Source organism: Alteromonas sp. 4NS20-0143 (assembly GCF_057542855.1).
Genome location: NZ_BAAJLR010000011.1, coordinates 1 through 57,671, shown reverse-complemented (window position 1 = coordinate 57,671; position 57,671 = coordinate 1). Strand labels below are relative to the sequence as shown.

40 protein-coding genes (1 of these 40 running past the window's edge) are annotated in these 57,671 nt (G+C 41.7%); 14 read left to right on the top strand and 26 right to left on the bottom strand.

Annotation, left to right across the window (positions count from 1 at the left end; translation table 11 throughout):
* Together AC27HD_RS17330 and AC27HD_RS17325 are read right to left on the bottom strand one after the other, a co-directional pair.
* On the bottom strand, nucleotides 1-213 hold the beginning of the coding sequence (locus tag AC27HD_RS17330; protein WP_032096193.1) for an alpha-L-rhamnosidase-related protein. It extends 2,145 nt beyond the left edge of the window; 213 of the gene's 2,358 nt are visible here — the first part of the coding sequence; its start codon is at nucleotides 211-213; its stop codon lies beyond the left edge, outside the window.
* Between the two features lie 52 nt (nucleotides 214-265).
* A complete protein-coding gene (locus AC27HD_RS17325) occupies nucleotides 266-3,109 on the bottom strand; it encodes an alpha-L-rhamnosidase (protein WP_032096192.1) in 2,844 nt (947 codons plus the stop codon).
* A gap of 224 nt (nucleotides 3,110-3,333) precedes the next feature.
* Here AC27HD_RS17325 and AC27HD_RS17320 point away from each other — a divergent pair, with 224 nt between their 5' ends.
* From AC27HD_RS17320 to AC27HD_RS17305, 4 genes are all read left to right on the top strand, one after another.
* Nucleotides 3,334-3,894, top strand: a complete 561-nt coding sequence (locus AC27HD_RS17320; RefSeq protein ID WP_235207762.1) for a sigma-70 family RNA polymerase sigma factor — start codon at nucleotides 3,334-3,336, stop codon at nucleotides 3,892-3,894.
* Nucleotides 3,891-5,549, top strand: a complete 1,659-nt coding sequence (locus AC27HD_RS17315) for a LamG-like jellyroll fold domain-containing protein (protein ID WP_032096191.1) — start codon at nucleotides 3,891-3,893, stop codon at nucleotides 5,547-5,549. Before AC27HD_RS17320 ends, AC27HD_RS17315 begins: the two co-directional genes overlap by 4 nt.
* 266 nt (nucleotides 5,550-5,815) lie before the next feature.
* The gene (locus tag AC27HD_RS17310) at nucleotides 5,816-6,376 is read left to right on the top strand and encodes a gluconate 2-dehydrogenase subunit 3 family protein (RefSeq protein ID WP_032096190.1); all 561 of its coding nucleotides are present in this window, start codon (nucleotides 5,816-5,818) and stop codon (nucleotides 6,374-6,376) included.
* Nucleotides 6,373-8,091: a GMC oxidoreductase gene (locus AC27HD_RS17305; protein WP_032096189.1), complete on the top strand. Its 1,719-nt coding sequence runs from the start codon at nucleotides 6,373-6,375 to the stop codon at nucleotides 8,089-8,091. Before AC27HD_RS17310 ends, AC27HD_RS17305 begins: the two co-directional genes overlap by 4 nt.
* 250 nt (nucleotides 8,092-8,341) lie before the next feature.
* On the opposite strand, the gene AC27HD_RS17300 is transcribed toward AC27HD_RS17305, so the two are convergent.
* Complete coding sequence (locus AC27HD_RS17300) at nucleotides 8,342-10,144, bottom strand: metallophosphoesterase family protein (protein WP_081926519.1); 1,803 nt, start codon at nucleotides 10,142-10,144, stop codon at nucleotides 8,342-8,344.
* Between the two features lie 199 nt (nucleotides 10,145-10,343).
* Here AC27HD_RS17300 and AC27HD_RS17295 point away from each other — a divergent pair, with 199 nt between their 5' ends.
* Nucleotides 10,344-11,411, top strand: a complete 1,068-nt coding sequence (locus tag AC27HD_RS17295; RefSeq protein WP_032096188.1) for a Ca2+-dependent phosphoinositide-specific phospholipase C — start codon at nucleotides 10,344-10,346, stop codon at nucleotides 11,409-11,411.
* Between the two features lie 11 nt (nucleotides 11,412-11,422).
* A complete protein-coding gene (locus tag AC27HD_RS17290; RefSeq protein ID WP_487107374.1) occupies nucleotides 11,423-14,167 on the top strand; it encodes a TonB-dependent receptor in 2,745 nt (914 codons plus the stop codon).
* Between the two features lie 43 nt (nucleotides 14,168-14,210).
* On the opposite strand, the gene AC27HD_RS17285 is transcribed toward AC27HD_RS17290, so the two are convergent.
* From AC27HD_RS17285 to AC27HD_RS17195, 19 genes are all read right to left on the bottom strand, one after another.
* Nucleotides 14,211-17,141, bottom strand: a complete 2,931-nt coding sequence (locus AC27HD_RS17285) for a TonB-dependent receptor (RefSeq protein WP_081926518.1) — start codon at nucleotides 17,139-17,141, stop codon at nucleotides 14,211-14,213.
* Nucleotides 17,142-17,150: 9 nt separating this feature from the next.
* Nucleotides 17,151-18,158 (bottom strand): FecR family protein, encoded by a 1,008-nt coding sequence (locus tag AC27HD_RS17280; RefSeq protein WP_032096185.1) that lies wholly within the window; start codon nucleotides 18,156-18,158, stop codon nucleotides 17,151-17,153.
* A 52-nt stretch (nucleotides 18,159-18,210) separates the two neighbouring features.
* Nucleotides 18,211-18,738, bottom strand: a complete 528-nt coding sequence (locus AC27HD_RS17275; protein WP_052010182.1) for an RNA polymerase sigma factor — start codon at nucleotides 18,736-18,738, stop codon at nucleotides 18,211-18,213.
* Nucleotides 18,739-18,887: 149 nt separating this feature from the next.
* Entirely contained in the window at nucleotides 18,888-19,685 is a 798-nt protein-coding gene (locus AC27HD_RS17270; protein ID WP_487107371.1) for a hypothetical protein, read from the bottom strand.
* Nucleotides 19,686-19,792: 107 nt separating this feature from the next.
* Nucleotides 19,793-20,938 (bottom strand): alpha-hydroxy acid oxidase, encoded by a 1,146-nt coding sequence (locus tag AC27HD_RS17265; protein WP_032096183.1) that lies wholly within the window; start codon nucleotides 20,936-20,938, stop codon nucleotides 19,793-19,795.
* 120 nt (nucleotides 20,939-21,058) lie between these two features.
* Complete coding sequence (gene rhaI / locus AC27HD_RS17260) at nucleotides 21,059-22,354, bottom strand: L-rhamnose catabolism isomerase (protein ID WP_032096182.1); 1,296 nt, start codon at nucleotides 22,352-22,354, stop codon at nucleotides 21,059-21,061.
* Between the two features lie 9 nt (nucleotides 22,355-22,363).
* Nucleotides 22,364-24,556 carry a bifunctional rhamnulose-1-phosphate aldolase/short-chain dehydrogenase gene (locus AC27HD_RS17255; protein WP_032096181.1) on the bottom strand — a complete coding sequence of 731 codons (2,193 nt, stop codon included), beginning with the start codon at nucleotides 24,554-24,556 and terminating at the stop codon, nucleotides 22,364-22,366.
* 147 nt (nucleotides 24,557-24,703) lie between these two features.
* The gene (locus AC27HD_RS17250) at nucleotides 24,704-26,116 is read right to left on the bottom strand and encodes an FGGY-family carbohydrate kinase (protein ID WP_487107368.1); all 1,413 of its coding nucleotides are present in this window, start codon (nucleotides 26,114-26,116) and stop codon (nucleotides 24,704-24,706) included.
* A gap of 310 nt (nucleotides 26,117-26,426) precedes the next feature.
* Nucleotides 26,427-27,224, bottom strand: coding sequence for a DeoR/GlpR family DNA-binding transcription regulator (locus AC27HD_RS17245; protein WP_032096179.1), 798 nt, complete (start codon nucleotides 27,222-27,224; stop codon nucleotides 26,427-26,429).
* A 131-nt stretch (nucleotides 27,225-27,355) separates the two neighbouring features.
* Nucleotides 27,356-28,186: a 5-dehydro-4-deoxy-D-glucuronate isomerase gene (gene kduI / locus AC27HD_RS17240; RefSeq protein ID WP_032096178.1), complete on the bottom strand. Its 831-nt coding sequence runs from the start codon at nucleotides 28,184-28,186 to the stop codon at nucleotides 27,356-27,358.
* A gap of 45 nt (nucleotides 28,187-28,231) precedes the next feature.
* Nucleotides 28,232-29,005: an SDR family NAD(P)-dependent oxidoreductase gene (locus AC27HD_RS17235; protein ID WP_032096177.1), complete on the bottom strand. Its 774-nt coding sequence runs from the start codon at nucleotides 29,003-29,005 to the stop codon at nucleotides 28,232-28,234.
* A gap of 27 nt (nucleotides 29,006-29,032) precedes the next feature.
* A complete protein-coding gene (locus AC27HD_RS17230) occupies nucleotides 29,033-30,325 on the bottom strand; it encodes a TRAP transporter large permease (protein ID WP_032096176.1) in 1,293 nt (430 codons plus the stop codon).
* A complete protein-coding gene (locus tag AC27HD_RS17225; protein ID WP_052010181.1) occupies nucleotides 30,322-30,825 on the bottom strand; it encodes a TRAP transporter small permease in 504 nt (167 codons plus the stop codon). The genes AC27HD_RS17230 and AC27HD_RS17225 overlap by 4 nt, the downstream gene beginning before the upstream one ends.
* Nucleotides 30,822-31,817, bottom strand: a complete 996-nt coding sequence (locus AC27HD_RS17220; RefSeq protein WP_032096175.1) for a TRAP transporter substrate-binding protein — start codon at nucleotides 31,815-31,817, stop codon at nucleotides 30,822-30,824. Before AC27HD_RS17220 ends, AC27HD_RS17225 begins: the two co-directional genes overlap by 4 nt.
* Nucleotides 31,814-32,725 (bottom strand): sugar kinase, encoded by a 912-nt coding sequence (locus AC27HD_RS17215; protein ID WP_032096174.1) that lies wholly within the window; start codon nucleotides 32,723-32,725, stop codon nucleotides 31,814-31,816. The genes AC27HD_RS17220 and AC27HD_RS17215 overlap by 4 nt, the downstream gene beginning before the upstream one ends.
* Nucleotides 32,726-32,993: 268 nt before the next feature.
* On the bottom strand, nucleotides 32,994-34,427 hold the full coding sequence (locus tag AC27HD_RS17210; protein ID WP_032096173.1) for a sulfatase family protein: 1,434 nt from the start codon (nucleotides 34,425-34,427) through the stop codon (nucleotides 32,994-32,996).
* A gap of 74 nt (nucleotides 34,428-34,501) precedes the next feature.
* A complete protein-coding gene (locus tag AC27HD_RS17205; protein ID WP_032096172.1) occupies nucleotides 34,502-36,211 on the bottom strand; it encodes a purine-cytosine permease family protein in 1,710 nt (569 codons plus the stop codon).
* Between the two features lie 407 nt (nucleotides 36,212-36,618).
* Nucleotides 36,619-37,749 carry a ParB N-terminal domain-containing protein gene (locus AC27HD_RS17200; RefSeq protein ID WP_032096171.1) on the bottom strand — a complete coding sequence of 377 codons (1,131 nt, stop codon included), beginning with the start codon at nucleotides 37,747-37,749 and terminating at the stop codon, nucleotides 36,619-36,621.
* Complete coding sequence (locus tag AC27HD_RS17195) at nucleotides 37,746-38,672, bottom strand: ParA family protein (RefSeq protein ID WP_032096170.1); 927 nt, start codon at nucleotides 38,670-38,672, stop codon at nucleotides 37,746-37,748. Before AC27HD_RS17195 ends, AC27HD_RS17200 begins: the two co-directional genes overlap by 4 nt.
* Nucleotides 38,673-39,361: 689 nt before the next feature.
* Here AC27HD_RS17195 and AC27HD_RS17190 point away from each other — a divergent pair.
* The 3 genes from AC27HD_RS17190 to AC27HD_RS17180 all read left to right on the top strand — a co-directional run bounded on the left by AC27HD_RS17190 (nucleotide 39,362) and on the right by AC27HD_RS17180 (nucleotide 44,305).
* A complete protein-coding gene (locus AC27HD_RS17190) occupies nucleotides 39,362-40,831 on the top strand; it encodes a helix-turn-helix transcriptional regulator (protein ID WP_032096169.1) in 1,470 nt (489 codons plus the stop codon).
* Between the two features lie 377 nt (nucleotides 40,832-41,208).
* Nucleotides 41,209-42,078 (top strand): hypothetical protein, encoded by an 870-nt coding sequence (locus tag AC27HD_RS17185; protein ID WP_032096168.1) that lies wholly within the window; start codon nucleotides 41,209-41,211, stop codon nucleotides 42,076-42,078.
* Nucleotides 42,079-42,655: 577 nt separating this feature from the next.
* Nucleotides 42,656-44,305: a glycosyl hydrolase family 28-related protein gene (locus AC27HD_RS17180; protein WP_032096167.1), complete on the top strand. Its 1,650-nt coding sequence runs from the start codon at nucleotides 42,656-42,658 to the stop codon at nucleotides 44,303-44,305.
* Nucleotides 44,306-44,346: 41 nt separating this feature from the next.
* Here the strand turns inward: AC27HD_RS17180 and AC27HD_RS17175 are convergent, their stop codons facing one another.
* The gene (locus AC27HD_RS17175) at nucleotides 44,347-44,862 is read right to left on the bottom strand and encodes a hypothetical protein (RefSeq protein ID WP_032096166.1); all 516 of its coding nucleotides are present in this window, start codon (nucleotides 44,860-44,862) and stop codon (nucleotides 44,347-44,349) included.
* A gap of 14 nt (nucleotides 44,863-44,876) precedes the next feature.
* Nucleotides 44,877-47,876 (bottom strand): BNR-4 repeat-containing protein, encoded by a 3,000-nt coding sequence (locus tag AC27HD_RS17170; RefSeq protein WP_487107362.1) that lies wholly within the window; start codon nucleotides 47,874-47,876, stop codon nucleotides 44,877-44,879.
* 250 nt (nucleotides 47,877-48,126) lie between these two features.
* Here AC27HD_RS17170 and AC27HD_RS17165 point away from each other — a divergent pair, with 250 nt between their 5' ends.
* Complete coding sequence (locus AC27HD_RS17165) at nucleotides 48,127-49,830, top strand: glycoside hydrolase family 88 protein (RefSeq protein WP_032096164.1); 1,704 nt, start codon at nucleotides 48,127-48,129, stop codon at nucleotides 49,828-49,830.
* 85 nt (nucleotides 49,831-49,915) lie between these two features.
* Complete coding sequence (locus AC27HD_RS17160) at nucleotides 49,916-51,304, top strand: sulfatase (protein WP_235207760.1); 1,389 nt, start codon at nucleotides 49,916-49,918, stop codon at nucleotides 51,302-51,304.
* Between the two features lie 50 nt (nucleotides 51,305-51,354).
* On the opposite strand, the gene AC27HD_RS17155 is transcribed toward AC27HD_RS17160, so the two are convergent.
* A complete protein-coding gene (locus AC27HD_RS17155; protein ID WP_032096163.1) occupies nucleotides 51,355-52,236 on the bottom strand; it encodes a hypothetical protein in 882 nt (293 codons plus the stop codon).
* A 168-nt stretch (nucleotides 52,237-52,404) separates the two neighbouring features.
* On the opposite strand from AC27HD_RS17155, the gene AC27HD_RS17150 reads away from it, so the two are divergent.
* From AC27HD_RS17150 to AC27HD_RS17140, 3 genes are all read left to right on the top strand, one after another.
* Nucleotides 52,405-54,207, top strand: a complete 1,803-nt coding sequence (locus AC27HD_RS17150) for a glycoside hydrolase family 43 protein (RefSeq protein ID WP_032096162.1) — start codon at nucleotides 52,405-52,407, stop codon at nucleotides 54,205-54,207.
* A gap of 301 nt (nucleotides 54,208-54,508) precedes the next feature.
* Nucleotides 54,509-54,745 carry a helix-turn-helix domain-containing protein gene (locus tag AC27HD_RS17145; RefSeq protein ID WP_487107358.1) on the top strand — a complete coding sequence of 79 codons (237 nt, stop codon included), beginning with the start codon at nucleotides 54,509-54,511 and terminating at the stop codon, nucleotides 54,743-54,745.
* Nucleotides 54,742-56,007, top strand: a complete 1,266-nt coding sequence (locus AC27HD_RS17140; RefSeq protein ID WP_032096160.1) for a HipA domain-containing protein — start codon at nucleotides 54,742-54,744, stop codon at nucleotides 56,005-56,007. Before AC27HD_RS17145 ends, AC27HD_RS17140 begins: the two co-directional genes overlap by 4 nt.
* Before the next feature lie 345 nt (nucleotides 56,008-56,352).
* On the opposite strand, the gene AC27HD_RS17135 is transcribed toward AC27HD_RS17140, so the two are convergent.
* Nucleotides 56,353-57,315, bottom strand: a complete 963-nt coding sequence (locus AC27HD_RS17135) for an integron integrase (protein WP_487107355.1) — start codon at nucleotides 57,313-57,315, stop codon at nucleotides 56,353-56,355.
* Nucleotides 57,316-57,671: the final 356 nt, after the last annotated feature.

Genomic DNA, 57,671 nt, shown 5'->3' with positions numbered 1-57,671 from the left:
CCAATATTTGGTGTCAGCGCTGATATAGGCAACGCTTGCTTCTGGTTGTTCATCCAAACTGATTTTTTTACGAAATGCCATCCAACTATTTGGTTCGGTAAATCGTTCTTTTGCCCAAATCCACTCTGCAGACCACTCAACCGCAGTAGCAGGAAGCGAAAAAGTAGAAGACAGTATTACAAAGCTAGCAATTATTATTTCTCTTATGCGCATATTTTATTGTCCATGGAAGCTGTAAAAAAATGAATTTATAAACTCTGAAACACTACATAGGCATGCTGATGTCGCCCGATACATGATATGAGCCAGGCTCAAGCCACAGGTCAGTGTCAGGTAAAGATTCACCATTATGGGTCAGTGTTAGTCCAGTAAGGGACGGAAGCTTTAGTTCAGCGCGAGTATTTTTCGGTACCGTAATGCTCATTGATAATTGGTTGGCGGCAATTGACCAAGCCACTTTAATATCGCCATTAATCGTTGGCACTGTACCTTGCAAGTTGTTTAACCTAGTAGTGAACTGCGGGCTAATCTGAAATGTTTTAAATCCAGGCTCTAGTGATCGAATTCCGAGCATACCAGTGTAGAACCACTCAGCCACTGCACCGTAAGCATAATGATTAAGTGAATTCATGTTAGCTTTATTAAAGCCCTCTTCGAGAGAGTATGAGTTCCAACGCTCCCAGGTAGTCGTTGCACCGTTGTTGATGGAGTAAAACCATGACGGGTAGGTTTCCTGCAGCAAAATATCGTACATTAGTTCGCTATGACCATATTTTTGCAGCACCTGGTGTAACATTGGTGTGCCTAAAAAACCAGTACGTAAATGCCGATCACTTTTTTCTAATAAAGCTAATAGCTTTTCAACTGCTGTAGTTTGCTCATCCTCTGAAAACAATCCAAACGCCAGCGGCAACAAATAACTTGTTTGAGTAGTTTTAACATTGAGTTCGACGGTTTTTGGCGACTTGAGCCTTTTACCTTTCTCCCGTTTAATTTGCTTAGTCGTTAAGCTCACAAGATTGAGCGTGTCATCAAAAAAGAATGTTCTGAATTTTTGCTTAATGTTATTAAACAAACGTCGATATTGGTTTGCGTCGGATTCATACCCTAATATCTGTGCAGTTTTGGCCAAAATGTCCACAGAGCGCGCGTAATATGCGGTAGCAATTAAATCAGGATGCGTATCACCCGAAGCTCGTTCGTTTTCTGTAAAAGGCTGTAACCAGTCGCCGTAAGTGCCAATGTTGGAAATATAGTCAAAGCTATTAAACTCAGTGTATTTCACCCATCGCTTCATCATAGAATAATTGTCAGCGAGAACAGTGATATCTCCGGTATGTTGGTACAATTCCCACGGAACGATGGTTGCAGCATCTCCCCAAGCAGCGGCGGTTCCTTCAGTAAGAAACGGGCGAAATGGCACAAATTTGGGGATCATTCCATCAATGCCTTGCTCTTCTCTCATACTTTCTAGCCACGAAGCCCAAAAAGCATACACATCCGCTTTATATAGTGACGTACGGACAAATACTTGGGCATCGCCTGTCCAACCTAAACGCTCATCGCGTTGCGGACAGTCTGTGGGAATATCGAGGAAATTACCGCGTAATCCCCACGATACATTGCTAGACAGCGTATTGAGTTTGCTATGATTACTTGAAAAATTGTCATAGACATCGAAATCAGAGTGAAGCACCTTACCTTTCACCCACTCCAGCGCTGGTGTAGATGTTTTGTCATACCCCGAAACTTCCACATAACGATACCCATGAAACGTAAATGTTGGCTGATAGGTAATTTGGCCGTCGGATTTGGGAACGTACCAATCGGTACTTTTGGCCGAGCGAAGATTTCTTACATAGAACGTTTCTCCTTGCAACGCTTCGGAAAATCGAATTTTTACTGTTTGATCTTTTTTTACGGGTAGCGTCACTTCCGGCACGCCTACCATGTTTTGACCCATATCGAAAATTGCCACACCGTCTTTAACACTTACAAGCGTTATGGCAGGAATTGTTTTTGTTACTCTAACTGGCGCATGGCGCTTTGGCCGAAGTTTTACGTCAGGTTCATACGGCTCAGAATATACCCGCATCCAGCCATCGTTGTTAAACTCAGCGGTATTCCAGCCAGGTATTTCAAAATTGGCGTTATAGCGCTCACCATCATAATTACCCGCAGTGCGAATGGGTCCTTGATCGGTTGAAAACCAACTATCATCAGTTACAACTCGCGATAATGTGCCGTCTGCAAAGGTTACTTCAAGCTGAGCAATAAGACGAAGAGGTGTTACATAGTCCTGCTTGGTAGGATGAAAAATACGACCTTGCCACCCTTCAGCTAGTGCAGCACCGATAGCATTAGAGCCTTGATGCACTAAATTTGAAACATCGTAAGTCAGCGTCTCAATACGTTTATGATAGGGCGTCCACCCTGGAGTCATCACATCTTCACTGACTGCTTGGCCATTGATAAAAGGCTTAAATACCCCTTTGGCGGTGATATAAAGACGAGCTCGTTTAATGGGCTTATTCAGCTTAAAGGTTTTGCGTAAATATTGAGGACGAAAATACTGATTATCTGGTTGCTCAATGGAGTTGGGACTATGGACTATAGTTCGCTCATTAGTGTCTGGATGCCCTATCCACCGAGCGTGCCAATCACTGTTTGTAAGCAAACCAGTCTCAATAGCCTGCGTTTCACTCCATCGTGAACTGTTGCTCTCTACATCCCACGTTTTTACTCTCCAAAATACACGTTGCCTAGAGTCTAGAGTTAACCTCTCAGCACTAACCCACGCATTTTTGGATGACATAACTCTTCCGCTATCCCATAAAATGTGTTCTGGGTCGAATGTATCGTAGGTAGACACTTGAATTTGGTAACTATGTTGAGCCAACTGAGTAGACTCGGCGGGAACTTGCCAGCTAAACCGCGGTGAGCTCTCATAGTGACCAATTGGATTAACGAATCCTTCACCCACCGTAAGTGCTATTGGGGCGGGTAAAACCATTTTTTCGTCGTTATTGGTTTTTTCTGGCTCTGCTTGTTGGCAAGCAGTAAGGAAGATAGTGAACATGCAAAGTAGCATGTATCGGTAATAAGACATTATTGACCCAAATCAGAAGTTATATAATTAGAAAAGGCACCTAATTTGATTATTGATACCCTTAAATTTTAAATTCAATCAAATATAGTCAAACAAAGTCTTAAATGTTAACTTTACGTAAAATGTCATTGCGCTAACTATTTACGCTCCACTTGATGCTAGTGCTGTTGGGGTAGTTTGAACTAACGCTATGAAATGTCTTATCGAAGCGGAAAAGAGAGGATATGGTGTCTCAAAGCATGCCGTCGCCCCATTCTAACCATGGCTCTTTGAAACAAGCTTCAGACGCTTTTGCAACGTTGTTTGAATCAGAAAAACAGCGGCTGTACTCATACATTTATGCATTTGTCTTAGACAAAGCCGCCGCCGATGATATTTTTCAGGAAACAAGCGTTATCCTGTGGAAGGAATTTGAGACCTTTGAGCAAGGAACAAGCTTTAGAAAATGGTCAAATACCATCGTGTTTAATTGCGTAAGAACCTACCGTCGGCAACAGAAGAAATTAGTTTTAGGCTTGAGTGATGAATTATTTGAGCAGCTTATATCTTCAAGTTCCCATCAAGAAAATTCAGACGAAAAGTGGCGTATACTGCAACATTGCGTTTCCCATCTCTCTGATTCTGCATATCAACTTTATTTCGGGTTTTATATAGAAAATTTGAGCGCCCAGGCACTTGCAGACAAGACCGGTCGTTCGATTTTTGGTATTCGCAAATCTATCCACTTGCTTCGCCGCACGCTCTTCGACTGCGTTGATAAAGAGAAAGCGGAGTACGACAATTGAATCGCTCTGAAGAGTTTAGTGAAGTTCGTACCATTGCAGATGAAATCTGTGCTGGCACAGTGACTCAAATGCAGCTCAAAAAACTCGAAATCCTGTTAGCTAATGACGAGCAAGCTCGACAATTTTACCTTGATTACATCGAATTTCATGTCCATTTAAAATCAAGCACTATTCCGGATTTAGAGATAGTAAGACGCAAGACCGTCATTGATGAAGTTGTCGTTCGTCCCACATATGTGTCTAAACAGCTTCACGAACCTCCGCCTTGCGATACAGTTTCACCAAAGAAAAAGAATAAATCAAAACACATGCTTTATTTTGCAGTGTTTTTTACCTTCTTATCTTTATTATTGATATACATAAACACACAGGGAGATCCACTCGCTGATGAACATTTTGTAGCAGAATTAGTCAGTGGAAGGCTATTGGTCGACGGCAATGGCAATGTCTATAACGACTATGTTTATCCCGGTATGTATAAAAGCGAGGGCCCTGTTGAACTTAGGTTACGCTCAGGTGATAGCTTAGTATTTGCTTCACATTCACATTTCAAACTGTTCAATATTACCGATGTTAAGCTAAAGGGCGGAGAGATTAGCGTTACCTCCAATTCAAATAAGAATATCACCATTTCAACTGATGTCTTTGATATTGAGATGGATTCGGGTTACTTGACCGTCAAGATAGTGGACGATACAGCCACAGTCTCAACTGATACCGACGCTAAAATAATACCTAAAGCATGGCGACCAAGACACTTTTGGAACTTTGATGATGCAGGTGACAGAGTGATGGACTTCGCAGGAACAGCTGTCGGTGTTGCGGGTGATGGGGCTAAACGCATTGATGGGCTTATCGGGAAAGGCGCTTTTTACTTTGATAACGGTAAGGATGCAAGAATCAACGTGGGCAGCGGAGGTGGCAGTGTGCCTGCGACAGGCTCTTTCTCCGTAATTGATGGCGTTACTATTGAGGCATTGATTAGGCCACTTTATAACGGAAAAGGCCCTACCAAAGGACGATATGGAGAAATTGATGAAATTTTTCGAAAAGATCAGAGTGATAAAGATCACAGAATGCTACTTAGTTTCCAAAATGACCGCAACAAATCAATAGTAGTGCCAGCTGGCAACTATGCAGAATCTATTAGCTTTGGTTTGTACATTTTAGGTCAAGGTTACCATGAGCTAAAACTCCCTTTAGATGGCAAAAACGGACGGCCTACACTTCGACAGTTAAAAGATGGTAATTTTCACCATGTAGTAGCTACTTATGACGTTAAAAGCGGGCTCAAAGCCATCTATATCGATGGAAAAATAGGCGCACGCTTTCAATATCCACCTGGATCCAAAGTATTGAGTGGCGGCGCAGGATTAGCCAATATTGGGAATTCTCCCAATGCTCAGGGACATGCTGCTGAGGCCTATGCGGGAACCATAGACGAGGTAGCATTTTATGATTTTTCCCTTCCCCCCTTTGTAATAAATCTTCACTACAAAAATGTTGTTATGGGCCTTAACTATTTCGGCAACCAGCCATCAGCAGAAGCGCTGCCTCTAAAAAGCTATATCGAGCTTTCTCCTAATAAAACACTAACGCTAAACAACACCACCGGCTTACCTGAGCGCGCCGGTCATAACGAGCCACAGAAATAAGCTCAGCTAACAGCCACTCAAGTGCTGCACATGCCCACTGACACTTTGCAAAGCCTGTAGCTAGAAACTTATATGATTATCACCAAACTCTTACGACGTTGTTTTAACGGCTTTTTAACTATCCTACGACTTTCATATATCTGTCTGAAACAAGGATGTCAAAATAATGTTAACTCATCTGACTGATAATGATTGATTTTGGCTGGTTTTTCTAGGTACTATCAACGACATCAAATTTCACTAGCCGATATCATGAAGAGGATTACGTGGAAATTAATAGACGAATATTCTTAGGTTCTATGTTGTACGTTGTTTCAGCATCCGTTCTACCATCAGAGCTAAAAAAGTCACTTAACCTGACTGTCTTCAAATCGGACGCGGCTTTTTTCGAAGCGGATCAGTTCACGTTACTTTACGATATTGCGGATATAATGATACCTCGTACCGACACCCCCGGCAGTATGGACACTCACGCCATACAGGTACTTGATGAATTAATGATATCTTGGGCAGCACCCTCAACACAGCAACAATTCAATCAATTCTTATCCGAATTTTTGGTACGCGCAAAATCGACATTTAATACAAGCTACTTTTTACTCGGTAGGGAAAAAAGGCAGAGCTTTCTAGAACTTATCGACGAGCGGGCTTTTGACAAGGATAAAAGCGACTTTGCTATTGCATATAAACGACTCAAAGCGCTCATTTTCCATATTCACTACTCATCTGAAACAGCTAACCCTAACTTCTTTCTTGTCCCTGGTGGTTATCGGGGCAGCCTTACTCAAGATGAGTTGAACGTTATCTACGAGAGAAAATACTTATGAACAACGACTATGACGTTATTGTTGTCGGTTCAGGAATTACAGGCGGCTGGGCGGCTAAAGAATTCTGTGAACGAGGGTTTAAAACTTTGGTTGTAGAGCGCGGAAGAAATGTAGATCACCGAGGGCCTGAGTACAAAGATTTTCAAGCACCTTGGGATTTGCAAAACCGAGGAATGCCAAATGAATCGCTAGCTGAAGATGGTCACTACGCTACGCTTAGAAAAAAAGGGCACTTATATAAAACCGACGCGCTGCATTTTTTTGTTGACGATAAGAAGCACCCGTACAGTTTTCCTGAAGATAAACCTTTCATGTGGACCCGTGGATATCAATTAGGAGGACGTTCACTTACATGGGGACGCCAGGTACTACGATGGAGTCCCATGGACTTTCAGGCCAATGCGAAAGACGGCCATGGTATTGAATGGCCGATCGGGTATGAAGATTTAGCACCGTGGTATAGCTATGTTGAAAAATTTATAGGGGTTTCAGCGAATAAAGATGATTTGAAGACCCTACCTGACGGCGAGTTTCAGACGCCATGGGAAATGAGCTATGCTGAAAAATACATTTCCAATAATATTGCCAAAAAGTATACCGACAGACATCTCATTATAGGAAGAGCCGCTAATCTCACCTCACCCTCTCAAGATCAAATTGCATTGGGTAGGGGCAAGTGCTTGGCTCGCTCATACTGTAGAAGAGGATGCAGTTTTGGTGCTTACTTTAGCTCTCAGTCTGCCACACTGCCTGCAGCTAATAACACGGGAAATTTAACCGTCATTACAGATTCAATTGTAGAGCGCATTAACTACGACGACGAGAGTAAGAAAGTATCTGGCGTTACCGTCATTGATGCCAATACGAAAGAGAGGCGACAGTACAAAAGCCGCGTTGTTTTCATGTGTGCATCGGCATTAGGCACGGTTCAAATAATGTTGAACTCTAAATCAAAAACGTTTCCAAATGGTATTGCAAATAGCAGCGGAATGCTGGGTCACTACATACTTGGCCACGTCACTGGCGTAGTCGCAGATGCTGATGTGCCCGTAAGCGAAGATAAATTTGCATTCGGGCGGCGCCCTATTGCTACTTACATTCCGAATTATCGACATGAAAAACAAGCAGGTGCGAACTTTGACCGGGGGTTTGGTTTTCAAACAACTGCTCAAAATCGCACGTTTTCTCGGCCGAGTGCGAAGGAAAAAGGTATTGGTATTATTGCTAAGCAGAGTGTTGGTCAACTTGGTCCATGGCGTTTTAGAGCCTTTATGTATGGAGAGGTATTACCCTACTATGAAAACGTTGCCACGTTACACCCTGTCAAAAAAGACGATTGGGGCATGCCGTTACTCCATATCGATGCCGAGATAAAAGCCAACGAAAGAAAAATGATAAAACAAGCGGCTAAAGACATTCATGAAATACTAGAAGCCGGCGGCTGCACCAACATTAAGGTAAAAGCGACACCAGAAAACAAACATATTCCAATGGGTAAACAGGTTCACGAAATGGGCGGCGCGTGCATGGGAAACAACCCAGAATCATCGGTCCTCAATGGCTGGGGGCAGGCTCACGATATACCTAACCTATTTGTTACCGACGGAGCCTGTATGGCGTCTAGCGCTACACAAAATCCATCGTTAACGTATATGGCAATAACCACACGAGCGGCAGACTATGCATCTAAACTTCTAAAAAACGGCATTATATAAAGCAATCATGCTTCGTAATAGATTGACGATGTAGAGATTTTTCTACATCTCGATTGTAGTTTTTAATTCTGACGAGCGTTCAAATGTTCTCTCGACAAAGAAGTCAGCACGTCTCGTTATAGACTTTAGCAGTTATCATGGCGTAATGAAGAAGCAACCAATATGCGACTAGCCCGTACTCGACATATGCCAAGTGCACTAAGAGGAGAACTTCTCCTTTACAGAGGAATTTCAAATATTAGCGTTTGAATCATAGTGACAACTCAATGCCAGCTTGATCTTGCTGGGACGCAAGAATGCTACCAGTAATCATGGATAAAGCCTGCTTAAGTTCTCTAATCCACTTATCCTCTGGCAAACCTCCTTCGCAGCGATTTTCATCAAATGCATGAGCCAACTCGTTGTAGAAATCATACTTCACATCTAATTCGGCTAAACCCCCTGCATTTCTCGACCTGTAGAAATCAAAAATCAAAGTCATAGCGTTGAACCCTTCAAACTCTTGCTTTCCTTTATAGTTGAAAAAGCATGGAGTCATCTCGACAAGGCTTCCAATTGTATTAGATGAAAATAGCTCTACTAACTCTGGTGGCCACTCTTTTAGATATCTATTAGTCACAATTTGTTTTAAATGATTATCAGTAAAATCCAAAAAACTACTAGCTTCTAAGTTTTCTTTTCCCCATAACCCTTGTCCACTCCGCTGAAGGTATTCCCACTCGTTTTCATAAACAGGGAACCATTTTGCGAAATTTTTAACGTCACTAACGATGACGGTCTCTATTAGAGTTTCACCATCCTTATCAATTTTTACTATGGTGTATCCAGGTTGATAAGCTGCTAAGGAAGGCACTTGCACATTCGTAAATTCAGCGTCTGGTGACTGACTAATATCGAAGAGGTGCATGTGACCTCCAAGATGTAACTTTAAGCCAGTCGCTTCTAACACTCTGGTTGTATTATTAGAGGGTTGGCGAGTCAGCTGCATGGCAGTTTCGCCTAGAAAACTGGTAATTTTATCCGTTTGTTTGTCTGAGAAATCAGCCATGGGGAAATGACTAAAGCTAACCAACTTTTTATTATTTTCTTTTGCACGCTCGACAACTCGTTGGATCCATTTTACGAGCTGAGGTTTATATTCAATTAGTGCGTCATAACCTGCGTTACTCGACCCATCAAATTGTTTATTGCTCAAACTACCTGTTGGCTTATACACGTTTGCATCTATCGCCAACAGCCAAAGACCATCTACAGGCTCTACTAAATAGCTCATGTCAGGCATATCTACGCAAAATTCGTCGCCATCACACCATGTCCAATATCGCTTAGCTAAGTCTACCGTATTAAATGGTGTTTCGAATAACTTGTCTGCAGGCGAAGGTGAAAAACCATGTTCAGATAGTGACTGAGCAATCTCTTTATACCCCCACTCTTTAAGTAGTTCTGAGCAAAAATCACTTTTTCCAGACACGCAATCTTGATGTGCTGGGCTCATAACACTGATTTCTGCACCTTCTCGGCTCAGAAAGTCGCGTTTGCCGCCAGGACGTGTAAAAGGCCTGACCGGATCGTGATTGCCGTTGATAGCGAAGAACCGTAGTCCATACTTTTGCTGGTACTCGTCTAGTATTTCCTTTAATGCAAGAATATTTACTGGCTGACCGTCGTCAGTGAAATCACCTGGTAACGCTACTAACTTGATATTCCTTGCTACTACATCATCAAGCGCTTCTTTAAACACCATAATATTTTCATTGAACAAACGAGTAGAACTCAATTGAGAGCGCATACTTCTCAGTAATATTGGGGCGTGGCTTGAAGGATCTTTTGGCAAGGCACTTTTAGGAAGCGTTGCCGCTGCGCCTTCAGGTGAATGAAGATGGATATCAGCTATGAAGGCGATTTTTACCTGCTGAGATTCGTTTTTGGCAGCGACATTAATAGAAATAACTGCAAAGAAGTAACATATAACTAGCAACCCGCATGACAGTACATTCAATTTGCTAACGTTAAATACTCGTATCTCTTTAGTTCTTCTTCCATTTTTACTCAAAACGCAGCCCCGTTCAGTAAGTCACTAATACTAATAACAGCACTTAGCACTAAGTGGGGACAGTGGTTCACAAAAAATTTAGTAAAAAAGGTTTTGCTGTATGACACTTTTATGAAGTTTATCCCTTAGCAAAAATTTCCTGTCCCCTTTTTCAAACAACTCCGCTCTACCCTTCAAAATAGTCTTTGAATGTATACCCATGCGTTATCTTTTACTTTCTTTAACTCTGGTTTTTGGCGCCTTTTCTTACGCGAAATCACTGGATCATTATCAAATTATTGGTTCTCACAATAGCTACAAAAAAGCGCTACCACCAGAGGCTAGGCAGTTTTTAAAAGATGTATCACCGGAACTTTTAAAGAAGATTTCTTATATTCATCCTTCGCTTCAAGAACAGTTGAATTTAGGAATTCGTCAAATTGAAATTGATGTGGTTAACGATCCAAATGGGCATCAATACAACACGCCAGAAATAGAAACACTTGCCAATAGTAATTGGTTTTCAAAGAGTGAACGCCAAATTTTGGCAGAACCTGGGTTTAAGGTTCTTCATATTCCACACGTAGATGTGATGACGCATTGTTTAACCTTACAGCTTTGCGCAAAACAACTTTTAAGGTGGTCAGAAGCTAACCCTAATCACTTCCCCATTACTGTTCTTGTGAATGCGAAAGAGTCGCAGCCAACGTTTCTTAGTAAGGCGGCCCCTGTCGCTTTTTCCGTTTCAGACTATCAACACTTAGACAACGAAATTGCGCACTTATTCGGGAGCAAGTTAGTTACGCCAGATCGCGTTAGGGGTCGCCATCATACGTTAAGGGCAGCAATAACAGAGACTGGCTGGCCAAGTGTTGAGGCACTTCGAGGTAAATTCTTGTTTTTATTCGATGCTAATAAAGCTCAAAAAGAGATATATCTTCAACAGAATTCAACGCTTCAAAATAAAAGCATGTTTCTCTCTGTCCCAGAACACTCCGACGCTGCCGCAATATTCATTCGAAATGATCCAGTTAAAAGTCAGCAAGAAATTCAAGCGCTCGTCAAAGATGGTTTTCTAGTGAGAACTCGTGCTGATGCTGATTTATCGGCAACTACACAAAGCTTGCGAGCGCAAAGAGATGCAGCATTTGCCAGTGGGGCTCAGTTCATTTCTAGCGATTTCTATAACCAGTCTCCCCAATCCATACGTCGTGGTTATTCAGTTTCTTTCGAGAATGACTGCTTGAAAAGATTTAACGCTGTTAAACATCAAAATTTAATCAATTAAAAGGTAAACCCATGCATACTAACTTCAAAAAAACACTCTTAGCTACAGCTGTCTTATCTGCCACCTGCATGACGCAATTTTCTGCTCAAGCACAACAGACAGAAGATGAAATGATAGAACAGATTGTAGTGAGTGGTTTTCGAGGCTCACTTATAAAAGCTAAAGACTTAAAAAAGGACGCCCTAGGTTCACAAGATTCAATTCTTGCTGAAGATATCGCTGACTTCCCGAGCCTCAATTTAGCGGAATCTATTCAAAGAATACCAGGCGTAACCATAACCCGTGAAGCTGGTGAAGGTAGACAAATATCTCTACGAGGCCTTAACGCAGATTTTACCCAAGTGCAATTAAACGGCATGGAAGCTCTAGGTACATCCTCATCTGCAATGGACAGTAGAGGAACAACTAACCTATCTCGTTCTTTTGATTTTAACATTTTTGCGTCCGAACTATTTAACCAAATTGACGTTCAGAAGAGCTATTCTGCAGAAATGGATGAAGGCGGCATAGGCGGCACTGTAAAACTCTATACCGCGAAACCATTTAATTACGATGGATTCAAAAGTGTAATCAGTGCGCAAGCGGGCGATAATTCACTAACAGACGACGTAAGCCCGAGGGTCGCAGCCTTAGTTTCAAACACGTGGGGTGATTTTGGCGCTCTTGTCTCACTGGCACTCAGCAAGCGTGATACGGCTGAACAAGGTTATAACACCTATCGTTGGCGGCCTCGCAACGCCCAAGGCTCCGACATATCTACACTATCACAAGCAGATCAAGAAGCCGTAAATAGCGGCAATCTACGTTTCTCACGAGGCAGTAGATACTCACAATTTAATAGTGAACAAACTAGGGTTGGCGCTACAGTGGCACTTCAATACAGACCGTCTGATGCATTCTCGCTTGAACTCGATGCATTATACGGCACACTTGATAACGATAGAGGAGAGTTTCACTTACAAAGCAGAGGTTCAAGTTCTACCGCACTTGGCTGCACAGGTGCAGACTATGACGGGGCACGCAATTTTTGCTCTGGCTTGACTGACATAGAATATAACCAAAACAACGAAGTTATATATTCTTCGTGGGAAAATACCGCTCTGCACTCAGAAAGTCGCGATCAACAAGCAACAACAGACATTTCACAGTTGGTGCTAAACGCACAGTGGCGTGTGACCGATGCATTTACGGTTTCAGGCCTACTCGGCCATATGCAAAGTGAATATGAAAGTAATAGTGCAAAAGTCTACTTAGAATCTTTCGCTGATATGACCATAGATTACAGGGAGGACCGATTTTATGGCACCAATACCTACATCAATGGATTTGATCCAACAGATATCAATGAGTTTCGTTACCATGAGATAGACCTTCAGGAAGACGAGGTAGAAAATAGCTTTGATATCGCTAAGCTCGATGCGGATTACTTGCTGTCTGATAACGCTTCTTTGAAATTTGGTGGTTCCTTTAAAAAGTTCGAACACAGCAACAACAGAGAACAAGTTGGCAATGCATTAAGAAGTGCATGGCAAAGTGGCGAAGTAAGCGATGTGATTAACCCTGAATTTGTTTATGTAAACTCAATTCACAAAAAACAAGATTGGCTAAGTACTGACGTTGGCGCTGTGCTAAACGCGTTCGATGTTGAACGCGACATTATGTATAGCGATGCGCCTAATGAAGTCGTAGAAGAGACCGCGGCGCTATACGCGACTTATGAATATGACCTGCTATTGCCTGACTCTGAGCTGAGAACTAGTTTTGGTTTGCGCTATTTTGATACCGATATTCAATCTAGTGGCATAGTGAATGGTAGTGAATACGTCACTGTAGAAAGGGACTATGATGGACTGTTACCCACACTGAATGTTGCATGGTATTACACAGAGAGCCTTGTTCTGAGAGCGAGCGCAGGGAAAAACGTCACTCGACCTACACTGGGTAGTTTATCTGTATCAGGTACGGTAAATACTGACCCATTATTTGGTTCAAGTGGTTTGAGTATCAATGCCGGTAATCCTAGTCTTCAGCCTTTTGAAACAATCAATATGGAGGCGGGTGTTGAGTATTACTTTGATGAAGTCGGTTATGCCTCTGTCACTTACTTCCAAAAAGAAATTGATAACTTTATTGCTACTAATGTTTCTCCAATAGCCTATGGTGATACAGGATATCCGCTATCCTTAATCGAAGGCATGGTAGACGAAAATGGAAATACGCAAACGCCTGATACACTGTATACATTCTCTCAACCTCAAAATTTAGCAGAAAGCGACTTTTCAGGCTGGGAAATAGCGTTCCAGCGTGATTTCGATTTTCTGCCAGCACCATTCGATAATCTTGGTGCTATTGTGAACTATACGTATTCTGATGGCGAATCTTTACACAATATTTTAGTTGATGGTGAAAGTGTAGAAGTTTACCGCCCCTTTTATGGATTATCTGAGAATATCTACAATGCAACGATGTATTACGAGACAGACAATTGGGGAATGCGCGTTTCGGCAGCCTATCGTGATGATTACTTAACGCAGGTTGAAACGTCGAGCAGCGACCAAGATGAGGCAGGCTTTCATGGCACCACTTACTGGGATTTCTCAGCATTTTATAATGTAAACGATAATCTCAAGGTAACACTAGAAGGTATTAACCTTTCTGATGAACGCGAAGAGCAATACAGCGATTCGGATGACCGTTTGTACAACACGACGGTTAGTGGAAGAACCTTTTACTTAGGTCTTACTTACTCGATGTAAATGAATGTACTCGAAGGGCTACAAAAATAAGCCCTTCGAGTTTTTAATAGCGATAAGAAATGGCAAGAGAGTAATTACGACCGTTCACTGTGGTATTGTATGGACGATAAGAAGAATCGGAGTACTGAATTTCTCGCTCATCAGTGAGATTAGTTGCTTCGATCCTTAGCTCTACATTATCAGTGATTTGATAAGCTATTACTGCATCCATATATAGTGTTGATAAAAATCCTGTCTCATTTTCATCAACTAAGGTTCCTCCATCTACCCTTGCAATATACTCATCGCGATAGGTGGCTGAGAGTCGTAGGCTCAAAGCGTATCCCTCAAGATAGGCGGTAAGATTAGCCAATAGCGGAGAAAGATAAGGCGCAGCCTTTTTATCTAGGCGGTCACCGGTACTAGTGTTGTAGTACTGAACATTTCCAAACGTATAACTGGCATTTGCCACTATCCCAACGTGAAGTACGTTAAAGCGCGACATATATTCGCCCAAGGGCCATTCCAACTGCACACTTCCTTCTACGCCATATAAAAAATAAGTGCCTTGGTTCGTTGGCGTTACGACATCTATGTAAACACTTTCAAAATCACTAGAAAATAATTCAGGATAATCTCTCGCTACGTCACTCAAGGGCAAGCGTTGACTCATGGGAGCTATACTGTTTTTTATCCATTTTCCAAATACATTGGCCGAGTATCTATCGATTTCTCCCGGATATGATTCGAAGCTTAGATCGAGATTGTAAGCACTTATAGGCTTAAGCCTATCATTGGGAAGAATAACAATATTTTCATCATCGATGAGCTGAATATTTCGTGTCAAGGTATCCAATTCTTGGTGGCCCAATGTTCTGCTAATTCCGACTTTAACTACTTGCTCATCTCTTCGGTAGTTAAATTGCATTGAGGGAAGAAGCGCAATATTGCTTAGGTTATAGCGATTACTAAGACTAGACTGAAACACCGAAATAAAAGAATTATCCCGCTCAGCTCGAAGCCCTGCATTGAATGTCCAATCACTATCTTCGACAGAATATTGAGTAAAGAAAGACGTTCGGCTTTCTTTTATCACGTTGTCAATAACGCGGTCTGGAGCATAAGACAGTGATAGTGAATCTACCGAAGAAGGTTTGTTGTAAAAAGAATATACCTGTTCTGGTCTAAGAGCTAACCAATTTAAATGCTGATGACTATCAAAAACATATGCTGTGCTTTGAGGTACTGCCTCTCGTGTAGATAACCAGCGTTCTTTTAGGATGTTTTGGATATCCGTGTATTTGGACGTATTTTCAAACTGCACGATTTCAAAACCCAGCTCCCAGGCACTTCGCAGGCTTGTATTTACCTGTAATTGACCTTTCAGGTAAGTAAAATCAGACGTAGAGATAAACTGCTCAGAGTCGAGCTCGTTCATTTGCCACATATCGGGACGAGTCAATTCAGCGCTATATTTTATGCTAGGGAAGTAATAATCGTCTCTGTAGTCGATAGAAACATCACTTTCTCCTCTCATGTAAGCTCGAATACTGTGAGGCATTTTATAAGTAGCACTTTGCACACCTAGCACACCATCAAATAAAAGATCACTCGACATTCTGTGCTCGAAGTTCAGCACGGCTTGTTTAAACTGCGTTGATACTTCCTGATGACGGCTTTCTGTGCCAACACGAGCATTTTGGTAGTCCGCATAAACGAGTTCATGCTTTGAGTTAACCTCTGCCTCCGTAATAAGGGTTTCGCCCTCGATAGTTGGCGTCGATTGAAAGCCCCGTGGATAGAGGTGGTTCTCTTGTCGTTGGCTATCAAGTCGGCCGTAGATCCAGTCGATTGTGAAATGACTGATGTCAGTTTGATACTCAAGAGTCGCTCCAATACCTAGGCGGTCCATATCTCCTCGCCACACAGAATAGCGATTTCCTCTTGGAACCCTAATTTCCTGATTCTGCCAAGCTTCAACAAGTTCATAATCTAAGGCAGAGACATTTGCTCCCTCGGGAGCAAGTCGTCTCCATCTAAAGGTATTTGCACCTTGCTCTTGATACGACCTTCGTCCGTAGGCTGCTGAAATCAACATGCCCCAATATTTGTTCGTCGAAGACAAAGTAAATGAAGAACGGTTTGAAAGACCTTCTGCATATTGATTTGTGTCGACTTGATGAGAAACGTTCCATTGGAGTCCTGGTGAATCGAAAGGTTTTGCTGTGGTTAGTGCAGCAATACCAGCCACGCCGCCGCTTGGTTGCTCTACAGAGTAGCTTTTAAAAACTTTAATTTTGCTGAAAAGTTCTGACGTAAACAAGTTGAGATCAAAGGAGCGATCTCTATCCCTCTGTGTCCTGCTATCCATAGGGGAGTCATTATTTGACAGTACAGGCATTCCATTTATCGTAACCAAAGTAAGATCGGGGTCTAAGCCTCGCAGCACCACCTGACGTCCCTCACCCGCTTCTCTCGTAATGCTCATTCCAGGAATTCGTTGCATCGATTCTGCTAGATTTCTGTCTGGGTATCTTGAAATGTCTTGAGCGACTATAACGTCTGAGACCTGTTTCTCGTTGCGCTTTTCTTGTCTAGAGAGGTTTAGAGAGCCACGAATTCCGTTAACGTTTATTTCTTCTATAACAGTTTCGTCGATTACGCTTTCAGATTTTCGTATGACTACCCCACTACGTGTAATGCTAAAGGTTAATCCTGTTCCATCTAGTACATGTTTCATCGCCGTTTCGAGCGTAAACCTGCCAGAGATAGCGGGCGACATTACCCCCTTAATTAGAGAAGGGGATGTGACATAACCGACACCAAATTTTTCTACAACTAGCTCTAAGCTTTGACTCAGTGATGTAGAAGAAAGCGTTATACTTTCTAGTCTCTCATGGTCAACGGTAGAGGCATAAGCAAAAGGGCTTGTGTCACTTACAATTAACGACCAAAGCAATATCACCCTACATCTACACGAGACGCTTTTAAGCATAATGAACGACTACTTTACTTGTCTCACTATGTAATCTGAGCTCGTTTGCTCAACCGAGAACTCTTGCATTGTAGATAATAGGTCTAGAGACTCACTAATATTGCGCAAGCTAAATCGCCCTGAGATAACTACATCTGGGTCACCTATGTAGTTGAGGTGTCGTGACGAATAACGGTTCAATTTTGCTATCACCTCGTTTATGGGTGTGTCTTTAATACTTAACCACCCCATCCTCCAACTTGGAAGCTGCTGTGGCGTAAATACCGAGCTTTCTGTAATAGCACCATTTAAAAGCGTAACTTCTTGACCTCTATTTAAAAGAATTTCGCGGTCGGCATTAACTCTTACCGTACCGTCATAGACTTTTAAAATAGTCTGATTTTCTAGCCGATCAATGTCAAAAGCAGTCCCTACGACTGTGATTGTTGCTTCATCTAAATCCACGATAAACGGTCTTTCAGGCGCATGCGTAACGTCAAAATATGCCTGGCCTTTAGTGAGTTTAACCTCTCTTTTTTCCGCACTAAACGCTACGCTTATTTGACTATCACCACCTTGATAAACAATTGAGCCATCATCTAACACGTTAGACTTTTCTTCTGTTACAGACGTTGAAATAACGTTAAAAGTACTGATTTCATATTCAGCAAGAGTAGATAGCCCTTTACCAGAGTTCGCCGTTGAATCAACATTACCCGCAGTAAAATACACCACTATACATGCAATACACGCTGCTGAAGCAATTGACCAGTAAGTAGCAATACGACTTTTCTCTATCTTATTCTCTGCATTCTGATTCTTCACTGGACTATTTTTCGATCGCGGCGCTTTTCTTGCTGACATGGCTATAGCACGTGCAGCGAGTTCAGGCTGTCCCATGGCGGTTGCTATCTTTTGAAAAGCAACCTTGTTTTTCTCTACAGCAAGCCAAAGCGCGAAATCATGCTGCTCCTGTTCATTCAGTTCATCAATACGATCAACCCAATCTGCTGCTTCCTCTAACACTATCAATGTCATCTTTTCACGCCGCTAAATCTGTATAATAAAATTAAGAGATAGAATTTCATCTTTAATTGTCCTCAAGCCACCCAGCCTCTTCAAGTTTCATCGTGATTTCTACCATCGCTCTTGTTAGGTGTTTTTTGACTACCTCAACACTAACATCTAACCTTTCAGCGATGTCATCTCGCGCCAAGCCATCTACTCTTCGAAGCAGAAAAATTTCTCTTCTGATGGGTGACATGTTTAAGAGTATATTGTCTACCAGCGCCAGTTTCTGTTGATTAAAATAAGTATTACTTGGCGAATAGTCATCAGACTGAATACTTACTTCTTCAATATCGACGTAGTGCGGAACATTTTTTTTCTGAAGATCGTATAAAACGGTTTTCGACACCGTAATCATATAGGCGAGTGGAGAGTCTAATTCCGATAGTTGCTTGCTTTTCTTCGTCCTTAACACTGTCTCTTGGAAGATATCGTCAGCTTGGCTTCTATCGACTGTTAAACTTCGGATGAATGCCTTAAGCGACGTAAATAAATCTTTAACGTCGTTATTATCTAACTCATCCCAATGTAAATCTTCCGCTGGTTTCATTGTTAGTTAATTTACTAAAGTTCTGTATTTTTATCATATATCTCATGTGTGACACTATGATTTCAGGAGCTCAATAACACCCTTTAAAATCTAACACTTCGCCTCAAATACTAAATGAAATGAGGTGAAAAAATTCACCTCACTGAAAATTAATAGATATCAAGATAAAACAAATCTTTAAGCAACATGTTTTCATCTTTTAAATAAGAAGGGTTTCTATCACAAGTATTTTCTGTTCCGTCAATTATTCCAGCTAAAATCCTTCCTCCGTCAGATCTGCACACCATTCTTTCATGCGGCCTAAGATCTCTGTTTATTGGGTTTGTAGAACCAGGAAAAACACTGTTTTGTCCAATACTAGAAAGTGCTTGAACTCCAGGAGCCCATGTTTGACCTGGCCCTCTGGGATCTTTCCAATAGTAGCAGTAGTTCCCCGTTCCAAATGCCCAGCTGTCAAAGGATGCCCTACTACGCTGGTCGTGATAATTGCCGTGAGAGTACTTTCCGACATAAACCACCGGATGACTGCCATCCGTCTCAATCTCTGAAACAGGTTTTGTATATCTACCATTGTGCTGCCAGTAAGTGACATGCTTTATCGAGCCATTTACAGTGTGCACCGTTACTGGCTCCCAATCATCCGAATGACCGCTATCAAACGTGGTGCAGCCGTTTTGATTACCGTAGTAAGCCCAATAAGTGATAAGTGAATGACTATTTCCGCCTATTGATTCGGAATAGCTTTCCGCGTAAACAGAAGGAGGCGTCACCTGAAATGAGGATTTGTTATTACAGATACCAGAATTTAGCCCTTGAGCGGGCTCAGTTGGCCAGCACTGTAAGTCGCTTCTTAATTTAAAAAGAGGCCTAAAGTCCTGTACTTCTGAAGTACTAGCTAAAGATGGAAAAGATAAGCTAGCTATAATTAGTGCAGCGATAGTCTTCATAGTTTATCCATTTAGGGTAAGTTAATTTTGCAGTTGATTAAAAACTACAACTATGAAGACTAAATATTTATCAATACGGGGACGAAAATAATGCGTGGGATTTGAATCTACCTAAATCTTATATGGTCACGATTCAAATCACTTATTTTTGAACAACCCATCAAACGCATGTCGCGTTCTATTTCGGCTACCATCAACTGCATTGCCCTTTCGACGCCCGTTTGGCCAGCTGCAGCAAGTGCAAATAGATAATAACGACCTAACCCGACAGCTTTTGCTCCAAGGGCTAATGCTTTTAAGACGTGGGTGCCCCTCTGGGCGCCACTATCAAAAATAACATCTATTTTATCGCCTACTGCGTCTACAATTTCAGCTAGATGATCAAAAGAGCTTCTCGAGCCGTCTAATTGTCTGCCACCATGATTCGATATAACTATACCCGTACATCCAATATCAACAGCACGTTTGGCATCATCTACACTCATGATACCCTTTAAACAGAACTGACCGTCCCAGAACTTAACCATTTCCTCAACGTCTTTCCAGTTCATAGAGGGGTCGAGCATATTGGTAAAGTAATCACCTATCGAACTGGCGCCCCCTCCCATATCGATATGTGCATCTAGCTGAGGAAGAGAGAACTTCTCGTGGGTAAGATAATTAATACCCCACATTGGTCTTGTTGCGAACTGCCATAAGCCCTGAAGATTTAGCCTAAACGGAATTGCAAAGCCAGTTCGCAAATCCCGCTCTCTATTACCACCGGTAATAGAGTCAACGGTTAACATCATCACTTCAATATTAGACTCTTTGGCTCGCTCCATCATGGCCATATTCAAACCACGATCTTTATGGAAATAAAATTGGTACACTTGAGGGGTATCGTACTTTTTAGCTATCTCCTCCATGCTCACTGTACCCAGTGAAGAGACACCAAACATAGTGCCGAATTTCTCTGCTGCACCAGCAGTGGCTCGCTCACCTTGATGATGGAACAATCGCTGCAGTGCAGTTGGAGATAAATAGACTGGAAGGGCAAGCTTCTGCCCCATCACTTCTACACTTAAATCAATGTCCTTTACGCCTGTTAGAACGTTTGGGATAAGATCGCAATTCTGAAAAGCTTCAGAATTGCGACGCATCGTCACTTCGTCATCAGCTCCCCCATCGATATAATTAAATATAGGACCGGGCAACCGCTTCTGCGCTAACTTTCTAAAATCATGATAGTTATGACAATTACTCAACAACATATGCGTTTTCTTATTCCAATAGTTTAACAACAGCTATTTTTATTATTCTTGTTCTTTTTTATTCTTCTTCAATCGCTTTTTTGTAGAGTACAGATAGAAAGCGGCTATCTTATTTCAGGTTTAAACAATGCCAGAGCCCGTAGCGTTTGGATCCCGCGGACGCGCCTTATCCATCGACTCTCTATAGTCAAGCGAACGATAAGTTCCAATAGGGTTAATTGCTGCAGACTTACGGTAGCGAGCCATTGCAAGAATCGGTGTTACATCTATATTGAACGCTTTTTTGAGCTCCATCGAGGCCATCATTGCATCGTTATCTTGCTGGTGTCCGTAGAGGGCATCTCTGTCGACTAATAAAGCTTTCACGTAAGAGCGTTGAACTTCAATAGCGGATATCACTAAACTTTCGATAGGATCTGTTACATTGTGCGACTGGTCTAGCATATACGCAGGGTCAAAACCTTCTTGCTGACGGTGCTTCGCATCAACCAATTCATTGAAAATAAGAAACTGCTGATAGGGATGCAGTGAACCGCTATCTAAATCATCATCGCCATATTTACTATCATTGAAGTGGAAGCCACCCAACTTTTTGAATTGAATTAAACGAGACACTATCATCTCAATATTTGTATTTGGCGCATGATGCCCTAGGTCAACAAGAGACTTACACTTAGGACCTAAGTGCATTGCAGCGAGTAGGTTTGAACCCCAGTCTTGAATAACTGTTGAGTAAAACGCTGGCTCAAACATTTTATGTTCGATGTGCATTTCCCAATCACTTGGTAAGCCAGCATAGATCTTCTCCATGCTTGATAGATACCGTTCAAAAGCGCGTTGAAAATGCTGCTGTCCAGGATGATTAGAACCATCACCAACCCACACTGTTAAGCTTTTAGCTCCCAAAGCTTGCCCATATTCAATACAATCTAGATTATGCTGAATAGCAAGCTCTCGAGATGCCTCTTGCGTATTACTTAAGCTACCGTATTTGTATGATACTTCTTGACCCGGCTGATCTTGGAACGTATTTGAGTTGACTGAAACCCAACTCAGACCATATTCATCAGACGTCTGCTTTAGCTCTTTGAAATCGTCAACTTTGTCCCATGGGAAGTGAGGTGACACACTGTCTGTGCACCCTGACAACTCATTGATCACAGAGCAGTCTTCAAGCTTTTCATAAATATTGCGAGGTTCGCCTTGAAGAGGAAAACGAGCAAATCGAGTTCCACCCGTACCTGTTCCCCACGATGGTACTGCTATTTGAAACTGCTCTGCGGCTTTTGTGAACGTCTCAATATCAATACCGTCACGACCTAGCTTTTCACCTAAGGCGTCATAATCAGATTTTAAATCTTTATAAAGTTCTTCGTTTCGTTCTTTAATTAAAGATGATTCTATTCTACGTAACATAATATACTCCTAGCGTAGGAAGGCTTCGTGCAAACCGCCGTCTACACTAATAATTTGACCTGTGGTTTTGTTAAGCTGACCAGATACAAGTAGGTAGGCTGCTTCAGCTTGATCTTCAGGTGTAATTGGTGACTTTGTTAATGTTCTTTGCGCGTAAAACTCAGCCAAGTTTGTACGAAGCTTTTCAGTCGAGTCTGATTCTTGAAACGGAATGTCGTACTTCGTCAGCGAAGATATAACGCGGTCGCGCGGGAACATACTGCTACCTTGAACTACGGTGGCAGGAGCAAGAGCGTTGACATTAACGAGCGGTGACAACGTTACAGCAAGTTCACGAACTAAGTGGTTAGCAGCAGATTTGCTCGTGTCGTAAGCTAGTGAACCTTTCTTAGACACTGCACCGTTAACGCTTGTGGTGAGTACCATATTTCCTTTCATTTGCTGCTTTTCCCAGATTTTCTGCGCTTCAGAAGCCACAACATAGCCGCCTTTTACGTTCACGTTGAAGCTCAGCTCAAAGACTTCATCGTTTTTCGCTAAATCTGCGCCCTCTGCGATAAATACACCCGCAGTAACAATAACTTTATCAATGCCGCCATAAGCTAAGGTTACATTGGTAAATAATTCCTCTACGGTTTCTCTTTTGGTTATATCAACACCAAGTGCAATAGCCGGGCCACATGACGAAATACCCGTGCCAGCTACCCCAATACCCTTGCCGTAAATAGCTTCTAATTCTTCTGCAGTTGCTTTAGCGTTTTCAAGGCGAAGATCGGCACAGACAACGTGCGCGCCTTCCCGTGCAACACGATGTGCTGTTGCTTTACCAATACCGTCTCCAGCACCTATAACAACGACAACGTCTCTAGCAAGAGGAGCCTCTTTTGGCATTCTTTGCAGTTTGGCTTCTTCTAAAGCCCAGTATTCGATATCAAATGCTTCTTGGGCAGGAAGAGCAGTATATTCAGAAATTGCTTCTGCGCCTCTCATTACCTCAATAGCACAGTTGTAGAACTCAGCGGTAACACGGGATTCACTTTTGTTCTTACCCCAAGCAATCATTCCAACGCCAGGAATTAGCACTACTGTTGGGCTTGGATCGCGCATTGCTGGTGAGTCGTCACGTTTGCATGCTTCGTAATATGCCGTGTAGTCCAGTCTATATTTCTCTAACGCCGCATCAAATTTCGCAACAAGCTCTTCAAGTGCATCTGATTTAGGATCAAAGTCGATATAAAGTGGTTTAATTTTCGTTCTTAGGAAATGGTCTGGGCAGGAAGTACCAAGCTCAGCAAGACGAGGAGCATCAACACTATTGACGAACCTTAGTGTGGCCTCATCATTTTGAAGCGTGCCAATGTATTTAACATTAGAAGATAGCTTTCCTCTTGCGATAGGCATAAAGTCAGTGAGTAGGCTTCTCGCTTTATCTTGGGCAAGAGATTCTACTTTTTGTCCACCGAACGTTTTATCGCCTTTATCATGCTCTTCAATATAACGCGCCGCAGTTTCAATGACCCATAATGAGGTTTCGTAGCAACTTTTGCTTTCTGAAGACCAATTAGTGTGACCGTGCTGACCTAAAAGAATACCCCATATATCCGGATTCGCTTCATATGCATCTTCACATACTTTTGCTGCTTCCCAACCAGGGCGCATCCAAGGAACATAGGCTAATTTCCCATCCCATATTTTGGCAGTGAGTGCTTCTTGGTCTTTACATGATGCTACAGAAATTACGGCATTTGGATGTAGATGATCAACGTGCTTCTCTTCAATCATTGAGTGCAGAGGCGTATCTATTGATGAGGCGCGAGGGTTTAAGCAGAAATTACAATGCTTAAACATGCCTACCATTTTGTCTTCACCAGCGCTTTTATACCCTTTATCCGGATATTGCTGGTAAACGTTATCTAACGCACGGAGTTTGTCAGCATAAAGGGAAGAAAAGTTCTCTTTTTTTGATGTTCTTAAATCACCGCCTGAGCCCTTAACCCATAGCACTTCTACTTGTTCGCCTGTTAAGGGATCTTCTTCGAGTAGTTTAGCAGATGTGTTTCCACCGCCAGTATTGGTGATTCGTTGGTCTTCACCTAGCTTATTTGAGCGGTATACTAAATTCTCTACAGGTGAGAGCTTATCTGCTTCTTCATCTTTCCAAAGGTACTTAACATGCTTGTAATCATCGGGTTTAAAAGCCATTACAGTGTCCTAAAATTATCAGTTAGATATGTTTCATAAATGTAAACATTGATTATTACGGTAACAATACACGCCACTTCCAATCCGTGTCAATCATTTTCAATCATAATTGGTTTCATTTTGACTGCATCATGAGTATTAAACAGCTTACAAGCTGATATGAGTCTGTTTTTGAGCGATTTTGACTAATTCAATCCATTCATCAGCATAGGAGTCTAGCCCAGAAAAATTGGAGGGCTCTACCTTTTCCAAATCTAGTGAATGCTGGTTGTGTTTTTCATAGCCTATGAGCGCTGCTGCACCTAGTACGGTGCCAGTATTGTCAGTCGAGGCGAAAACCGGCTGATGACAGCGCAATTGCGCAACTAAGCGACAGAGCAGTGGGTTTTTAAGGAACGCGCCCTCAATATAAATTGTTCCAACAGCTTCGAGGTCATTTAACCGCTGATTAATCATAAGAGCGCAATATAGGGTTGCTATGGCTTGTGGCGCGGTTGGTCTTTCAGGGCAAAGCAATTGAGGCGTCAAGTTGGGGAAAGGGCCATTGCCCTCACTAAAGTCAGGCGTAACCCGCCAATAATGACTTATAGCGTCTTGAATTTCTGATTCTGTTGGGTTCATTTTTATATTGCCACCGAGCGTAGTACAAATACGCTCGTACTCACGACCTCCCATAAATCTCGCACAAGAAACTGGGTTACCGTTGATATCTACGTTAGCTAGGGTGTCTACTTTGTCATGAAGAGTACTCACGTCTCCTCCAGACTGCATTAATATAGTCCACGTACCCGTAGACATGACAGTAAATTGCTCGCTCGATTGAGAATTGATATTTAGATATCTCAAGAAGCTCGCATTGCTATCATGTATGCCGCAATAAATATTGCATAACGTAGACAGTGAAGTCTGCTTAGATACTTCTTCGCTTATTTGTCCTATGCATTCCCATGCATTCTTCATAGGTGGGAATAGCTCCGCCCATTTCTTTTTAACTGTGAAAGAAGAAAATTGTTGCGCAGCGGGATGCCATAAATCTGTGTGGCATCCTAAAGAGGTCACCTCTGCGCTTAATTCTGCCCCCAACCTCCATGCCCAATACTGCGGATACAAAAGAATAGCATTAGCCTTTGCAAATTCTTTCGGGTACTTTTCCTGTAACCAATAGAGCTGCTTCCCAAGATTCAAACCTGCAGGCAATAGTGGGGACAAGGTTTCACTAAAGTCCGGACGTTCAACCTTGTAACGTTGCGAACATTCATCAATACCCTGATATTCATAGTCTAGTATTGGAAGTGCAAGTGCTTTAGATCTATCTGTCGCATTGCTATCAATCAGTGCCGCTGTGGCACCGTGTGTAGTTACCACAAATCCCTCAACCTCTTTTGTATATGTGCACGACTTCAAGGTTTCTACTATCCAATCCCAGATACTGTCTACGTCCGCCTGAGGGTACTGACCTGCAATTGGAGCATTTTTGCAGCTGAAACTAGCAACTTGTTCACTGCCTGAAACAAACAATAGTTTTATATGAGTTTTACCAATATCTAAAACAGCTTTCACTCTAGCATTAACTCCGAATTTTCTTGTGAATGTAATATCAAAGGAGCGTCAAGTTAGTTGTAGCTATAGCGTGAGCTCAAACGCTTATCAGCAATGCTGCTTATGACTGCTCTCGAAGATACTTCTAGATTATTAAGTCAATGTATAACAAACAATGATTGCAAATGAAAGCTTTTGATTGAAAGTAATCACTGATACGACTACTTAATGTTAAGTAGTAAATGCTGGAAGCAGCATGAGTTTTAGGAGGGTATTTAATATAAAGAGGTTTCTACGTTCTGAGAAACCTCTTTGGAGAAAACGCTAATTATTAGGCAGCTTCTAATGTCTCAACGTCAACAACAATAACTTCGATACCGTAGCTTCTGATTTCGTCTAACTGCGCTTTATCAGCACGATTGTCAGTGATTACAATGTCCACAGACTCTAAATCACAGAAAACAAGGTTACTTTGCAATCCAATTTTTGTGCTATCAGCCAATACAACCAGTTTATCCGCCTGCTTGCGTAGCTTTTTTTCTGCCAAGATAAGCAATGGATCAGATTCCATGACACCGTATTTACTGATACCTGGCGTTCCCATAAACATCATAGTGCCGCGATAGTTCTGTGTAGTATCATTCTCGAAAGAACTTAAAATGATGCTCTGCTTTCTATATACCTCACCACCTGGCAAGGTCACTTGATTCTGGCTATTTTCAACTAAATCCTGGGCCAATACGAATGAATTCGTGAGTACATTCAATCTTTTGTCTCTCAAGAACTCCGCCATCATGTATGTAGAACTGCCACCATTGATAATGATCGATTCACCGTCATTACAAAGTTCACATGCAGTTTTAGCAATGGCGCGTTTAATATCTGCATTCTTTTCTTTATCAATCAGAAATGCATTGCCAGAAAGATAGAAATTTGAGGTAGAACCACTATCGATAACTTGTGCACCGCCCCTAATCTTTTTAATCTTCTTTTGAGACGATAATTTTTTTAAATCACGTCTAATCGTTGCCTCAGATGCGCCTAATTGACTACACAATTCTGGAACACTCGCGAAGGTGGACTCTTCTAAAACTTCTAGAATTAACTGTTGTCGCTGCTTTTCAAGCATTACTTTTCTGTCCTATTTGGCGTTATAGCGTTTAATATAATCACCAAAGCAACCAAAATCAATCAAAAAACTCATCACATGATTGATTTTGATAAAACTGACCTACTTGATGGCTATTTACAGGCTAAAACTTAGCTTAAAGATGAAATCTCAATGTGGTCCATATCATCAAATTCTTGGTTTTCACCACCCATGGCCCAAATAAAGCTATAGTTTGTCGTTCCTACACCACTATGGATAGACCAACTCGGAGACGCAATTGCAACTTCAGGGGCCAGCGGTAGCGTTTTCACTTCTTTTGGCTCACCAAGCATATGAAAAACGCGTTCACTTTGGTCAATATCGAAGTACATGTAAATCTCAGTTCTACGAAAATGCGTGTGTGGAGGTTTGGTGTTCCAAACACTTCCCGTTTTTAATTCAGTAATCCCCATCACTAACTGACAGCTATCAACAATTCCTGGTCTTATAGATTGAAATATTGTTCTCTCGTTTGATGTCTCCTGAGAACCGAGGTCAATTTGTTTTGCCATCGTTTTCGGTACATGGACGGTTTTAGTTACGCGGTGCGCAGGATATGAAATCATGTAATATTTTGCAGGATTACTCGCATCCTCTGACGATAAGATAACCTCTTTACTACCTCTAGTAACATATAGGCTGTCTTTTTTAGCCATGTCAAAATTTTCACCGTCTACTGTAACTGAACCGTCACCACCGATATTAATAATTCCCAGCTCTCGGCGCTCACAAAAATAGTCAGCCGCAAGTTCTTTATGAGTAGGTAGTTCGATGGGTGACTGCGTCGGCATAGCGCCGCCGATAACTGCCCTATCGACATCTGTGTAAGTAAGCGATAAATGACCAGGTGTAAAAAGCCCCTCTGTTAAGAAAGCTTCTCTTAACTCCTCGTTGGTCATACTTGGATAACTGCGTTTATTAGTAGAAAACAAAAAATTCATAATATGCCTATTTGATGTGTTGTTCGAAAGATAGGATGGCTCGTTCTAGCGTGCCATCCAGCCGCCATCAACAAGTAGTACATGCCCGTTCACGTATGAAGATGCTCGTGAAGAAAGGAAAATAGCGGCGCCACCGAGATCATCTGGCTGGCCCCATTTTTCAGTTGGGATCCGACTGGTTATACTTTCAAAACGCGCTTGGTCTTGGCGGATATTGTAAGTATTGTCTGTTTCGAAATATCCAGGAGCTATTGCGTTAACTTGAATATTTTTATTTGCCCACTCATTTGCCAGTGCCTTCGTTAACTGAGCCACACCGCCTTTACTCGCTGCGTAAGCTGGAACTGTGATACCACCAGAGAAACTCAATAGAGAAGCAATGTTAATAATTTTGCCGCTCCCCTGTTTAAGCATTTGCTTGCCCGCTTCACGACAAAAAGTAAACACACCGTTTAAATTCACATTGATAACTTCGTTCCAATCTTCATCTGAAAACTCGTGTGCTGGAGAGCGCTTAATCGTGCCAGCATTATTTACTAAAATATCTATATGACCATGGTCTTTGATAATGTCACTCACCGTATCAATAATTTGCTTTGTTTCGGACTGGTCACAGCCATAACCTGCACATTTGATATCCTTTTCTGCCAACAACTTAAGTGTAGCCTCTACACTTTTAGTTGATGAGCCAATAGCAATTACTGTTGCCCCCGCTTCACCTAGGGCAAGAGCAATACCTTGCCCTAGCCCTCTACTAGCACCTGTAACAACAGCTACTTTACCGTGTAATCCAAATTGTCTACTTAAATAATCAGACACGTAACGTCTCCTAAGTTTTACTTAAAATTAAATGAGACCCAAAACCTTGGGCAAAAATTCGCTAATTCCGGGGAAAATAATGGTAAGGGCCAGTGCAACAAGCATTGCTGCATAGAGAGGCAAAATAGGCTTCATTATGCTGCTTATAGATACCTTACCAATGCTACACCCTACGAATAGCACGCTACCCACAGGAGGAGTACAAAGACCAATTGATAGATTCAGAATCATCATTATCCCAAAATGCAAAGGCGATATATTGAGCATCTCAGCTATGGGTAAGAAAATGGGAGTAAATATCAGTACGGCTGGCGTGACATCCATAAATGTGCCAACTGCCAACAGAATGAGGTTCATTATCAGCAAGATTATGATGGCGTTTTCAGACACCGAAAGTAATGAGTTGCTTATTGCTTGAGGTATTTCTTCGTACGACATTAACCAAGACATTGATGCTGAGGCGCCAATAAGAAACATGACGATTGCGGTAGTATTGATAGTTTTCAGTAAAATGGGATAAAGATCTTTAGTGCTAAGTTCCTTATAAAACCCTAGTGCGAGAACTAGTGAGTAGAGAACTGCGATAGCGCCAGCTTCAGTCGGAGTAAACAGACCTCCTATTATTCCACCGATTATCAATACAATCAGAAATAAACACGGCACAGCACCAAAAAGGCTTGGCCAGAATTTCCCAACCACTATAGTTTTGTCTGTTTTAATTCCCGTTTTTTTGACGTAGTAGCCCGCCCCTAACATGAGCAACGCAGTGACCAAAAGTCCGGGTAAATATCCAGCAATAAACAGCGCAGCAATGGATACACCACCACTGGCCAATGAATATATAATGAGTATATTGCTAGGGGGAATTAACATACCGGTTGTTGCAGCGGTAACTGTTACCGCGGTGCTGAAAGGTCTGCTATATCCCTCTTTTTCCATAGCAGGTACCATAAAACCACCTACCGCAGAGGTTGCAGCGACTGCTGAACCCGAAATTGAACCGAAAAGCGCACAGGAAATAATGTTTACGAACGCAAGTCCACCAGGAAGTTTTCCTACCAATACTTTTGCAAACTCAATAAGTCTTACTGCAATGCCCCCCTGCCCCATCAAATACCCCGATAAAACAAAGAACGGAATGGCCAACAGTGCGAAGCTGTCCACTCCTACCGCCAAGCGTTGCGCAAGCGTTGTTAGCGCCGGAAGCGTATCAATTGTCAGTAACATTGTTGCTAAAGTGGCAACGATGATACTTATCGCTATAGGAATATTTATTAGCAGTAGTATTAAAAATATCCCAAAGAGTACTAGTGAAGTCATAGTGCTTGCTCCCTAAGCTTATTGGTATTGTTCATTTCAAGCAGTCCCAATACACCGTAGACAACAAACAGCATTCCACTTACCGGTACAACGATATAAACGAACCCCATAGGGATGCCTAAGACAGGAGATGCTTGCTCCAGCAAGAACGTTATGTAGGTAAGATTTGCCCCACCCACTACAAGCACACCTAATGCAAACAAGATAATCAACGCGTAGCCTAATTTAGCTGCGAGTAATGCCCCTTTTTGCTTCAATTTTTTTGTAAGGTAGTCAAAGCCTAAATGACTATGGGTATGAAATGCGTAAGCGCTGCCGAGCAAACTTATCCATATGAGTAAAAATCGGGCCATCTCCTCAGTGAACGAACTGGGGTGAGGCAAAATAAAGCGAGTGATAACTTGCCATGTTACGTTCAACACTAATAACGCCAGCATTAGGGCCAAAAAAACGCGGAGATATTTATTTAACACAGCAATCGAAACTAGTAGTGATTTCATTTATTTTCTCCTAGGCCTTTTATCTGTTGAACCAACTTCTCAAGTTCCGAACCGCGAAGTTCTTCATAAATAGGGGCTACACTCTCTTGAAATTGTCGCTTGTCTGCTGCGATAACCTGAACTCCAGCTTCTTTTACAATCGCCAATGACTCTTCTGTAGACTCTGCCCACATTTCCCTTTGATAGTCCGTAGCCGCTTGCATAGCATCTTCTAACCATGTTTTTTGAGTAGCGCTAAGTTGGTCCCAGACATGAGTTCCCACAATAATGACGTCGGGAATAGAGGTGTGTTCATCTAAGATGAGAAATTGGCTAACTTCATAGTGCTTCGAGAAATAGAAACTCGGGAGGTTGTTTTCCGCGCCGTCTACCACACCTTGCTGTAGAGAAGTATAAAGCTCGCCCCAACTTACGGGTGTCGCAGATCCCCCCATAGTGTTCACCATAGATACAGCCGTTTGGCTGTTCATGACTCTGATTTTCTGGCCCTTCAAATCACCAGGCGTCTGAACTGGTTTTTTGGTGGTATAGAAGCTTCTTGAACCGGCATCAAAATACCCCAACCCTTTGAAGCGATATGGTTCACCAGCTTCAAGTAGCTTTGTTCCAACCTCTCCTTTTAATGTTTTCCAATAATGCGTTTGGTCATTAAAGAGATAAGGTAGACTAAATACTTTCATTTCCGGAACAAAGGTTTCAAGTGCGCTTGCTGATACCTTCGTCATCCCCATGCTACCGATTTGGATCAACTCAAGAACTTCTCTTTCATCACCAACTTGAGAAGAGGGGTAGATGACAATAGACATCTCGCCATTAGAGTTTCGCTCTAGTTCTTCTTTCAAGAAAACGAGGCCTTTGTGGACAGGGTGGTTTATATCAAGCTGATGGCCCAATCGAATTATGTAAGCGTCACTTTTTTCTTCTTTGCTACATCCACTCAACATTGATAGCGGTAGTAGTAAAATAAGACAAAACAATCGGTAGCATCTCATTGTTCTTCCTCAAGCAACTTTAGTTCACGAGGAACAATTGCGCCCTTATGTAGGATTACTTGAGCCGCACAGAATTGGCCAGCTCGAATGCAATTTTCTAAGTCTTCACCTTTAGCTTTTTTCGCCAGAAATGCGCCATTGAAAGAGTCGCCGGCAGCAGTTGTATCTACAGGTTCAACAACATTTGGAACATCAAACTCGTACTTTCCGTTGATATTCGCTGCAAAAACACCGTCTGGACCATTTTTCACTACGACTTCTGAAGCACCATTTTTCAACCATCGCTCTATACAATATTCAATTGAATGCTCGCCATGTAAGCTTATTTCATCTTCCATACTCAAGAGCGCTATATCCGTTAGATTCATTATTTGATTAAACGCGTTGGAAGCTTCATTAATCGAGGGCCAACTTTTCGGACGATAGTTATTATCGAAAATAACTTTTCCACCCTTAGCACGATATGTATTCAAAAAATCAAACAGCTTGGCTCTTGAGGGTTCAGAATAGATAGACAAGGTAATGCCACTGAGAAATATGGCGTCGTAATCTTCAAGCTCTTTGAAAATTTCTGGGCATTGTTCTACTAATAATTTAGCAGGTGACTGGGAGCGCCAATAATGGAAGTGTCTTTCACCATTAGCTTCATTTTCGATGAGATATAGGCCTGGAACGTTATTGGTCAGTATCTTTACGTGTTTTACACCGACACCTTCACTTTTCCAGTTCTCAAGCATTTTGTTGCTAAACACATCATCGCTCAAGGCGGTAACATACTCTACCTCGCCGCCGCAACGAGAGAGATATATAGCGGTGTTAAGAGTATCACCACCATAATTGAGTTGGTAAAGCTCATCTTCACTGTTCGATAACTCAATCATACATTCGCCAATAATTGCTAACTTCACCCGACTGCACTCCAACCTCAATGTTGCGTGAATTACATTTAAGAGCATCTTCACGCAATAAAAATCATTAAACAATTGTAAAATGATTGTATATGAACATATAACAATCATCAATACTCAAAAGCAATCATAAAATGAGAAGATAGGCAGTGAAGGACATTTTTAGGAAAGATGAAAATGTGGTATATCAAACTAGATGTTTACAAGAAAAAGCGATACTACTCACGTTAGCGCTTTGGTGAACACCAACGTGAGTAAACTGATATAGTTAATTTGATGGCAGCTTATTTACAAAATCATCTCGTTTTTTAACTTCATCGCTTCGCTCAGATTCGTACTTTTCAACATATTCATTAGCGCGTTGGAGAAGCGCCTTTGCCAGATACTTGAATTTGTCGTCGTAAGCTAAATTGTGAGTCTCTCCTGGATCGTTTTCTAAATCATAGAGCTGGATATGGTCATTTTTATAAAAATTGACTAATTTCCAGTGTGTGGTTCTAAGACCATACATTGGTGGGATAGGAGCGCGCTTAGGCTGATACATATGCTCAAAGAAGAACTCTTTTCGCCAACTCTCAACTTCATTAGACTCTACAAGTGGTATTAAACTTTTTCCTTGATAGGAATCGGGTATATCGACACCTGCAAAATCTAGGATTGTTGGCGCAATATCAATATTCAACGCGATTTCCCGCGACGCTTTTTGCTTTTTAATACGTGGATCTTTGATTATCAATGGAACACGAAGGTCCTCTTCCCACCCAAACCACTTGCCAGCTAATTGCCTTTCATTGAGTGCATAGCCGTTGTCGCCGGTATAAATGATTATTGTATTGTCATCTACACCTAGTGACTCAAGTAATTCGTTCAAAGAGCCCACCGCCTTATCAACGCTACTAATTGCTCGATAATGGCGCTTAATAATTCGTTGATACAATTCGGGGGTTGCAAACCTGTACTCCCACCTTATTCGCCCCATTGATGACTTAATAAAGTCAGGTAATTCTGCATAGATTTTATCCTCAGAATTAGCTGCTGGAGGGATAGTCGTGTCAGAGTACATGTCTTCAAATTCGCTCGGGTAGTGAAATTGATCTTCTTTATCAATGTCATGAGCGTGGGGATTCCAGAAGTTGACTGCTAAAGCCCACGGCTTATTTTTCTGTGAAGCCTGTTCAATAAACTCGCTCGCTAAATTTTGAATGTAGTATGTTTGAGGTATTTGCTTTCCTTTCCACTCATTCGTTTTCGATTGTAATAGAGGCTTAAAATAATCGAAACGCTGACTATCAGGGTTTGAAATTTTTATTTCATATTTTCCCACGAATCCAGTGCTGTAACCTGCTTTTTTGAGTAAAGCGGGGTACATATTAGACGATTCCTCTTTGCCAGTAGCAGGACGGCCAAATGTGAAATCATGCGTTCTTTCCGTTAAGCCGGTTAATATGCTGATGCGACTGGATGCACATATAGGGGTAGTGACAAACGCGTTATCAAACATAACGCCTTCACTTGCAATCTTGTCAAGGTTTGGCGTCTTCACAATGTGTGATTTGGAACCCAATAGATCCCACCTATGGTCATCGGCTAGTATAAATAAAATGTTTGGCCGAGAACGCTCTTCGTTCATGCTTTCTTTTGCATTAACACTTGCAACACCAAGGCATAAAATAATAAGAATAAGTGAAAGCAGCGTTTTCATCTGTATTTTCCCAGTTATGAAATAAAAAACCCCTCTAGCCCACGGAGACTAGAGGGGAAGCCCTACTTTGGAAACTAGCTTCCAGACACATTGACACTAGTGACTGGTTTATTCTCGACGACAGCTTTATTTGAATTAGCAAGATAAGCGTATGTCGCGGTTATAAAGTAGGTGATTGTTGCAACTAATAATGGAGTGTGGAGTTGACTGTTTTCACCATCTTGAAATGCCATAACACCAATAACTAAGCAAGCTATAAGGGAGGCAATAGCAATAAGGGAAGCTACCGATACAATAAGCGGTGTTTTGGTTTGTAGACCCGCAACGCTATCTGGCCTTAAATTTTTCAAATAACTTTTTTCATCAACTTTTCGATTAGCTTCAATTTCCTCAGCAATTACTGATTCGGGATAAGCTGTTTTAGCCCCCATTGCTATAGCTAATAGACAGTAAGTCACGGTTGAATAAAGCCAAATAGGAACAAGCAGGAAAAAGAGATGGAATACGCCAGAACGCTCTAGAACATAACTAAGCGCCAGCGCCGTGAGCCAAGTAATAATCGCGGCAAAGTTTGTCGTATTTCCTTTATAGAGCGACCAGTAACGAGTTAACCCTATTCTTGGAAATAACCAGTGCTCTGCCACTATAATTGCGCCTACTGGAGCCATCATCAGTCCCATTATCCCAACAAATCCCAGTAGCTGAGAAAATACAAAAGGAAAACACGCAATAATCGTGGTTACCACACCAACTACTATTGTAGATTTCTCTCTGCCCCATTTAGGGTTTAATGAGCTAAATGCCAAACCGGCGCGGTAAATTGTAGGGTTTGAAGTCGTCCACCCAGCAATGATTACAGCAATAATTCCGCATGTGCCTAGTGCTTGATAAGCTACAGCGCCGGGATCTAGACTGGTGATCGCTGTGCTAAGAATTATTGCTGCTCCGGCCCCCATTATCCCTGCGCATATCCATGCCATATAGTGGCCTATAAACATACCCAACGCTGAAAAGAATCCATATTTAGAATAACGCGCAAATCGGAGTAGTGTCATATCGCCCATTCCTCCATGCATTGCTAGATTAGCAACCCACGCGAACGCAGCAACATGCCAGAAACCGACTTCTTCACTCGTCTTTATCCATATCGATTCATTGGCGATAGTGTAAAAGTCTAAGAACGACGATATTGAGCTAATTCCGGGAGTAGCCTCTATCAGAGCAGGAAGAAGAAACAAGGCACCCACAATAAACATCAAGATCATCCAAGGAGCGCATACCTCAGCAAACGCCGCCAGTTTTTCAAAGCCTTTTACGGCCATAAAAACTACGACAGCGCCAACAAATAAAGCGACCAATACAAACCTAAAGTCCGAAGGAAACCAACCTACTTGCGGTGGGATGTCTAACAAAATTCTTACCGCTGACGCTGAGACCGTAATCATTGCGCCGGCAAGCACACTAAAGAGTATTCCATTGACTACGCTGTAGAGCTTGATGGTGCCCTTCCCAGCTATCTTTTCTAAGTAAGCATATAATGTCAGGCGTGTGTCAGTTGCAATTGGCGCAGTTAAAAGGCCCCATGTTAGTACAGCTAACAAGTTTCCTAGCAAAAGCCCAACTAGAATATCTCCTGCACCTACGCCCCAAGACACGAACAGTGCTCCTATGACGAACTCCGTACCGGCGACATGTTCACCAGCGTAACTACCTGCAAACGCACGCGCTGGTTGTAATTTATTAGGGCTTATCGGTTGTGATTCAAACTCATCTGAACTCGACACATTTCCTCCATTATTCTCGTTTTAGGCTTTATTTAGTGCAAGCCGCTTAAAAAGGAAGTAAAGATGATTACTTTTGAGCGATTATGACTTAAGTGTTAGTTTCAATCAACAAAATTGTTATCAGGATGTATAGTGATATTAATGAGTCAGCACACATAAAACATAAGATAAGACTAATATTGTAAGTGCGTCTTTATTTTAAATAGAAATTTTGTGGTAGTGTTTGAACTAGAAATAGAAGAAAAGATTAAGTTAGCAAATTGACCGCATGATTGGATCGAATGTCGATTTTCAATGCAAACTTTAGTTCTTTATGAATTAAACAAGTATAAAAAAAACGCCACACCCCTTAAAAAGTAAGGGCTGTGGCAGATATAAGCCATTGTGTTTCCGCGGAAACACTCAGCTTATTTGGTTAATGATTTAATTAGCTCTTTAAGTACATTTTCTAGCATTACAGGGTCTTCAAAATCTACTTTATCCCAATCGATACCTAACTCTAACTGAGTAACATCTTCCTTTAATAGACGCTTTAATGCTGAGGTTTGATTAACTTTTACTTTTGGCAGTGAAATATATTGCTTTGCTCTCCCTGCTTTTTTTACAACAGGGGCTTGAAGGTATTTTGTAAATTTCTTTTCGTCGTACAAAGCACTAAGATATTTTTCAACCTCTTCCCTGCCCTGCTCTTCGGCTTTAATAATTTCTTCGTAAAGTCCTCTTAAAGACTCCACAATTCGATATTCTAATAGTGGCATGACTAGTGTTCTATAGTCATGGAGCTTGTCATAACGATAGAAAGTAGTTCGACCAATCCCCAAATATGATGTAACAATAGAGGCCCTGCTCGATGCTAGCTTATCACTTTCAATCTGTTCTAATTCTGTAACAGCATTTGAATAGCTACTCAGTGCATCAGGTAATGTTAAATCATTACGTGAGAAGTTTTCGATGTGCCGCAAAACACTTATGTTTTTTGGCCTCTCTGCATAAATCTTAACTTTGACTTTAATTAAACCACCATAAAGATATCGGATAGCATAATACCGTCTATGACCGGCCACTATAGCGTAATCAGACATATTTTTACGCCAAACCGCTATGGGATGAATTAGTTCGCTATGTTTAAGAGTTTCTGCTAACCCCTTAATTTCTTCAATTTCCGCATTGACTGCGTCATATCTGGGATTACTTTTATCTAATCGGTTTTCAATGACATCTTTTTCACACACTACGCAATCTGTTAAAGAAGCAATGGAACCAGCATCATCACGCTTAGCAAACTTAACGGGTAAATAACGAGGGTTATCAGACTGAGGTTGAATATAATCGACCAATACCCTGTCTACCTCAGATGACGTCTTAAACAATGGGTCATCGTGAACACTGCTTTTTTTTGATTTATCTCGTTGCTTCAAATCATCAAGCATCTGTTGAGACTTCTTTGAGACCCCTTCGCCAGATTGATATTTACTTATTAGGTCTTCTTGAGATGTTGGCTTGGCAACTCTTCGACTTCTTGGCTTTCTTGCTGTCATCTCATATCTCCCCATAAGCTATTTTCAATCAACGTATAAAGTTTTTGCATTTCGCTTTTTGCGTGATGATTGTAAACATAGTTAAAATGAGTTTCATCCACCGATGGACGCTCCATTACTCGGTAGCAATTTCGCTGCTGCAACCAAAATGGACTCATATATCTACCTGTAGGACCATCTTTGTCGTAAAGCTTCGCTAGAGCGACTTCATCTTTCTGAGTTAATCGTGATTTGCTTGGTACTTTGTTAGGCACAACCCCAACAATTTCCAATGGATTAGATGCACGGTCTTCGTTAATACGATCTATCCTGTTGAGAAGCATAGGCACGCCATCGATTGAATCGTACTCGGGCTCCGTAGGAATGATAACGTGGGTTGCAGCACCGAGCATTCCTGCTGAAACTGGAGATTTACTTGGTGGATTATCGACAATTACGATGTCGTAATCATCAGCTAGGTCTTCTACAGAGAACCAATCTCGCATATGAGCAGTAATTTTGGACACCAATCTATCTGCTTCAGGAGTAAGCGCCAATACTCTGTCTACATTACCCTCTGAAGGCAAAACTTTAATATTTTCAAAAGCCGTTGGATATTCATATACCGGAGAATTAAATAAGATATCAGTGCTTGTGTTTCTACCGCTCCATTCCGGATCGTCAATATCCTCAAACTCTGGATGCAGAGGTGCGGCATATTCATCATCGCCAGGAATAGCGTCCATCTTTAAAAACGCCTTTGATGAGTCTTGCTGAGAATCGTAGTCTAATACTAAAACGCGCCGCTTCTTTCCTTTTCCGTTAGGACCTCCAGTCGCCAGAAGGTATGCAATTGTTGACGCCAAAAATGTTTTACCAACCCCACCTTTCCTATGGTAGCTGGATAGCACGCGCATTCCATTATACAGCTCTATCTTCTTCATTATTCAAACCTTATCTAAGGACACCAGTATATATTGGCATGCTAAATAGTTAATGTCTCGGATCGAATCTTTAGAACAATAGCCTAGCTGAAAAACTTAGCTTTACTAGAGCGCTGAGCGATTAACAAGAATGACTCACAGGAAATATAACTTTGAAATGTGTAGTTCTCATTGAAGAACAAGGAGTATTTAGTCGTTTAGACAAGAAGGTCTACGCAACAGGATTATTGCTGATAAGGTGTATTCACACAAATAAAGTAGCTCTTAACTTAAATTAAAATATAAATGAATTTTCGCTGAAGCCGATATATTTAAAGGGCTACGTGCTAACAGATTGAAACTGTTTCCGCGGAAACGCTATTGAAAATTTTGCCTTATGTACAATGGCGTGAGGTAATATCATTCATAGATAAAACATCTTTTCTATTTAATTAAAAAGTAAATACAATATCGCTGGAAGGCCCATCCTTGTTGACGCCTGGCGTTGTCATACTACATTGTTTCCGCGGAAACATTGATGAACTATGCAGTCACCTTCTACAAATCAAGTAAGCGACGATGGGTGAAAGGAACTCAGTTCTTGACTCCACATAAACCAAATAACGCAAAGCATGGACATAGAAATACTTCTATTATAATCTCTGGATCGAATCTACTCGATAAATAAAATCTATAGGAAGAGAATCAGCGTGCGTGAACTATTCGAGTTGTCTGAAAAATATGGATTTAAGGCCCCCTTAGTTTCAGTATCTAGTGACTTTGACTTTAAGGTTTTCATGAGACTTTGCAGCTCACTAGATATTTCAGCTACATCGAGTACTGTTGCGTCAGACATATTTATTACACTCCAAGAGATAGAAGAACTTACCGCTAGCTTAGAATTCGTAGCCAAAAGAATTAACCGTAAGTTGTCTAACGTAAGACATCACCTCGTACAGTTAGAAAAGGAAGGTTTAATCGTTAGCGAATTTATCACGACTGATCCTATAAAAAAGCGGCGGGGAAGACTCTACAAACTAGTCATGCCAAAGGGGCATTCGATTGCCTCGGCAGAATCTAATAATAAAGACCAAGAGATTGACAACTTTCAATTGGTTTCATCCAGTACTGTTGAAACAATCAACATAGAGCGTTACGACGATAAGACACGTTTTATCGAGCTTCAAATTGTTCGCTATTTGGTGAAAGCAATGCGAACGAACCGCAAAGATAAAACAAGCTCTCTTAGTATTAAACTTCGAGAGGAGGGGAGAACAAAACCCATTCTGATAACAGCGAGGGCAGAGGAGGGGAGATTAATTTATCTTCCTGACATGAGTTACTACGCAAGCGCGATTACTTGGTTAATCAATCATATTTCAGAACGAATTGAAGAGTCAGAAACCATCGGAGAAACCTTTACGTTGCCCTTAGAGCCCCTTATTTCAATGGCGAAAGATATACCAGTATCAGATGCTTCCGCGGGTGGTTACATCAGCAATGCTATTCAATCCATGCAGAGAATATCTGCAACGACATTTGATATGAGAGATTTTTATGATAATAGAAAAGATTTCATTATTGACATAGAAATGTACTATAAATTATTTCGCTTAGAAGCGATCGTAACTTATGAAGACTCTAAGAATGTAGAAAAAAAGGCGGCCGTCATACAGTTCCCCAGGTCAACTGTAAAAAATATTATTGCTGCCATAAAAGCGAAAAGAACGCTGGATGATATGTTGCTCATCGACAGTGATGTATTTGCTACAAAAAACGAAATTGAGATTCTGTTTGGGCTTTGGGCACGTGAACATCTCATAACCGGTAGGCAAGCACAGCAACTATATGCGTGGAATGAACTGCGAGAATCCGTCGCTCCCTCCTCAAGCCTCAATGAATTTAAGCGCAAGTTTTCCAATATGGTTATGGCAAACTCTGACCCATCTTACAAAGCAAAGATCCACGAAGCAGTGGCTGAAAAGATAGTCAAACAGGTAGGAACAAGTTTTCTGTCAGAACAACGTAAAGGTGAGCTAGTAGTTGAGTATGGTAGGGCTACTGTTCAAGGATATCTGATCAATATAGGTTATTCGCCAGAACAAGGCGCATCAGTGATCGCATTTAGACGTGACATGTCAGCCCTCCACATTTTAGGAAAACTTGATGATCGTCGTTAAACGATTGCGTACCTGTTAAGCCGGATCGAACCTTTAATCTAACTAAATCAGTTATTAAGCCTTGGATCGAATCTTTAGAAAGATCAACAATAGATCACGATCCAACTTGATCTCTCACACCTTTCATATAAAGATTACATACATTAAAGAAAACAACAAAAAACAATACAATCTTTAAACGCTCAGTGAAGAGCATTTTGGAAATATGGAAAGATAAGAAGCGCAAAAAACAAAACCCGTGAAGTGTTGGCGCACTGCACGGGTCTTTAGATGTAACTTTTCGAACCAGTTACACATCTAATTTTAGCGGTTTACCCGATCAGGTCAACCTCTAAAGCGTTTTTTATCAGCAAATCACGTATATTGTTGGTAAAAAGATGAACCCTAATAGTAAATTTGATGACGTACTTTTTATGTCGTCAGGGCAGTTTGAGCAATTAACAGACACAGAGTCGTTTGTGTTTTCACATATTGCCTTTTTCGCTTGTCAATTGAAACCATATAGACGTCTCTTCAAGCAGACAACTCAAGCTATTTGCAATAAAGTCGGCTACTCACCAAATGCAGTCCGTTCAGCAATCTCATCTTTAGTATCGAAAGGCTTTTTGAAAAAAGGTGAGCCTGTCGAAAGAGAGCACGGTTCTTATCACCCTTACTACGATAATATCGCGCATCATTTAAAAATAGGCGATAACGCTTACGCATTACTATTCGCAAGCGAATTAGAAAAAACACTTGTAGCGGCAAGGAGTAAAAAAATAAAAGACCAAGGACGTGCAATAACCTTCTTTAAAGTTCAGGTAGGCCAGCTCAAGCGCAACAGCGCTGTGTTATCTGGGAATAGATCTAAACATACTCACAAAGCACTAATTTTACATGGCTATCTATTAAATCAGCACAAGTGGAATATAGAAAAAAGTAGGCAAAAGGTCTGTAGAACGGTGCCGTTCCTGTCTCACTTTCTCAACTGGTCGCAAAATACAGTAAGACGCGTTTTAAATACGCTACAGAATCTAGAAATTATCGCTTTCGAGTTCGCTAACGGCGTTCTAAAGTTTTTATCTATAAATACATTTAAAGTGATAGCCAAACCATTTCACGGCCTTGTCACGAAGCTATCGGTTTTGGTATCTAAGGCTCCGTCGCTCGATAGTGTGCCAGTGAAACACAACGAACCTCGAATTCAAAAATCCCCAAGAGAAGCAGCTCAACACCTTCAACGTTTGAAGAGCCTAGGAAAAGTGTAGTCAACAACGCGCTACAGCAGACACATCTACTACTATTTATTACCAACTATTACACTCACATCAAAAATGAGTTGTTTTCTTACCCTTATAAACCGAACTAGCAGTATATAGATCAGTAAAACCTTGTATTCGATATTGTAATACGTAGATCTGTAGACTCAGCTGCATTTTTGCGACAAACCAAACTCCATTCATGCGTAGATAGAGTTCCATTGATGCGTAATAAAGACCATTCAACACTAGTAAAAGACAATCAAGTGCAATTCGACGCTTTGATGCAGACATTAGAATATACATAGAGGTTAGATAAAGGATATTTATATGGCTGCGCAATACTTAATATTTTTTATCAAAAACAAGAAAAAAGAAAAAAGACTGTTGAGTTATCAAACTCACAAGGTTGTTCTGTTGTAAGAGGCGCAGAACTTTATATCCTCATTGTGATTGAAAGTTATTGTTATTGATTAATTGTGAATATATTGTAAAGGCATCACTTAAAAAATAGGTTGTTTCAACAATGTATACCTTTCATAGAAAACTATTAGCTCGGAAATTCAAGCTTCTCGTCAGATTATCGATGCACATTAGTTTTTCAATAATGGCGCTATTAATCAGCGCTTCATTGTCAGCCAACGGTAGCGAGGGCATTGAGGCTCTAAGGAATAAAGAAAATATATTTCTCCCAGATTACTCATATGCTGGTTATCACAATGGAGAAAAGAAGATTGTTGCTAACGTTGATACCACAAATATCGATGTAGTGAATTATGGTGCACTCCCGAATGACCATAAGGATGACACAAAAGCTATCCTAAAAGCCTTAGACTTTGCACACACGGTAGAAGGGCATGTGACAGTAGCTTTTCCGAAAGGGCGCTTCATTATCAAAGATATTCTCAAGATTAATCGAAGTGATATAACAATTAGTGGAAAAGGAATGGGCTCCAGTGGTACTCAACTTTATTTTCCGATGCCGCTGTCAATTATTGACAAAACACCTACATTGAATGAACTTCGAGATTACTTAAGGTTACATAACAAAAAACAAAAAGACCCTGAAATCTATATAGATGACTATTTTTCTGAATACTCTTGGTCAGGCGGCGTGATATGGATCCAAAAGGAGAACACTCGCCCCGTTCCTTATTTAAAAGAGTTGGATAAGCAACCCCAAAAAATAGCTGTAATCTCTAAAGGAAAAAGAGGTGATTCAACCCTAGACGTTACCGACGCAGGAGGTATTTCAGAAGGGGATATACTCAGAATAGACTGGCATAATAAAGAGGGTAAACAAGGCGGCATTGTAAAAGCTATTTATGGCAATACTGACCAAGTTATTGGTTCACACCATTTTGACTTCCCAAATCGTCCGCTCGTCATGCAACCAACTCAAGTTAAGTCAGTAAAAGGCAATAAAATAGAAATAAGTGACCCTCTCTTACACGATATAAATAGTAATATACCTGCACACTTCTCATCATGGGAGCATTTAAAAGAGGTTGGGATAGAAGGACTATCTATTCACTTTCCAACGGGCGATACCTATGGCCATCATATTGAGCAGGGCTTTAACGGTATCTACTTAACTAGCGTATTCAACGGCTGGATTAGGGACGTAAGCTTTAGCAATGCAGACAGCGCTCTATTAACTGAGAATAGTGGAAATGTTACAATCTCAAATATACGCAGCGATGGAAGTCGTTTTGGACACTATGGTATCCATCTTGGGAGCGTACATAACTTCTTGGTAGAAGATGCTAAAATTCTAAATCCCACAGTACATACATTTAGTATGAACACCAAGTCAACGAAAAGTGTATTTTTGCGAGGTGTAGGTTTTACGCAACCCACGTTAGATCAGCATGCAGGAGCCAACCATCAAAACCTATACGACAACATGACTTTCCACATAGAAGCAAAGCCTAGTGAAGATGGCCCTTACTACGATTTATGGTTTGGAGGTGGGGCAGGGTACTGGCAACCCGGTCACGGGCGATATAACACGACATGGAACTCTAAAATACTTGTTGAAAGTGGCGCCGATGGTGATGAAACAGTCAGAATTTTGGGGCAGACAGAAGGACCTGATGCAAGAGTTATTGGCATGTATGGAAATAGAAAATTCGAAGTAGAACATAATCCTTCACCTTATATCGCTGACATTAATTCGAAAATGGCTATACCTTCTCTTTACGAATATCAGAAACAGCAAAGGTTAAATAAGTAGGGGTAGAATGGCCCAAGGAATAAAACCTTGGGCCATAACAATCAACGCATCCGCTTTCTAAGAAATGCTATGCCAACGATACAAAGCATTAAAAGCGTTGGTGGCGCGGGCACCGATGTTGCGCTTATATCATCCCCGTCAAAATTTTGCGCAAACATGTCAATTAACATAAGTTCAGGCGATGTCACGTTGTCTTCTAACGCAATAAAGCTGAATGTTCCTAATGTAAACGATGTACCTAGGAAGCTATCCCAATCAGCAGAAAATCCTAATTGAAGTAACAATTCATCCCCTGAGGCAAAAGCATCGTCAAAATAAGAGTTATCAAAAACACCATCAGTAATAGTAAGCATGTCAAACTCAAATAGACTGGAATCAAATTCCCATACAATCTCAAGAAAATCTATTGCTGGATTAGCTTCATTAATAAACACCTCTAGCTCTATTAAATCGCCAGTTGAGTATGACGATGAATCACTTGAAAAGGTAATGAGCGATGCCTTTGATGAAAAGGACATCATTAAACCAATAATAAGTATTAAGTTCGCAATTTTCATTTTCGTTATTCCTTTTAATTAGAACTACAGCGTGAATAAGTACAACGACGAACAAGACCTCGTGTATCTCTGTTATTTACAACGCCATCACCATTAAAGTCATAGCGGATATCCATAATTTCACCCGCTCGTAATTTTGATGTAAAAAGCCTTGTATCGGCTTTGTCTACTATTGAGTCCTTATTTAGGTCGCCCAATAAATCAATATTGATAAAAATGCTAGATTCAGACTGCTTATTGTTGGAGTCAGTGGCGACTACGCGCACTAAATGCGTACCTTCCGTCAACGATAGTAATTCAGTCGAATAAGCATCAGATCCCCATATAAACGGAGGTTCATAGATTTCTCTTATCAATTGTTCATCAATGTAAAGTGCTAGGCTGACAAGAGAAATATCGTCATCTGCTGCAGAGGCCTCTGCTGTGATAGCAAGGTTTTGATATTCAGTCAGTAGTGAGATATCACCCTCATTTATCATGACTGAGGGCCCAGGTAAGCTCAGGACAATGAGCGCCATATCAGTTTCACTTTCAAGTCCTGCGCTGTCTCGTGCTACGGCGGTAAAGGTATGTGTGCCAACGCCTAAAGGTGAAGGGTTCGGCTCATGACGGTCTAGCCAACCCATAGCACCAAACTCGTAAGGTGCAAAAGAATGTCCGAAGTTCCACACTGGGCGCGTGTCCACCCTTACTAGCTCACCGTTTCTGAAAAGGGTGACAGACTGAATGTCTCGCCCCTCCACCGGTGTTTCTGCATCGATAGTGATTGCTAATTTCTCATAGCCTTCATAAACAGTCACAGTTGAGTTTGGCCAAGTAACGATTGGCGGCTCTGGCTCTCCTTTAACGACAAGCAGCATAGAGGCTGTTGTTTCTTCACCTTCATTATCTGTCGCAACCGCTGTAAATTCGTAACTGCCCGCAGCCAACGGAGACGGATTAGGTAAGTGAGTATCAAGCCAGCCCATCGCACCTGTTTCATGAGGTTTTGAAGCATGACCAAATAAATAGGGAAGGGAGGTATCTGTCCTGACCAGTCCGCCATCAATATAAAGAGAAACCGACTCAATAGTGCGTCCTTCAACAGCACTTTCTGCGCTAATGTTGAGACTCAGCCTTTCGAATCCCTCATCTACTTCCAAACTTTCTTGGGGAAATGAAACGATGGGGGCATTTGAGTTCACATTCAGTATCATTGTTGCAGTAGAGCTGTCGCCTTCGCTATCTACAGCTACTGCTTTAAAAACGTGGCGTCCTGCTGAAAGAGGGGAGGGGTTTGGCTCGTGCCTATCAAGCCAGCCCAATGCGCCAGTCTCATGAGGCTTAGAGCCATGACCAAACAGAAACGGTAGAGAATCGTCTGTACGCACTAGCTCATCGTCAATATAAAGTGAAACAGACTGAATGCTTCTTCCTTCCACTGGACTTTCAGCAGAAATGTTCAGGCTCAATTTCTCATAACCTTGGTTTACAGTCACTGAAGGAGAAGGAAAAGATACGATAGGAGCATTCGCGTCGCTCTCTAAATCCAAATCGATAATTTGAAGGTAAAGGGGCATTGCGGTGCCTGATGTACGCTCCATGAGGTAATAGTAAACTTTACCGTCCTTGATATAGAGTGTGCCATGATCGAATACTGGTCCATCGCTCGCTTCATACACTCTAATAAAGTTGTTGGTGCCGCCTTGAGCTTTTTCAACATAGGGGCGGCCGCCCTCTAAACCTACAATATAAACATTGTCACCTGATGTATAAATCTCACTTGCACCCGGGAAATCAGTACTAATTATGAATTCTTCAGCGCCTGCGGGTTTATATGAATGAATATAAACTTCTTCGTAGTCTGCTCTGCCGCGGTCGGTTGAACGAACTTTGCTGATAATATGAATGTCACCTTTTTCAGTAACAGTCCAGTCGAAGCTTCCCACAATGTAAACTGAGTTGGCTTCGGTATGGCTTATATAGTCACCTGGCTCAAATACTTTTATCTCATCGGAATTAATAAGCGGCCATGTCATTGGTTCGCCTTTGTGATTCTTCCAATCACCGAAGCCATCCGGATGGTCTGAATACGCGTAATAGACGCCGTTTTGGTATTTATATTTATCTGAATTATCGTTGCTTCGCTGTTGAAAGCCAACACGAAGCTTTCCGTTTACATACTTCATGTTTCCGTAAAGGCCCCAGTTATACTGGTTTCCCTTAAGCTTTTGATTGTTTTCATTGAACTTTGTGAACGTCGACCAGCTTTCAGTCTCAGCGTCATAGCGATTAAAAACATAAGCGCCGTTATTATTGCCGCCTAGGCGCATATAAAGCAGCAATGTCCCGTCTACTGTAGTAAAAAATTTAGGGTAGGTGAGGCGAGCAAAGTTACCTTTATCATCTAGATCGCCTGTCATAGTAAGGTGCTTGTAATCATCGTCTCCTTGGCTAACCTCACTAGTATCCTTAACAAATTTATCTAAGGTAAATTCTGAATGGGGGAGCTCAGCAGCGCCAGCTACGCTAAATGAATATCTGAAAAAGTCATCCTTAAACTTACCGCCATGATTATTGTTGTCGTATGCGTGCATATCGAACACCATGTGAATGGTGCCATTAATAGGACTCACCGATAAGCCGATAGTATTGTGAGACTCTCCGACAAGGGGATCGCCTCTGAAACCAGTGTGCTTATGGGGGAACTCGATTGTAGATAGTTCGCCATTAAGCGTATTGTATCGAGAAAGCATTACGTTTCTTTCGTTCTTCCCGCCCTTATACCACGTCATAAAAACATAATGCCTGTATGTTTTTACTGCATCACCGTGGGCGGAGATATTCGGGCCGAAGAAATAGTCGTACTTTTCTCCCGTGTCTGGCGTCCCTACATTAGAAAAGTCGAGATTTCTACCGTCGAAATGGAGCCCTTCTTCCGTAATTTTTACTTGTTGCTCGAGTGTAACTTCTGCATTAAGCGAAAATGCAGTCAATAAAGTAGTTGAAACTAACAATGTTTTTAGACATTTCATAAGTTTATTAGCTCAGGTTAGTTATTAATCAATATGATGTAGTTCCACAAAATGCTAATACTGCAATATTTCAAAAGCATTCAGTTTCGCGCATATCCTATTACATTGAATTAACAAATGCATTACAATATGATCATTATTAATCATAAGTAGTCATGAGGGCGTAAAGTGGTAAACTTTAAAATAATTTGGTGCGCGTTCGAGGCTAATTGAAGAATTGGCTTACTTAATTTACCTGTGGTAGTAAAAAATGCTTAAGAATGTAATTTTGATAGGGACACAGCTGCTCACATTTATTGCCCTAGCAGCCTGTAGTCAAGAGCACTCTGGAAAACATGAAGTACTGCAAAAAGAAGTGCTTCAATCAAACATCGAAATATTCACTGCCGAAGACGCAGGCGGCAATTTAACTTTCACAAAAAATCAATATCTCAAGATGGCCAATCATATTGAAGCTGAACGGTACCTTTATTACCGTCCTGCATGCGTTAAAGATACCACGATGATATGTGTTCCGCGCTCATACGAGCACGGAGGCATCTTTTTGGATAAATATGAGAAGTGGACCAATGGCTTTTTTCCAGGACTAATATGGAAAATACTCTCTAACAAAGAATACGTGAAATGGAGTGGAAATGAAGAAAGACAACTATTAAGCATTGCCACACACTATCAAAGAGCTCTAGACAGTGATGCTACGCTTAAAACAACCCATGATTTAGGTTTCATGCTCTATGATTCATATGGCGAAGCCCTTAATTACGAGGACTTGAGCGATGAACTTAGATCTAAGTACGTTTCAATTTTGGCGAAAGGTAGAGAAACGCTCTCTCGCCGTTTTAACGAAGAAAAGGGAGTTATAAAATCTTGGGACTTCGTCCCTCATATGAAGGTATCTGTATCAAGAAACGGTAAGGACGTTGTTGAGCTGCATAAAATAGCCCAACCATGGACTTACCCAGTCATCATCGACAACATGATGAACCTCGAATATCTGCTAGATAGTGACTCCTTTCACTACAAAGATATTGCAATAACACATGCCAAAACAACGCTCAAAAATCATTATTTTTATGAGGATAGTGATTTAGAAAAACGTTATCCAATTGCGTACCATGTTTTTGATTATGATAAACAGAAACCGGGCAATTGGCAGGGGTTAGGCAACGTTTCAGCTTGGGCGAGAGGGCAGGGCTGGTCGTTATATGGTTATGTAACAATTGTAGACTATATGTCTGATTTAAGCTTGAGTGATACTGAACGAGCAACGTTTGAAACACATTTAAACAATGTTCTAAATAGTATTGGGCATTTATTAGAAGAAGACCTCGTTCCTTTTTGGGATTTCTGGGCAAATAGAAGTAACGCGTTTGAGTATGCTGAAAACACGTCTCAAAAAACGTCCGTCTATTCGGGAATTCTTGAGCTATGTGCGAACAGAATAGACTCCCATATACTGCCCTATAAAGGTTATCGCCCTCAAATATTAGATGCTTCGATACTAACAAGTGAGTCGCTGAACGAGCTCAAAAACCAGAAAAACTGGTACGGGTCTGACATTTTGCAAGGAGATAATCTTGTTCCTTGTGGGCGCGAGCCTTACCCTGCCACGCATACTAAAATTCCTAGAGATACGTCAGCTGCCGCTATCTATGCATCGGCTCTGTATCGCTACGCCACCATCACGGAAGATGAAAACCGAAAACAAAAGTATGGCTTGCTTGCTGACAAAATAATGGCGGAGCTGACTAATAACTATAGAACAGACAGGAATAAAAATGGGCGGGATAAGAGCTTCGAACTTGGCTTTGTGCTTAATGAGGCGACTGGAGACATGGGGAACGCTGGCGAAATTGATACTCCCATAATTTATGGAGACTTTTATTTTGTTGAGGCCAATATCAGAAAACTTGAGTTTGAGCGTTCACGCGGCGTGAAATTAAAAATTAAGTGAAAGGAATTAGGAAATGATAAGTAGAAGAGTTTTTTTACTCGGGAGCTTATTAGCTCTCGCCGCAGCTAATTCATTGGGAGCGAGCATGCCACAGGCTTCTAATAGCCATCCAAATGTTCTTATGTTGGCGATCGACGATTTAAACAGTTGGGTAGGGGCGATGAATGGTCACCCTAGTACTAAAACGCCAAATATAGATAGATTGGCCCTACAAGCCACCACGTTTACCAATGCTCACGCGCCAGCGCCTCTGTGTGGACCTTCAAGAGCAAGTATCATGACAGGGCTTCTTCCATCGACAACTGGAATATATGGCCACGTTCAAGACAACGATATTCGCTCTGCTAATATGAAGGCAGCACAATCGACATTCTTAAGTGAATATTTTAAAAAGCACGGTTATTACACAGCGGCTGTTGGTAAGGTATTTCACTATGGGGTTGCTGATGGAAGCTTCGATGTTTTCGGTGGAAGACAGGCTCAGTTTGGACCATATTCTCCCGAGCCAATTAAGTGGAATAGAAAGGGGACCAGCACTGACTGGGGGGCCTATCCTGAAAAAGACGCAATGATGCCAGACTATAATTCGGCAAAATGGCTTGCTGAACAGTTACAGCGTAAACACGATAAACCGTTTTTTATTGCTGGTGGATTCCTTAGACCACACGTGCCCTGGACCGTACCTCAAAAATGGTTTGATATGCATCCTATCGAAGATATTGAGCTCCCTCCTTATCTACCTAATGATTTTGATGACGTCCCAGAGATTGCAAAGCGCATTTCGACCTATGACATGATGCCAACCACCGACTGGGCTATAGAGTCAGGAGAATGGAAAAACATTGTGCAGGCCTATTTGGCGAGTGTTTCTTTTGTAGACTATTACGTTGGGCAGGTACTGGATGCTCTTGAGGCTAGTGAATATGCTGATAATACAATAATCGTGCTATGGGGCGATCATGGTTACGATGTGGGAGAAAAGAACCGTTTCGCTAAAATGGCGCTTTGGGAAACGTCCACCAAAACTACACTTATTATCAAGTCTCCGAGTTCGTCATCGAAACTTGTAAGTAACCGCCCAGTAAGTTTAGTGGACTTGTATCCTACGCTGTTGAAAATGGCTGGTTTGCCAGAAAATCCGCTTAATCAGGGGCACGATATCACTCCCCTTATCAAAAATCCCAATGCCGATTGGGAGCATGTTGCATTAACTACATTCGGTCCTAACAACCACGCTGTAAAAAATGAGCGATTTCGATACATTCGTTACGAAGATGGTAGTGAGGAGCTATACGACCACTCAACAGATCCAAATGAATGGAATAACCTAGCTAATAATCCTTTTTACTTTGAAGTAAAAAGTGAACTTAAAGCTAGGCTACCAAAAGAGAATGCTAGGTGGTCGCCAGTGTCTCAATTTAGAAGTAATGAGTACTTCAAAGCGCTGACAGAAAAAGCGGTGGCGGGAGAATGAGAAATAGCACGCGCCAACTAGGCTGACGCGTGCTTGTCGCATCTTATGAGCTATTGTTTGAGGGTCAGCTTAATGTCGTCCGGCGTTGCGTGCTTATTGCCACCATTATCGGCACCCGTTATCCACCAATAAATCATACCGGCATCGGAGCTATCAAATTTGCCCGCTTGAAAGGGAACAATACCGTCCTGTTCAGCATATTCGAGCATTTCGTAAATAAGCGAGATGCCGTCGTCTTTGCTATCTTTAGCCCAACTCCAAGCATTGATAGGCGTTTGCAAGCCAACGTTTTGGTCGCCTATTTGGTGTTCTTCAATACCAAAATCTAGAATTTGTTGCCATGTAAAATAGTCTCCGCTGTTGTCGTTCGCGGGGTGGTGAGATACGACTTTCACATGCTTTCGTCTGCTTTCTTCTGCTTTTTGTAGAGCGTAACCAATAACATCAGGTTCACCGGCTTCAATAATCCATAAAGGTGTTTCAGAGGACGCGCTGTTAATCGCTAACGTTAAATCTGCAATGGCGGCTTCTTGCTCCGCTCTACAATTGAACAGTTTTTGAATATTTTGAAAAGGACCAAATACATTGAGTGCGCGGTTGATTGAGTTGTCGAGCACACCCTGACGTCTGCTCTCATTTTCTGGGTCTATTTGATACCGTGCCTTATTTCTAAATGGGTCTAAATCGCAAGAATGAGAAATATGCACCAGTCTATCGGCAGCGTTGGCCTTATTGAGAAGTGCTAATAAGACTGGTGTAGCGCCGATGTCATCAGGATCAGGTGAATTACCATCTATTACTACGGCAAGTGTGCCATCTGGTAAATTAATATGCTGAAGAGGTTCAGGTTCTATTTGTTTACTCGTTGTAGATGCTGGATTACATGCAGTCAGTACAAAGCCTGCCACTATAATATTTATAAAAGATTTCACGGGGACCCCTGACATATTTCTTCACAAGAACTACCGCAATGATGCAGGTAAAAAAACTTTGTGACTGTAAATGATTGATGTTTGTCAATAGTAATCAAAATGTGTCATTATGTAAATATTGTTAAATGATAACGCCTAAGTCACTTATGAAAAGAGCGATTGAATTTTATGGACAAACTCAAGCAAATGAACGTTAAAAAATTAGCTATTGCATCCGTTTTACTAACGGTGCTTTCTGGCTGTCAGGTTGATGCTTCCAGCAAGCTCTCTGCGCAAGATGAGCCAATGGGAAAAGGTACTTCTGGAAGCTTCGGTGATCAAGGTGATGGTACTTACATCAACCCTGTATTAAACGCTGATTACCCAGACTCAGACATCGAGCAAGTGGGCGACACGTATTACATGATCACCTCCAAACAGCACATGTCCCCTGGAATGCCTATTCTAAAGTCAAAAGATATGGTGAATTGGGAAAATGTAGGGCATGCATTCTCAAGCTTATCGTGGGCACCTGAGTACAACTGGGACCGCATGAACGGTTATTCGTTTGGTGTGTGGGCAGGCGATTTAGCCTATCACGAGGGCAAATGGTATGTGTATCAGATAGATTATCAGCACGGATTAATGGTTACAACGGCGGATAACATCGAAGGGCCGTGGAGCGAGCCAATTATGATGATGCCTAAAGCCGATGTGTTGGATGACCCTGCAGTATTTTGGGACGAGGAAACACACGAAGCCTACATTATTGTGAACTCGGGCACTAAACAGAAAAGTGCAGACAACACCATTGAAGGTAATGAAAATCGAATTTACCGCATGAGTTGGGACGGTACTAAAATTCTCGATGAGGGCAAATTGGTATATACCGGCATGGGTGCTGAAGCTGCTAAAATTTATAAGAAAGACGGGTATTGGTATATCTTCATGGCACAGTGGACCATGGGTGATAAATCTACTAAACCTGGTGTTAAAAACCCTAAAAATGATAGAAAGCAGCTGGTTTTAAGATCTAAAGAAAGTATTTATGGGCCCTATGAGGTAAAAACCGTACTTGAAAAAGGCACAGAATTTGGCAATCGCAGCGCGAGCCAAGGTGGTTTGATGAAAGCCCCTGACGGTAGCTGGTGGTATATGCATCAGCTTATACAAAATGATGACATTCCTTTTCAAGGTCGTCCACAGTCTTTAGAACCAGTTACATGGGTAGATGACTGGCCAATTATCGGCGTAGATGAAGATAATGACGGAATAGGCGAGCCAGTTAAGCGATTCGAAAAACCTATAAAAGGTTTTCCCATCGCTGCACCTCGATCTGATGATGATTTTGCTAGCGGTGAATTAGGCCCTCAATGGGAGTGGAATCATAATCCAAGAGATAGCCACTGGTCGCTCACAGAGCGAGATGGCTGGCTGAGGCTTAAAGCCAGTAAAGTTTTGCCGCAAGGTGCTGAGTACGGACCTAAAATTAACGAGTGGACTAATAACGACGGTTCCGATGGTGATTTTTGGCGCGCCAATAACACCCTTAGCCAGCGTATAATGGGCATTACAACAGGCACTGCTGTAGCGAAATTCGATATTAGCGGCATTGCGGCAAATCAACTAGCAGGTTTTGTCAGATACGGCGGAACGTTTAACTTATTAGGCGTGGAAGGTCTTGAAGACGGCACTGCTCGTTTGTTCTATATGGATGGTATGAGCCAAAAAGAAATAGGTCCCATAATTGAGAGCAACACGCTATACGTAAGAACCTCAAACGCGAGAAACAAAGCCACTTACGAATACAGCTTAGATGGCAAAAGCTATCGCGCTTTCGGCCCGACTTTCACTATAAGCTTTGGTAAATGGACGGGGGATAGACTCGGGTTCTTTTCTTGGAACGAGAAAAAAGACGACGGTTACATTGATGTCGATTGGTTTAAATACGACTATGATGGCCCGAAGGGTAGAAACCAGATGGTGTTTTAACCTAATCTCTAGCAATAAGTTAAGGCTGTAGCGTAATGTTACGGCCTTTTTTATTTAGAGAAATTATTGAACCTGAATTGCCTTTCACTAATAAATGGCGTAAACCAGAAGGAGTAATATCACAACCGCGTTCGCGGTTATTGCTCGCTTTCATGAGTAGTAAAGTTTAATTTAACCGCGAACGCATACAAACACTTGCTATTTGTTTAATCTCTTATAAAATAACCGCGAACGCATATATAAGAGGTGTGGTGTGATATTTTTAGTTAAAGATGCCAAACAACTGGGTAGAGCCGCGCAGTTGGTTAGAAAGACGCAAGGTCTAGACCAGATATCTGCTGCCTCATTGTCGTCTAATGGCACAACGTTCCTGAGTGATTTTGAGAATGGCAAGCCGACGGTTGAGTTAGGCCGAGTTTTGCGAGTTTTGGATTCATTGGGGATAACGGTCACCATCGATGTTCCAATTGAAAAAGATTCACTTTCAGATGCTCAACGACAACGGTTATCACAAATCATTGACGGCATTGATTTATGAACCGAGCTCTTGATGTATATGTGGATGATTCGCTCGTTGGCCAGTTGACTGACGAGAATAACATTTGGGGATTTGAATACGCTCCAATTTGGTTGGCAAGCAAGACTCGCCACCCGCTATCTCCTCATATTCCTTTGCGAGACGGGAAGCAAATCGACGGTGGTACCTATCGACCGGTGCAGTGGTTTTTTGACAACCTGTTACCTGAAGAGAAAGCGCGTGATTTGCTGGCAAAAAACGTGAGAGTGCCAATAGACGATGCTTTTGGATTACTTCAAGTTGCCGGAGCTGAATCAGCGGGTGCCATAACCTTGTTGCCAGAAGGTGAGCAGCTGACACGAGGTGAGGTACATTCACTTACTCTCGAAGAAGTGAATCAGCGAATAAAAAATCTGCCAAAAGCCCCTTTGAACCGGGCTGAGCGTAAAAGAATGTCCGTGGCTGGGGCGCAGCACAAGATGCTCGTTATATATCGCGACGGTGAAATTCTGGAGCCTTCTGGATTTTTTCCGTCGACTCATATCCTTAAACCTGAACATTCTTCACCAGATGTTTATTACCATACAGTTAGGAATGAATGGTTTGTCATGAATCTGGCAAAACTTTGTGGTTTAGACGTCCCTTCGGTAGATATTCGTTATTTGCCAGAACCGGTATACCTTATAGAGCGATTTGACCGAGTAGGTTTATACCCTAACCAACACCGTTGCCATGTGCTAGATGGCTGTCAGTTACTGAATCTTGCACCAAATATGAAATATCCAAATAGTACAGCAGAGAGTCTAAACAAATTGGTGCAGCTCTCCAGAATGAAGGCCAAAACAACGCTGGATATCTTTCGCTGGGCTTTGTTTAATGCATTCGTTGGCAATGGCGACGCTCATCTGAAAAATCTCTCATTCTTCATCAAAGACTCTGATGTTGTTATCACTCCTCACTATGATCTACTGTCGACGGCTATATATGAACTGCCGCATAAACATATGGACCATGAATTGTCCCAGCCCATGGGGAAAGCACAATTTTTGGGAGAGTTGTCTGAAGCAAACGTTATGGCGTTTGCTGAGGAATTACGCGTCCCCACTTCTTTGGCTGCGGTTCAGTTGAGAAAGATGGCGAAAGCTATCGAGCAAAATGCTAGTCATTTGATGGATGTTGTTAAAAATGCAGAACAGCACTCTAGCAAAGCCGGAGAAGTGCGTATGGTTAATGAGATTTTTCATAACTGCATCAAAGAAACGATCACTAACCTCAGGCTTTAGCCCACGTTCTGAGCTTTGTAGAGTGAAGTTATCAAGTATAGGTTTAGTTCTGTCGAGAGCTAATTCATGTGCGAATCACATTACACGGTATAGGTGTATAAGAAGTTAGCAATTCGATTGACGTGGTTCGCTTTAGACAAGGACGTTAAGGTGTTTGTATTTTAGCTTCCGGTCTGTGCCAATTGCAGGCACTGGATTGATGTTTAGATAAATGGCAAAAAACGACCTAAAGCAGACATTCACAATAGAGCTTAATAAGTATCCCTTTTTTGCTACGTAAGTAACATTCGCTTTCAATGTTTAACGGGTTTAAGCTGCTGGAAAGCGGACCCTCGTCCGCGTGTTTTAATCGATATCAAATGGACTGATTACGCCTGACGAATGCTGACCAATCACATGTGTGTATATTTGCGTTGTCCTTAAATCGTTATGCCCTAGTAATTCCTGAACAGTGCGAATATCTGCTCCTGCCATCAGCAGCTGAGTAGCAAAGGAGTGTCTGAATGTATGTGCGGTGACATGCTTTGCTACGCCAGAGCTTTTAACTGCTACCTTTAACTCCCTCGCTAATGCGGTGCTATGAAGATGATGCCGACAGAAATATCCGTCATAAGGATGCTCGCAACGAGTCGTTGAGGGGAATAAATATTGCCACTTAAATTCTTTAATGGCATGTGGGTACTTTCTCGCTAAACTGGGCGGCAAACTCGTCATCCCACTTCCCTCAGCAATATCCTTGGTATGAATTGCATGTACTTTTTCTACTTGTGTTTGTAATGGATGAAGCAACTTGTTGGGTAACATAGTAGTTCGGTCTTTACCGCCTTTCCCCCGAAATACAAATATGTTCTTAGCATCAAAATCGATATCTTTAATACGCAGTTTAAGCAATTCTGCTTTTCGTAAGCCGCTCCCATATAGCACTGAAAACATCAGTTTATAGTTGGGCTTCATGAGTCCAATAATCGATAACGCTTCTTTGTGCGAGAGTACGGTAGGAACTCGAGTAGGTGCTCTTGCCCTAATTGCATCTGGCAGGAGCGTCAATTCCCGTTCGAAGATATGTTTGTACATAAAAACAATTGCACACAGCGCTAAGTTCTGTGTGGATGATGTGACTTTTCTGTTTACTGCGAGGTGAGTCAGGAATTGTGTTACCTCTTGCTCGCCTAAGTCTCTAGGGTGACGTTTTTGATTAAATAAAATGAATCGTTTTATCCATAATAGGTAGGTTTTCTCCGTTTGTATTGAGTAGTGTTTCGTTCTCATTACATGACGAATGCTTTCTAAAAACGGTGAGTTGGCCATTTATGCTTCCTTTGTTATTAAGTGGGATGACTGAGAATATCCAGTCAATCGCATTTTACGGAGAGCCAGCCGACCTACAGAGCAGATTAATCATGAACTACAAGACAGAAAAGACAGTGTTATTACCATGCGTGCATAGTAATAACAGACCTTGAACATACCATCATCGCTAGATATATGATTTATATAAATAAATATAAAATAAGTATGCGGCGTTACTATGCATGCATAGTAAAAACACTTAATTTCCTAGAAATAATCATTAGAAACAGGGTAAGCTATTGAAAAGAATTAACTATGAAGCGTTTGAAAAGTGGCATTAAACCGTTATTTCAATGAAGTCTTCATAATAAGTT

Bases quoted from the DNA above. Each gene is read 5' to 3' on its own strand.
- AC27HD_RS17325 (WP_032096192.1), bottom strand. From the start codon at position 3,109: ATGTCTTATTACCGATACATGCTACTTTGCATGTTCACTATCTTCCTT.
- AC27HD_RS17320 (WP_235207762.1), top strand. From the start codon at position 3,334: ATGGTGTCTCAAAGCATGCCGTCGCCCCATTCTAACCATGGCTCTTTG.
- AC27HD_RS17305 (WP_032096189.1), top strand. From the start codon at position 6,373: ATGAACAACGACTATGACGTTATTGTTGTCGGTTCAGGAATTACAGGC.
- AC27HD_RS17295 (WP_032096188.1), top strand. From the start codon at position 10,344: ATGCGTTATCTTTTACTTTCTTTAACTCTGGTTTTTGGCGCCTTTTCT.
- AC27HD_RS17290 (WP_487107374.1), top strand. From the start codon at position 11,423: ATGCATACTAACTTCAAAAAAACACTCTTAGCTACAGCTGTCTTATCT.
- AC27HD_RS17285 (WP_081926518.1), bottom strand. From the start codon at position 17,141: ATGCTTAAAAGCGTCTCGTGTAGATGTAGGGTGATATTGCTTTGGTCG.
- AC27HD_RS17280 (WP_032096185.1), bottom strand. From the start codon at position 18,158: ATGACATTGATAGTGTTAGAGGAAGCAGCAGATTGGGTTGATCGTATT.
- AC27HD_RS17275 (WP_052010182.1), bottom strand. From the start codon at position 18,738: ATGAAACCAGCGGAAGATTTACATTGGGATGAGTTAGATAATAACGAC.
- AC27HD_RS17270 (WP_487107371.1), bottom strand. From the start codon at position 19,685: ATGAAGACTATCGCTGCACTAATTATAGCTAGCTTATCTTTTCCATCT.
- AC27HD_RS17265 (WP_032096183.1), bottom strand. From the start codon at position 20,938: ATGTTGTTGAGTAATTGTCATAACTATCATGATTTTAGAAAGTTAGCG.
- rhaI (WP_032096182.1), bottom strand. From the start codon at position 22,354: ATGTTACGTAGAATAGAATCATCTTTAATTAAAGAACGAAACGAAGAA.
- AC27HD_RS17255 (WP_032096181.1), bottom strand. From the start codon at position 24,556: ATGGCTTTTAAACCCGATGATTACAAGCATGTTAAGTACCTTTGGAAA.
- AC27HD_RS17245 (WP_032096179.1), bottom strand. From the start codon at position 27,224: ATGCTTGAAAAGCAGCGACAACAGTTAATTCTAGAAGTTTTAGAAGAG.
- kduI (WP_032096178.1), bottom strand. From the start codon at position 28,186: ATGAATTTTTTGTTTTCTACTAATAAACGCAGTTATCCAAGTATGACC.
- AC27HD_RS17230 (WP_032096176.1), bottom strand. From the start codon at position 30,325: ATGACTTCACTAGTACTCTTTGGGATATTTTTAATACTACTGCTAATA.
- AC27HD_RS17225 (WP_052010181.1), bottom strand. From the start codon at position 30,825: ATGAAATCACTACTAGTTTCGATTGCTGTGTTAAATAAATATCTCCGC.
- AC27HD_RS17220 (WP_032096175.1), bottom strand. From the start codon at position 31,817: ATGAGATGCTACCGATTGTTTTGTCTTATTTTACTACTACCGCTATCA.
- AC27HD_RS17210 (WP_032096173.1), bottom strand. From the start codon at position 34,427: ATGAAAACGCTGCTTTCACTTATTCTTATTATTTTATGCCTTGGTGTT.
- AC27HD_RS17200 (WP_032096171.1), bottom strand. From the start codon at position 37,749: ATGACAGCAAGAAAGCCAAGAAGTCGAAGAGTTGCCAAGCCAACATCT.
- AC27HD_RS17195 (WP_032096170.1), bottom strand. From the start codon at position 38,672: ATGAAGAAGATAGAGCTGTATAATGGAATGCGCGTGCTATCCAGCTAC.
- AC27HD_RS17185 (WP_032096168.1), top strand. From the start codon at position 41,209: ATGAACCCTAATAGTAAATTTGATGACGTACTTTTTATGTCGTCAGGG.
- AC27HD_RS17180 (WP_032096167.1), top strand. From the start codon at position 42,656: ATGCACATTAGTTTTTCAATAATGGCGCTATTAATCAGCGCTTCATTG.
- AC27HD_RS17175 (WP_032096166.1), bottom strand. From the start codon at position 44,862: ATGAAAATTGCGAACTTAATACTTATTATTGGTTTAATGATGTCCTTT.
- AC27HD_RS17170 (WP_487107362.1), bottom strand. From the start codon at position 47,876: ATGAAATGTCTAAAAACATTGTTAGTTTCAACTACTTTATTGACTGCA.
- AC27HD_RS17165 (WP_032096164.1), top strand. From the start codon at position 48,127: ATGCTTAAGAATGTAATTTTGATAGGGACACAGCTGCTCACATTTATT.
- AC27HD_RS17160 (WP_235207760.1), top strand. From the start codon at position 49,916: ATGCCACAGGCTTCTAATAGCCATCCAAATGTTCTTATGTTGGCGATC.
- AC27HD_RS17150 (WP_032096162.1), top strand. From the start codon at position 52,405: ATGGACAAACTCAAGCAAATGAACGTTAAAAAATTAGCTATTGCATCC.
- AC27HD_RS17140 (WP_032096160.1), top strand. From the start codon at position 54,742: ATGAACCGAGCTCTTGATGTATATGTGGATGATTCGCTCGTTGGCCAG.
- AC27HD_RS17135 (WP_487107355.1), bottom strand. From the start codon at position 57,315: ATGGCCAACTCACCGTTTTTAGAAAGCATTCGTCATGTAATGAGAACG.